The sequence below is a fragment of the Streptomyces sp. NPDC002742 genome (assembly GCF_042888885.1).
Classification (GTDB): domain Bacteria; phylum Actinomycetota; class Actinomycetes; order Streptomycetales; family Streptomycetaceae; genus Streptomyces.
Genome location: NZ_JBIAQF010000027.1, coordinates 1 through 54,298 on the forward strand (window position 1 = coordinate 1; position 54,298 = coordinate 54,298).

The window sequence follows — 54,298 nt, forward strand, 5'->3', positions numbered from 1 at the left end:
AGACGAACCGCCCCATCCCTCCCGCCTGCAGGTGGAATTCATGCCCACCAACCTCGAACCACACGATCACGTTCGGAAAGCGGAAGCCTTCTGAATCCACCCTGTAGGCAGGACGCTTGGGTTGGATGATGGCCGTCGACGAAGAAGCCCCTGAGCGCTTCGATCGCCCTCCTCCGTGCAGCTGTACCACCGTGCCCGTCAACTGGTCCTCACGGACGGCGGGCAATACTCAAGACCTGTGGATCGGCTTCGGGTTGACCGTGAAGGACACTCCTTCCCCCGGTGATCGATTGGCTGGAATCGAGTAGGCCGACGTTGATCCGCTGGCTGGGAAGGCACCCCATGCCCGTGGTCGTACCCCGTGGACTGGGAGAACAAAAACGCGGGGTGGAGCAGCTCGGTAGCTCGCTGGGCTCATAACCCAGAGGTCGCAGGTTCAAATCCTATCCCCGCTACTGACGTCTGAGGGGCCGGCACAATGTGCTGGCCCCTCAGACGTCGTTTCCACCCAGAACGCACCGTTATCTTCTGGCTTTTGTCTCGCGAGGCTGCCGTGCCGGTGAGGCGACCGGTGCGACCGAGTCTGGATGGTCGGGTGGGGTGACGGCTGGGGCGTGGGGCGGTTTGCGCCTGTCTCATCCCAAAACGCTCCGGAATCCGGCCGGGCTTCCGTCCGCCCCGTCCTTGCGCCTGGGCGCACTCGCGTTCCGGCGGTACGTCCAGGTCATGACGGAGCGTCGCCCCTATCCGAGTGATCTGTCCGATGCCCGCTGGGCACTGATCGAGCCGGTGCTGGCCGCCTGGCGGGCCGAGCGGCGCCGTCATGCCCTGAACATCGGGCGGCCGCCCGAGCACGACCTGCACGAGATCATGAACGCGATCCTCTACGTGGACCGGACCGGGGTGCAGTGGCGCTACCTCCCGCACGACTTCCCGCCCTTTCTGTGGAATCCAACCTGTCCAGTGCCGTCGGAGATCCGCCTGGTCGATATGTGCTCGCCGGTTGGGTCAAAGGCAGGGAGACTCATGTGCTGTGAACATGGGGATCTCTGGTTTTGAGCCGTCCTTCTTGATCGGGGTCGACGCGATTCGGCAGGCGCACGGATCACGCTTGGCGGCGCTCGCCGGTAGGCGGCTGACGGGGTTCGCGCTGGTGCGGTTCGCCGAAGACGGGGACTGGTTCGCCGACTGCCCGGTGGTGCTGGACTTCGACGGCATCCAGGTGGAGGTCTGTCACTGGAAGCTCGATGAACTTTCGATCGGCTGGGACACCATCGACACCACGGCAACCATCACCGGATGGGAGTCTTCCGAGCTCACGCCCCGGTGGTCTCACAGCGACGAACGCCTCGAACTGTGCGTCGGCCACGAACTGCGTGAGGTCACGCTTCTCGAATGGCAACCAGCCGACCGTGACCTGGCGGCAGGAACCGTGGCGGTGGAGTTCACCTTCGCCAGTGGCTCCCTGCGGATCGTCAACGGCCTCGACGAGAACAGCATCGAGGTCGGCGCGGCCCACCCGAACTACGTCCAACACAGGCTGGGCCACTGAGCACTACTGCCCGGTCGGTTTCCGGTTGATCTCGATGACCGGCAGCAGGGTGGCCTGAGCTGGGATGCCGATCTGCCGAGGAGTCGGCCCGGCGGGCGTGGGGACGTCGGTGAGCCGCTCCAGTAGCTGGTCGAGGGCGGCTTGCCCGTCGTCCACGGCGGGCGGCGGCCCCGGTGAGTACGACCACGGTGGTGTGGCCGTACAAGATGTTCGGCGACACGGAGACCGAGTCCGGCTCCGCGACGATCCTCACCCCGGACGCGCCGGACGTACTCGACCTCGGTGTACGGGCGGGGAGCCTGGACCGTCTCACCGGCGCCACGATCGCCGTGAGCAGCGATGTCGCCCGCTCGCGCGCCGCGGAAGTGGGCCACCGGGTGAGCCTCGTCCTCGGGGACGGCGCACGGGTCGACGCCGAGGTCGTCGCCGTCTACGCCCGTGGTCTCGGCTTCGGCACGGTGGTGCTGTCCCACGACCTGGCGGCCGGACACACCACGACGGGGCTCGACCAGAGCATCCTCGTCCGCACGGACGGCACGGCGACCGCCCGCCAGGCACTGACAGCCTTCGCCGCGTCCCACCCGGGTCTGGCACTGGAGGACACGAATCCCCCGTCCGGCAACGGCCTGAGGGACGCCCCGCCCGAGGTGTGGATCAACCTGGCCGTCATCGTGGTCCTGCTCGTCTACCTCCTGCTGAGCATCGCCAACAAACTCGTCGCCGCCACCGCCCAGCGCCGGGTCGAACTGGGGGCGCTCCGCCTCATCGGCACCACACCCCGTCAGATCCGCGCGATGATGCGGCGCGAGGCAGCGGTGACCGCCGCCACCGCGCTCACCACGGCCCTGCTGCTGTCCGCCGTGCCCCTCGCCCTCCTGGGCCAGGGCTTCCTCGGCCACCCCTGGCCCGCGGGCCCCGCCTGGCTGCTGCCCGCCCTCGCGCTCACCGTCACCGTCACGGCATTCCTCACCGTCGAACTCCCCACCCGCCAGGCGCTGCGCACACCACCCGCCGACGCCGTCCGCGCACAGTGACCCTGCTCGCGTCCACGACGGGGCGGGACCGCCCGTCCGGCGACACGTCCGGCCCCGTCGGGGTGCCCCTGCGGCCTGACGCCACCGCGCTCGGGCGAGTACGACGGGGCCTCCCCCGGGGCGAAGACCCACCAGGACGCCGCCCTCGGCCCGGCGGCGACCACGGCTCCGGTCGACCGCGGTACAGCCTGCTGTACCACCGCTCGGGGCGCGCACGGCAATGATCCGCGGACGCGTGACCGGTGTGCTGAACACGTCACGTCAGCCGGCTTTCGACACAGCTCCTACCGCTTCCGACCGCTTCCGAAGGGACACCACGGTGAGCAGCGTCCAAGACCCCGCCAGTACCGAAACCCGACCGGCCGACACGGACCGCGAGCACGGCACCGGCCTGCGGGGCAGCATCCGCCGCCGCCCCCTGACCTGGTTCTTCTCGCTGGCCTACCTGCTGAGTTGGACCGCATGGACGCCGTACGTCCTGTCCGAGAACGGCCTGGGCGTCTGGCACTTCGCCTTCCCCGGAGGCGGCCCCGGCAGCCAGCTCTTCGGCGTCCTGCCCGGCGCCTACCTCGGCCCGATCCTGTCGGCACTCCTGGTGACCGGCACGACCGAAGGACGCCGCGGACTACGGGCCTGGCGCGGCCGGATGACCAAGTTCAAGGTCGGCTGGCGCTGGTACGCCGTGGTCCTGTTCTCGGTGCCCGCCGGGCTGACCGTCACTTCGGTCGCGCTGTCCGGCCGCGGTCCCGCGATGCCGCCCGTCGTCATGCTGGCGGCGTTCCTGCCCGGCCTGCTCGTGCAGATGATCACCACCGGCCTCGCCGAGGAGCCCGGCTGGCGCGAGTTCGCCATGCCCCGCCTGCAGCGCCGCTACGGCCCGCTGTTCGGCACCCTCGTCGTCGGTCCGCTGTGGGGCGCCTGGCACCTCCCGCTGTTCCTGACCGAGTGGGGCAACTGGCCGCACGTGTCCTGGACCACGCCGCTGGAGTTCATCGCCACCGCGATCGCCTTCAGCTTCGTCATGACGTGGGTGTTCAACCGCACCGGCGAGAGCCTGCCGATGGCCATGCTGCTGCACTGCGGCGTCAACAACTACATGTCCCTCGCCTGGTCCGCCATGTTCCCCACGCTGTCCCGCGAAGACGCCGCACACGCCTTCCTGCTCAGCGCCACCGCCGCGGCCCTCGTCCTGTTGGTCACCACCCGCGGCCGACTGGGCTGCCCACCGGCACACGCCGCCTCCGCACTGCCGGGCCGGACGGCTTGACCGCGGCGGTCGTCCACGTCGTGCGCGGGACCGGGCTCGCTCACCTTGTGGACTCCACCGTGTACCAGCCGTCGGCCAGTGCGGCGATGGGCAGCAGTGCGACGGCCTCGGCAGCGACGCCTCCGCGCCCGTACCGTTCCTCGGCGGCGTCGCCTCCGTGCCCGTGCCATTCCTCGGCGGAGTCGCCCACGGCGCCGGCGTCCACGGCGAACCGCGGTACCTGGTCCAGGCGGGACTGTCGCCGGCCGCCGCGCTGCGGGCCGCGACCCCGGCACGTAGCTTCTCCCTGGACGACCGCGGACGCATCGCCGAGGGACTGCGCGCCGATCTGCTGCTGGTGGACGGCGACCCCACCACCCGGAGCAGGGCGAGGCCTTCGGCCATGACGATGCGCACGGCAGCGACATCCTTATCTCGATGGGTCCGCCGGACGTACTGTCGAATCGCACCCAACCTGGACCGGACCTCACGGAGGCTTTGATGCCGATCGCTTCGTTGCCGTACATCGATGAGCACGCGACGGTCATTGCGGCGGGGATCGACGACGTCTGGCGCAGTCTGGGCGAGACACTGGACCGATCCTTCTCGGGTCCTGGTATGGCCGGCTACGCGAGACTGGTGGGATCCGTCGACTGCACAGCCTCCGGGCCACGGCCGCTGGCCGAAGGCTCGACAATGCCCGGTTTTCGCGTAGTCGCCGCGGTCCCGGGACGGGAGCTGGTCCTCGAGGGACGCCATCGTTTCTCGTCCTACGCCCTGATCTTTCGCCTCGAAGATGTCAGTCCGTGTCGATCACGGCTGCGCGCCGAAAGTCGAGCCGCGTTTCCCGGCCTCGTCGGCGGCATCTACCGACGGCTGGTCATCGGGACGGGCGGACACGTGGTTGGCATGCGGCGCCTCCTGTCAGCAATCCGCCGCCGATCCGAGTAGCGCATACACGATCACAGTCCAGTCCCCATAGACGAGCTACACCCCCCATATTCCGTCAGGGAAGGGCTCCCTGCGGATCACCGTCCCCATAACTGTCCGCAACTGTGTGCAGATAACCCGGTACCGGGCCGTCGGCCAGTCCTCCGCCGCCACCCCCTCAGGGTCCCGCAGCATCTCAGCGTGACTCCACTGCACGAGCCGCCGGGTTTTCAGGTCCGGGAACCTCAATGCCTCCGCTTCCAAGTCCCGAAGCAGCATCATCAGTTCACCGCGCCATTGGCTGCCCTCCTGAGTCCCGCTGCATGGCACCCCACCGGCGAAATGGTCCTCGATGCTGTACGTGATCTGAATGACTCCGTTGGCCGCGGCTTCGGACAGACCCAGCAGGTGTGTGCGCTCAGCGTCGCGGGATGTCTTTCGCTGCTGCCAGATCACGGCCCCGGTGGAGACCGCCGCACCCACGACGGCACCTCCAAGACCGAACAACCCTGCCAACGTCTCGGCCTGCAAGCGCCCTCCTACACATTCTGACGGGATCCGTGACGGTCAGGCATTTGGCCTCCGCGTCCCAGGCGAAGTACTCGCCGATGTTGTGCCGGGCGGTCGTGAACGCCTCGCTCGGTTTGGGGAGCCGGCGTGCGCCTCGCCGGGTCCCCAAGCAGTCGACAGCGTGCTGGAGGACCGCTCGGATCACCGGACCGGACTCCGGGTACTCGTCCCGGTTAGTACTCCAGCCGTAGATCGTGATCTCGATGGTGAGTGGCGCCTCTCCGTCTACCCGAGTTCACCGAGACGGAGGGCGTCCTCAATCTCGCTGAGCTTCGCGGAGGACAGGACGCCCACCTGCTCGATCAGGTCGTCCTGGGACACGGTGGTCAGCCACGTGCAGGGGGTAAAGCCCGGGCGCGGGAACGCGAACCGCAGCACGCCTTCAAAGGGCAGTCCTTCCATGGCACCTACTTGCACTTCGACGCCCAGACCGCTGATGTCGACGCCCGCAGGAGTGACGACCTGCATCGCCCGGATCCTGGACGCGTCGTCTGCCGCCAGCAGTACGACCAGCCGCCGCTCGTCGAACTCCACCCACCAGACTTCGCCACGTTGCACATGTCCTCCTGACTCAGGACGGCAGGCGGAACTGCGCGACCCTGACGCGTTGTGGAGACGGGTGCGGCCACCGTTGATCATCGTGAGTTTTGTGGACTGGCGAAGAGACGGTGGCCACAGGTCACAGCATAGAACTCACCCGTTGGCGGGACGCGTTCGAGGGCCTGACGGGCCGGATCGCGGGGCGCTTCGCCCGGGTCGAACCCCGGCGCAGGGCGGCGCGGCTGGTGCTCGGTCTATTGACCGATCTGCCGCGCAAGAACTGCTGGACCATCGCCGAGCGGGCTGGCGAGACCACTCCGGACGGCATGCAGAACCTGTTGGGCAGGGCCAAGTGGGATGCCGATCAGGTCCGCGACGACGTGTGCGGCTACGTGGTGGAGCACCTGCACGACGACCGGGCGGTGCTGGTCGTCGACGAGACCGGCGATGTGAAGAAGGGCACTGGCACGGTCGGCGTCCAGCGCCGATACACCGGTACTGCCGGGGCCTGTAATTCAATAAGTGCTCGGCAGAGGGGCGTTGGTGGGAGTCTGGGATATGACCACCGGTCTGTCAGGTCGCGTCGCCGCCCGAGTCCTGCGGGCCAAGTTCCATCGGACCCTGCCGCGCTTCGATGAGCGCCGCCGTCGGTTGTACCTGGCCAGCGAGGCTACTGCCATCGGTCGCGGCGGGATCGTCCGCGTCGCCGAGGCCTCCGGCACCAGCACTGCCACCATCGCGCGTGGCGTCGCCGAGTTGGCCGGTAGCCCCTCGCCGACCCTACGGATCCGGGCTCCAGGTGTCGGCCGCAAGCGCCTGACAGACACCGATTCCGGTCTGCTCCCCACGCTGGAGTCGCTGATCGAGCCGCACACCCGGGGCGATCCCGTCTCTCCGTTGCGCTGGACCACGTTGTCGTTGCGAACCCTGGCCTCGACCCTCACCGCGCAGGGCCACCCTGTCAGTGCTTCAACCGTCGGACACCTGCTGCACACCCTGGGCTACAGCCTTCAGGGAACCGCGAAGACGACGCAGGGCATCAGGCATCCGGACCGCGATGCCCAGTTCGCCCGGGCCCGGTCCTGGTGCGAGGCCAGCCGCGCGAAGATCTCGTTGAACTCATCGTCCGGGACACTGCGAGGAAACCGCTGCGGCAGCCTCGGCCGGTAGAGGTCGACGCGCTCGTTTCGGTGCGGTTCCATCGGGCTCCGGTGAGCGTGCGCCCCTCGTCCCCGCCGTGAGCGGTCAAGCGGGAGAGGGTTGAGGACCGGGCCGGTGCCGACGTCACGGTGGAAGTCGTAGAAGGCTCGCAGGACCGTCTTCGTCTAGAGCTGTCAAGTATTGGCCCAGGCCAGCGCCGAGAAGGGCTGCCAGGCACATTGGGCACGTCTTTTCGACTCTGCCGCACCGGCTGGCTGGGGGCGAGACTCGGCGCCCCTCTCCGGGTATGGCCGTCGGGGGCTGGACCCGGACTGGAAGCGAAACGGGTGCATGCCATGATCGGCGTATGAGCGAGTACTCCTGGGCCGCCGACGGAACCGGGGCCGGGCCACGAGCCAGGGCGGCACGGCCAGCGATATGCCAGGCGCTGCCTCTCGGAACCAAGATCACCGGCGAGGTCGTCGGCCGACAGCGCTTCGGCGTCTCCTCCGCATCGACGAGATGCCTGACGCGACTGGCCTGGCTGAGATCACCGCGACACCCCGAAACGCGGTTCTTCCCGCAATGGGTGAGAGCGTGTCTGGCCAGGCCATCTGGCATGCCGACCACAACTGCCAAGTGAAGATCAAGCTCGCCGCGTGGAAGGCCGAAGCCTGATGCCCGCAGCCGCACGGGTCTGGTGGAAGAAGCTGGGCAAGCCCTCCGCTGTCGTACTCTTCCGGACGCCGCTCAAGTGGCGCTATGCCGTGTACTTCACCGACCCCGACGGCGTCCTGGACGGCGGCCTGATCGACGAGCCGGCCGACAGCACACCCCGGTCCGCCCAGACAGCCATGCACGGCTGGATCGAAGACACCTTCCACCGATCCTTAGCCGTGACCTGGGCAGAAACCGACAAACCCGACTGGTGGACCGGAACCATCACTTCCACCGACCAGCCCTACTCGTCAACACCCCACCCCTGACGACTGACGATCGCGCCGCCGGGGTGCCATCGGCGCCTTCTGTGAGGCGGCCAGGTGTCCCCGGCTGGGTGGCAGGGCTCATCCGGCTCCGGTGGCATCCGGGTTGGTGTTCTCCGTGCGCGTCATTCTGCGCAGGTTCGCGCGCACCGCGTCCCGGTCCTCTTCCGCTTCGGCGACCTCTCCTCCCACTCGGCCTTGCCCCGAGTCAGCGCGTCTCTCTCGGCGGTCGGTTCGGCGTTCTGGCGGCTGAACTCGCCGATGCGGGCCACCAGCTCGCCTGTGCCGATCCGGTCGAGCCGTTGCCCCAGCCGTCGTCGCACGGCGTCCTTGAGCTTGTCCCGCCCTTCCCGCAGCGTGGTGATCTCCTGGCGAGCCGGTGCCAGATCGGTCTTCAAGCCCGCCGCGCTCGCAGCCGCCACGCTCACTGCGCTCCCTGTGCTGGGCTTCGGCGGGTGCAGGACCTGCCGGGCGCGGGCGGCGCCGATGTGCTCGCGGACGCCTTCGGCGTAGACCCGCCAGTTCGATACCCCGGCGGTCTTGGCGACGCCGCGAATGTGACGGGCTCGCCGCAGGCGACCATGTCGTGGAGTAGCGCCGGGACTTTGGCCCGCTTGGTCTGACTGTCGCGGAGACGGGCGGCTTTGAGGACCTCGGAAGGGACGCGCTTGCCGCTCAACAGGCACCGCCCGACTGCTGGACGGCGGTCAGTGGGAGCAGGGTGCGGCCGTTCGAGGCACGGGTCTTGCGCCACGATCTCGGTTCCGGACCACCCAATCCGCGGCGTCCAGCGCCTGCGCGGTCTCGCGTTCAAGGCGAGGTCGTGAGCCTGAAGCCAGGTAAGGAAGGCGACGGCCGCGTGGGTGCGTTGACGCGCGGATGTGAACTGCTGCGGGGTCAGGGGGCGGCCGTTGCTGCGTCGACGTAGTCGACGGACCAGGTGCCATATCGCGTACTGGTGCAGGTTTTTGCGCTGTTCGGGGTCTTGCTGTGATGCGAGAAGGCCGGTGAGGAACGTTGAGGTGTGAGGTTCCCCCAGGGACATTGTCGTACCAGAGCGATAGCTTGCCGCTGTGGCAGACATCTATGAACTCTCGATCGTTCTGAACCTACGCGAGGGGCTCTCTGACGAAGAGGCTTCAGAGCTTCGGTGGCATCTTGGGCTGGGCCCCAGGCCGGAGAGCCTCCGCATCGTGCCCGAGTTCCCGACAGTCGTTGAGGATGAGCACGGCGACCCCGTCATGATGGACGCCCCTGTGCCGCTGCTCGGCCAGCCCGGCGAGGCATGGAAGGTGGGCGGAGCGCTCGTCTCGGTGCTGCTACGCCCGGAAGACGCACGGTACGGGACATGGGCCCTGACCGTTCGGCAAGAGATCCATCCGGACGATTTCGAGCGCATCGGTGAACTACTCAGCTGGCTGGCCACGAAAGCGGATGACCGGCACAGCGTTCCCACCGGTACGGTCCGTCTGGGCTGGACCAGGTTCTGCGAGTCAGACCAGTTCGAGCCTTTGGTGGTTCGAGACGGCGAGGTCGTGTGGCCCTAAGAGTTGTCCCGCAAAGGCGGGTGAGCTGGGGCTTTGGTCGACGGTACGGTCGTGGGGTGGAGTCCGAGAGGCTGAACCAGTGCCCGCTGCATGGAGCTGGCGTGCGTCCTGTGTACCTGGTCGGGCGGCGCCTTGAGCGGGTGATCGTGTCTCGGCACCTGCACGACGCAGAAGCACTCCGTCTGTCCACCGGGTGACCCGCATGGCGGTGTCGGCAGAAGCCGTGTGAGGATCTTGCAGCGGCTGGTGTGATCACGGCGTCGGAAACGTCCTGGATAGCCCCGTTCACCGGGCTGAGCCCGCGCTGCTTCGGCAAGCTGCTTACCTGCTCAAGACCCACGCCGCACTGGACCAGGGGAAACGAACCGACCGAGGCGACTATCCGCCGGATAAGATCGCCTTCCAAGCGAAGTTCGAGCAGCAGGTCACGCTGGAGGAGTTCGGCTTCGCGGCCTCCCCGAAGCTGCCGGCGGCCCAGATCCGCGACCCGGCTGCCCTGCGCTGGCTCCACGCGGGCGAGTCCGTCATTCTGTTCGACCCGGTCGGGGTCGGCAAGACACACGTCGCCCAGGCCATGGGCCACCGCGCTGTCCGCCAGGGCGTATGAGCTGGTCAGCGAGCGGCAGGGCCGGTCCCTGATCATCACCAGCAACCGGGCGCCCAGCTACTGGTATCCGCTCTTCCCCAACCCCGTCGTAGCCGAGTCGCTCCTGGACCGGCTGATCGACACCAGCCACCAGGTCATCATGAACGGCCCCAGCTACCGACCGAACAAACGCCCAAAGCACCCCACGTATGACGCCAGCGACCATAGGGCGAGTGCCGGTCGCCCCTGAAATAGGGGTGGCATAGGGTCCCAGCCATGACCCATCCGCTTCCTTCCCCGGTGTTGAGAGAGTTCCTGGCGACACTCCGTCGCGGGGACGAACGCTCGGGAGTGGTTACGTCGATCGAGAACTTCGGTGTCTTCGTGGACCTTGATGGAGCCCCCGAGCCTTCGGTGGGCTTCATTCCTCCGCCGGAGGTCTCGTGGAAGTGGATCTCTTCTTGCGGAGAGGTCGTGACGATGGGCCAACGGGTGACCGCGGCAGTGCTGGGCGTGGACGCCGAGATGCGCGGGCAGGCTGTCCTGTCCCTCATCGCCCTCCAGCCGAACCCCTGGCTGGCATGGGTCGATCACGTCGGCAGCGTCGTGCGGGGACGCGTCACGAGGCTGGTCCCCTTCGGAGTGTTCGTGAGCGTTGATGACGGCATGGACGGTCTACTCCACAACTCCGAGTTGCCACAGCTGGGCGGCGACCGCGACATCCAGGTCGGCGACGAGCTGACGGCACGGATCGCCGAAGTGGACCCGGCACGGCGCCGCATCCGCCTCTCACTCCCGACCGAGCACACGGCAGCGGACTGACACGGCGGCTCGCCTGGGCCGCCTCAGCCGGACAGCCCCGGACGGCGAGCCGAGGGCCCTGGTGGACCGTCGCACCGGCACTTCGTACGGCGCGGGAGCAGATACCGAGCCGTACCGCCCGCTGACGTCGGATACCTCGGCCGACTGCCCCGTCCGGCCGGGAACGGCTCGGTGCTCGCTATCGCCGGTATTCACACCGCGGGCTCCCTCGGCCGACCTCAGCACGCTCTGGGGCAGGTGGGCAAGCGTCGCTTCTCCACACTGGTGAGCGTCGACTACGACCCCGAGACCGACGAACCGCAATCGTCGAACTGCACTGTCCCCTCTGCCTGCACGACGAGGAGACGACGGCGTGAATGTCGCCCTCGGCTCGCAGTCGGCCGAACCGTCGCGGGAGAAGGAGGACTTCGCCGCCGCCGCTGCCAGTGCGGCCGTCCTCCTCGACGGGGCCGGCGTGGCCGGGGCGGAGACCGGGTCGCCTTCCGGGCCGGCGCGGGAGCTCTGGAGTACCTCGTACTAGGTGGCTCGACGCTCCTCCTCGCCGGCCTGGACGGAAAGGCAACCGCTGTCTGGCGAAGTACCGCGACGCTCTGGCAGGGCTGCGGAACCGGCCGGGCGGATTCTGGATCGCCGGACCGATGCCGGCCGACAGGACGACCTGCCCAGCCTCCACGCCCTTGCCGCGGGCATCGACCGGGACCGCGAAGCCGTTATCGCCGGACTCACCCCGCCCTGGAACCCGGAGTCGTCGAAGGCCACGTCAACAGGATCATTATGTGGAATCTGAGTCGTCAAGGTCTTCGGCGGTGCCAGCAACCGCTGGCCCGCAGTTGTGGGGCAGAAGGGCGACGACCAAGGCGACTGCGTCGTCAGGGATGTCGGCCTCTCCGATGTCCGCCGGTCCATGAGGTGACCGGGTGTGCCACCAGGTCACTCGGTAACTTCCGCTCGCGGGGGTGATCACCGGGATGTCGCGGGTGTAGGGAAATCCGGTGCAGCGGCTGAAGTTCAGCGTCCGGTGGCTGTGGAAGGGAAACAGGGCTCGCAGCTGCGGCTGGGCGTATGCAGCCTCGATGAGTTCATGGTCCATGTGCCGTGCAGTGGTGTGGCGGTAGCTCGTCCATTGGGCCTCGACTGCGTCACCACGCTCGTGTGCCTCGGCGAGCGGACTGTAGTCGACGAACGGGCATGCGGACTTCGGTCGAGACGACACCCCAAGCAGCTCTGTGTAGTGCCTCCATCGGTACCCGGTCATGGGGACCCCGCAATAACCCGTTGCAGGGCGAGGGCGGCCACTGCTAAGTTTCCGGAGGCCGTGCGAGAGATCGAGGAGGTGGTACCCGTGAACGCAGTATCGACATGGGTGCTCCCCTCCGGGGTCGCGGTCGGGCGATAGACAGGTCGTCCGGGAGCGCCGTTTCAGTGCACTCCCGAAAGGCACGACCATGCATTTCACTTCCGAGCAGCGCCTCGACGACGGCGTCCTCGAACGCGAATTCACCCTCGGTGAGATTCCTGGCATCCTGTGGACACCCGCATCCGCACCGGCGCCGCTGATCCTGCTCGGCCACCCTCCCCTCGGGCTGCGCAAGATGTACCCCCGACTGGTAGACCGGGCCCGGCACTCCGCGGCGGAGGGCTTCGCCACGGCCACCATCGAGCTCCCCGGAAGCGGCGACCGGCCCCGTTGGCCCGCCGTCGAGCAGGCCCGCGCCGACCTGCGCCGGGCAATGGCGGCCGGCGAGCCGGTCAGCGATGAGATCGTCGACGCCCTCATCCTCCCGCTGGTCGACAAGGCGGTCCCGGAATGGCGGGCCGCCCTGGACGCCCTCCTTGCGCTGCCCGAGATCGGCGGCCCGGTCGGGTACTCGGGAGGAGTGATCTCCATCGGCATCCGGCTGGCGGTGGTCGAGCCGCGCATCGTGGCCGCCGGGTTCTTCGCCGGGAGTTTCGTGCCTCGCGCCATGTTCGAGGAGGCCCGGCAGGTCACCATTCCGCTGCACGTCCTGCTGCAGTGGGACGACGAAGGGAACAACCGGCAGCAGGCCCTGGACCTCTTCGACGCCTTCGGCTCCAAGGAGAAGTCCCTGCACGCCAACATGGGCGGGCACACCGGCGTCCCGCAGTTCGCGGGTGACGCCGCGGCCCAGTTCTTCACCCGCCATCTGAAGTGAGGCCGGGCCGTCAGACCGGCAGCAGACATTAGCTGATGCCGGTCGGCATGCCGCTCATCGAGGACGGATCCCGGCCTTCCGCAGCTCTCTGCCCTGCGGGCCCCTGCCGAACTCTCGGCAGGGGCCCGTGCTGCCTTAAAGTCATGAACTGTTCGATTTCTGCAGAGTTGTTCTGGGACTCGCTGGTGTTCGACGGGATCGACGTCGTGGACGTCGAGGCGGTGACCGTTGCCTTCGGCACGGTCGACGTGGTGGCCAGAGGCCGGGCGGCCGGGGCGGCGTGCCCGGACTGCAGTCGCCTCTCGGACCGGGTGCACGACTGCTACCAGCGGAGGTTGAAGGATCTCCCGCTCGGTGGGCAGAGCGTCGCGATCATGTTGAAGGTCCGGCGTTTCATCTGCGATGCGGACAACTGCCCGCGCCGCACGTTCGCCGAACCGTTCAACCAGTTGGCCGCCCCGTACGCGCGGTTCACCACGCGGCTATGCCACGTCCTGGAGCGTGTGGGGCTCGCGCTGGCCGGGCGGGCCGGTGCCCGGCTGGCCGCTCAACTGGGCTTCGGGGCAGGGCGGATGACCTTGTTGCGCAGGGTCATGGCGTTGCCCGATCCGCAGTTCAGCACGCCGCGGGTGCTGGGTGTGGATGACTTTGCGATCCGCCGGGGCCAGACCTACTCCACGGTCTTGACCTGCGGCGAATCCCATCATGTGGTCGATGTGCTGCCGTCCCGGGAAGCGGGACCGCTGGCCGCGTGGCTGAGGCGCGCTGGCAGGACACCTTCCGCGAGAACCGGGCCCGGTCCAGCAGACTGGACCCCTACAAGCCCTACCTGGAACGACGGTTCGCCGCAGGATGCACGAGCGTCGTCCGGCTGCACGGCGAACTGCTTGCCGAGCACGCTCCCGTCACCTGCCAGATGGTCCGCGCCCACATCGCCACCCTGCGCACCGCCTCGTCGGGCACGGCGCCCCCACCGCCGACGGTGCGGCGGGTGACCGGCTGGCTCACACGTCACCCCACGGCCCTGAGCGAGGAGGACCGCGCCGATCTGAAGAACGTCCTGGCGCGCTGCCCGGAGCTGGATGCCGCCGCCGGGCATGTCCGCGACTTCGGCGAGATCCTCACCAGCCGCCTCGGTGCAACGCTCCCGACCTGGATCGGCGCCGTCGAGGCCGGCCAACTGCCCAGCGTCACCGACTTCGCACTCCACTTACTCCGAGACCTCGACGCCGTGACAGCCGGACTCACCCTGGAATGGAGCTCCGGCAGCGTCGAGGGTGCCGTAAACCGCATCAAGAAGATCAAGAGGCAGCTCTACGGACGGGCCGGATTCGAACTGCTCCGCAAGATGATCCTGCTGAAATAGCCTCCGCGGCCATCAGGCGGCATGAGCCTGGCTCCCCGTCGCGCCACGCGCATGGCCGGGAACACGGCGGCCCGGCAGGGACGGCGAGCGGTACCGAAGTGAACGACGGAGGCAAGACATGAGGACAGAGGCGGACATGGATTCGCTCCGCTGGGCGGTGGCCTGGATGTGCGTCACCTTTACCCGCGACCTGAGCCCCGAGGAGGTCTTCACCCGGTACGGGGCCGACCCGGACCAGGCACGCCTGCTCGACTGGGACACGGCCTCGGCCCTGGTCTCGGGCGACTACGACGACGAGATGGTCTCGCTGCTGCGGTCCGGGAGGATCGGTGAATGGGCCTTCTGCGTCGAGGAGGAAGGTGGCATCGGCTTTGGGGAAGAATCGCTCGCGGAGTTGTCTCGTGGCACTGAGACGTACAGCCTGGCGACGACCGACGGAATCGACGTCTTCCAGTACTGGCGTGACGGCGAGTGCGTCGAGTACTTCGAGCCCGGCATGGAGCACACCCGGTCCGAACCGCTCGGCCCCTGGTGGGATCGGGTGGAAACGGCGCTCGCCGCGCACGAACGCGAGGATGCAGGCATGGCACCTGCGGTGGCCCTCGTGCTGGACCACCTCGGCATCACCCTGGACGACGCCACCCTCGCCGGGCCCTGGCCCAGTCTGACGCTCACCGAGGACGACGCGCCATCGGCACCACTGGGCGCCACCTACGCGGGCGAGGGACCGGTTCCGCCCGGGACTGTCGAGATCTTGTAGGACCCACAACCCTCCGATCACGGCGCCTGAGTTTAAGATCGACGATCTTAAAACCCAAGCGTCAGTGGTCACCCTCCGCGTTCGCTCCCCAAGATCTGTGCCGGAACCGAGTTTCGAGAGCGCTTGGGCACTTGCTTCGGCGTTGCCGATTGCTTCCGTCCTGATGACAGGCGGCCGGTCACACCGTGGGGACGGCCTCGTCGCGGGACGGGCCGGCCGCGGACATGATGGCCTGCCAGGGGGCGGAGTCGAAGATGAGCGTGATCGAGGTGATCAGGCCGTCGTGGAGGCGGAAGTGCTCGGCCGTGTGCTGGGTGATGCCGACGGCCGGGGCGGTGTGGACGTCGTAGAGCAGGGTGGCCTCGGTCTCGCTGTACAGCTCGCTGATCAGTTCCACGCCGGTGACGATGCCCAGGAGCCCGTCCAGGCCGTCGAGGTGGCCGGTCGGACTGTCGGAGGTGATGAACGGGCTGCGGAAGCTGAAGACTTCGCCGATCTGGGCGGCGGCCGTGGTGACGTCTCCCCGGAACCGGGCCTCGTGGTAGGCCCTGACAGTACGTCGGGCGGCCGTGTTGCGGGAGTCGTTGGTCATGCGGTGCTCCGTCGGTGTCGGTTCAGGAGGTCGGCGGCTCGTCGCGCCGGGCCGTGTTCAGGTACTGCTCGATGCGTTGCTGGTTTTCGACCATGCGCAGGCACAGATCACGGAACCGGGCGAGTTCGTCTTCGGTGAAGCCCTGGAAGACGGCGGACATGGCGCGCTGCGTCGGCTGGCGGAAGTTGTCCAGCCAGTCGAGGCCGGCTGGTGCGATCCTGGCTCGTACCGACCGGCGGTCGTGCTGGTCCTGGACCCGCTGCGCCAGCCCGTCACGCTCGAGCGTGTCGACCAGGCCGGTGACATTGCGGGAACTCACCCCTGCCGCGCGGGCCAGTTCGCCGATGCTCAGCCCCTGGTCCGTGGCCGTACTGAGTCGCGCGAGGACGTCGAGCGCCCCCGCGCTGAGCCCACGTCCCCCCGCACCTTGCGAACGCAGCCGGTCGACCGCCTGCGAGGCCGACCGGACGGCTGCGGCCGTCTCCAGCGCGAGAGTGTCGTCCCCCGCCGCGAACGCCTGCATGGCGTCCCGGACACCAGGGTCGTAGAGGAAGCCATCAGGGTCACGGGCCAGGCCCGGATTATGTACCTGCTTCATAATGAAGCAACACTCTACTTTGTCAGGGTCGACACCACCAGCGACCGCCGCCGCGCGAACCCGAAGATCCCACCCACGCGGGACGAGAAGCAGGCGATGTCGCCGCGCACTGCTCTTGGTTCTGACCAACATTCCTCGACCCCGGCCTCGGCAGCCGGCATCGTCGGCGTGCGCGTACCGGATGCCGGGATGCCCCGCGCTCACCTCTGGGGGCATCGGCGCAGGCGCACGGACCGCCGCGGACGCCGCCCTCTACCGGTGCAGGTCCTGTCACCGCACATCCTCGCGTTGCGCAACCAGGTCCGTGACCGCCAGCAGGCTGACCCGAGTCCAGAACGGCAGGTCCAAGGCGTGGCCGTCCTGGAGGAAGCCGTGCGTCGGCGGATCGCCGGTGCACGCCCGCTCGACCGGCTCCCGCAAGCCCGTATCAGCCTGCGCCTGTCCAAAGGCACGTTCGTCCCGGACGATCCGCTCCCGAACGCGTCCTTCGACTCGCTCGCCCCCGAGGCTGGACGCTCCAACTTCAACTACCGCCGGCCAACCGCTCTGCGACCCGTGCTCCTGCAGGCCATGCACGCGGTGGGAGTTGAGCAGCCATGGGGCCGCGGCGCCGCCGAGGTCACCCGGGCGGACGAGCAGGGAAGCGAGGTCCCGCGGACTGTCCCGATTCCCGAAGACCAGGTCCGGACCCTGGCGAATCAGCTGCGCACAGCATGCGCCATGGTCACCGCGGCGGTCTCCGGGATGAGGATCAGCGAGATCGCCGAGCTCGCCGTGGGCTGCCGCCGTGCTGAGGAACCAGTCCCGGGCATGCTCCGCTACCGCCTGGCCAGCAAAGTGATCAAGGGCCGGCCGGCCCGATGTTCATCACTACCCCCGATTTCCTGCCGCAGCACCGCGAACAGCGCCAGCAGTTGCTGCAGATCGTCTGCGCCGCCGAGGCCCGTGGCCAGGCACGGGTGGTGAAGATGAACCGGCAGGTCCTGGGCAACCTGGAGCAGATCATCACCACGCTGGAAGCCGACCCCGATCAGCCGGAGGCCACCGCTGATGCGAGCTGACAACAGCCAGCACACCATCGAGGCCGCCCGCCGTCGCAGCGAATGCACCCGCTCCAAGGCCATCCAGGCACTACGCTCCCTCGACGCGGCCGGAGAGCCGGTCGCCTTCGATGCCGTCGCCGAGCAGGCGGGCGTCTCGCGGTCTGGCTCTACGGCCAGCCGGACCTGCGGGCTGAAGTCCAGCGCCTGCGGGCAGCACACCGCCAAGCACCCGCATCCCCGGTTCCGGCACGCCGGCGGACCTCCGACGCCTCCCTGCTGCGGCGACTCGAAGCCGCGAACACCCGCGTCCGGCAACTCGCGGAGGAGAACCGCCGCCTCCGCGACCAACTGGCCAGCGGACGGGGCGAACAACGGGCCGACAGAATTGCAAGCAACCAAGCGAGGGGACAACGATGAGTACCGCCGACGAGCAGGACCGACTACTGCGGGGACCCAGGATCACTCTCGAACGAGCCCGGCAGGACCAAGCGACGTGGGTGGACCTCGCCTACTACGGCGCTCAGGACACCGACGAAGGCGCCGTTACCGACCGCAATAGAGCCGCCCGCTTCGCGGTTCTGTGGGCTCTGCAATACGACCGCCGCCCTCAGGACCTACCGCTTCTGCGCTTCCTCCTCCAGCAGCAGACCACGTACTACCGCGAGGCCGTCCCCTGGGGCATGGCCCCCGACCTGACCCTGGCGGGGTTTCTGGTGGCCGAGCACCGGCAGGTCGAGGACCTGTGGCTGCACTGGGACGCCAAGAACATCAGCTTCGACACGGCCTTGGGCTACCACCTCTACCACCTCTACCACCTCCTCACCGCTGGCATCGCCGCCAGCGCCGAGGCGGTTCAAGCCAGCTCCCACCCTGACCGGGACCGCATCCTGGGCGGCATCACATCGGCCCGGCATACCGACGCTGCCGTCGAAGAATGGTTGGACCGGCAACGCACACGATTCCCCGCCGAGCCGGCCGATGAAGGGCTCAAAGAGTGGGCCTACCATGCCGCCCGCTTGGGCGAGCGCGAGGCATCGCGCCTGTTCATGACCGAGTGGGCGGCTGGCGAGCCGCGAAGCGACATCACGCTCAACACCCTGCAGTTCCACCTTGCCCACCTCGGCTATCTCGCCGAGGCCGTGCACGTGCAGAAAGAAGCTGTGGCGCTCAACGATTCATGGTCAGGGGCGAAGGGGAGCAAACTGCTCACCCTCGCCCGACTGCAACGACGAACCGACGACTTCGCAGGCGCATGGCAGACGCTTCAGGAGGCCCAGCGCCTTCTGCCGCCCGACAAGCACGGCTTCGAGCAGGGCAAATGGCGGCACTTCGTCAAGGAGTGCTTCCTTCTCGTCTCGATCGCGCCTGACCCCTCTACCGCGCGGCTCCTCCTCGCTGCGAGCGAGCAGGATCTGCAAGGAATTCCGCGACTCTGGATGGACGGAGTCCTCGACGCCGCAATCGCGGCCGCCGAACACATCGGCGATCCGCAGGCACTCCACCGCTACAGCGAACTGCGGCAGGTCGCGGCTGGCGAACGAGCTCAGGAAGTCGACCGGGCAACCCACCCCCCTGCGTCAGGACCCGCAACCTCGTGAACCCCTGCACCCTACGCACGCAGACGAGTCAGCCCGCCGGAAACCGCGGCGATGCGTCTCGACCCGGTATCCCGGTATCGATCAGTCAGCTGTCCTTCATGCCGCCGACACGGCCAACTCTGCTTCGACAACAACGTCGTCAACGCGAACGCCAAGGTCACAGGGACGAGGCAGGTAGGTCCGGACTCAAGATAATCCAGCAGCAGGTCGGTCACGACCGCGACAGCTCCACCGCCGTCTACTCGCACGTCAGTCAACGTGTCTCGGAGAATCAATGAGACTGCCCATCATCATCCAGCACGCACGCCTCGGAGCAACGGAGTTCAAAGTCATCCGCCCTGCCCAACCACTCCCCCACGCGGTGCTCATCGATCACGACCGGCACCTGGACACCTACCTCGACGAGGACGCCGCACGCCGGATCGGCTGCCTATGGGCACTCGCCGCCACGTCACCACGCGCGCTGATCCACCTGCCGATACGTGGCAACCAGCCCCCTTCCCGCGAACGGCCGGAGGACGCGACACGCCAGCTTGATCTCGTACTGCTGCATCACTCGCTGCAGTTCGCGCCGGCACGCTGGAAAGAGATCCGCAGCCGCCTCGGCCCAGGCCGTCCGCGGACCGTAACGCTGCCCGACCCAGGACTCGAAAGCGATGTCGTGGTCGACCACGAGGCACGGCACTACCAGGAGAACCGGGACCTGTTTCACCAGCACATCCATGCCGAGGCCCTCTTCATGACCGGCAGTGCCAAGGTGTTCAGGGAGACCGCCCGGCACTTCCTCGACGTCGCTCGCAACGGGCCCGGCTACGTCCCCATCCACCCGAACTACCCGTACTTCTGCACGGAGCTCCACTCCAACGACGGCATCCTCGGCGACGCGCGAGAGATCCACATCGAGTACTGCGACGAATGGAGCTCATGATCCAACAGGCGTAGGGGGAGGCATTCGGGCAGTTCCAGTACCCGACTCCACCATTGGCCGTCTACCCCGCCGAGACCATCGAGGCCCACCGGGCGTTCATCGCCCACCGCCGAGCCTCTCGTCCCGGCGGAGAGTACCGAACCCCGACCGATGAGGAGTGGGACGCTTCCCTGGCCCACTTCTAGAAACGGAAAGTATCCGTCGGCACCTGCGCACGTGCCTTCGGATCTCCTTGCATCCGTGAGCACGCTTGTGTCCGATGCTCACTCCTTCGACCGGACCCGACCCGGCAGCCACGACTGCTCGAGATCCGCGACACCTTCTTCGCCCGCATTGCCGAAGCCGAGCGAGAAGGCTGGCTCGGTGAGGTCGAGGACCTACAGGTCAGCCTCGTCGGCGCCCAGGGCAAGCTCTCCCAACTCGACGCCGAGGTGAGCCGCCGCGCCCGGGCGGTCGACCTCGGCGTGTCTGCGTTCCGGCAGATCGCCGGCCGCGACAGAACGACCTCTCGACCAGGTGGGTAGGCGCGGCGAGTTCTCTGAAGATCGTCAGGGCCCCTCCTGATCGTGCGTGGCTGTGTCCCGCCAGGTCCGAGCCGTACGACCTCGGCCGGGGTCGCGTTCTTGGTCGCCGGGCTGGTCGTGTCGGTGGCTGCCGGGATCCTCCGCGGCCGCACCATGCCGATGTGGCGGGACGCAGGCGGGCGGCTGTACCGCAAGGGCGGCCGCGTGACGCTGCTGCTGTGGCTCGCCACCGTCTTCGTCAAACTAGGGGCTCGGCGTGATCGCGGAAGCGGCCTTCGGTGAGCCGTTCAACGGCAACGCCCTATGGCTCGGCCTCGGCATCACGTTGGGCGCACAGCATCTCGTGATGACGCATTATGCCCGTCGTCTGCCAGTACCGGAGTCCTCTTCACAGCCATCAACAAGTGCTCGTGACTAGAACATCCAGAGCACCCTTTAGTTCAGGGGAGCCTGCGGTGAAACTCGCTCGCCCTGGTTACCTCCTTGAAGAGACCCTATGGACATGGAGTTCCTCTGCTACCACCGCGACCGGCCCGGCTCCCTGCCGCTCCGCGACGAACTGCTGGAAGATCATTGGTCCTACATGGACCGGTACGCGAAAGAGATGATCGCCCGGGGCCCAACCCTCGCCGACGACGGCGACACACCCACCGGAAGCGTGCACATCGTCGACCTGCCCGATCCCGCCGCTGCCCGCGCTTTCGCCTTCGATGAGCCGAACTACCAGGCCGGCGCCTACCGGGACGTGCTGCTGCGACGGTGGCGCAACACGCTGGGGCGCACCATGTGGGACTTCCCCGGCGGCCGGACCGGCGGCAACCGGTATCTGGTGCTCGGCCTCGGCACAGGACAGGCCGCCGACTTCGCGGTGCCGCCCGACCGGGACGAGCTGATCGCCTACGGGCCGCTGCTGTCCGACGACGGCACCACCTGGCTGGGCACGGCGGTGTTGCTCCGGGCGCCGGACCCGGAGACGGCACGCGCCATCCTGACCCCGGACCGGTACGCCGACATCGAGGTGCGCAACTGGCAGTTCGGCGGGCGGCCCTGATGGCGGAGGACGTCCAGGCCGACGTCACCGCGGAAGTCCGTCGGATCGCTCGGCATCCCCGTGTTTCCTGGCTGGACCAACACCTTCGCCGACCCCGGTCTCCGCGCGGCCATCGTCGACCGCCTCACCTTCGGCGGCAACATCATCGAGACCGGCACCGATTCCTACCGCCTCGCAACCACCCGCGCCCAAACGGAACGAGCAGCCGTCTGAGCGCAGTGAGCCTGCTCTATCGAACTGGCCCGCACTCATCGACGATCACGGTCGGCTCCGACAGGAAGACATCCCGGCCGACGGGGCCATAGGCGATGTTGAACGTGTCGAGCCAGTACGACCACCCACGGATTCCCAGGGCGCTGGTGAACCGGTAGTTCAACTGCCAGCGGACCCACTGCCCGGGAAGCAGTCGAACTGCCGGAGGCCTGCGGGGCCGAGGAGGCAGCCCGAAGAGCGGCTCCACACGAGCGAGCACACGGAGCCGATCACCTTCGTCCCGCAGGCTGACACCGACCTCGCGAAGGTCCTTCTGGCTCGAACGAAGCTCGAAGCCGTCACGCTCGGACATCTGGACGAAGTGGGCAAACCCAGAGGGCACCTGAGGCAACGAGAAGGCGACCGGCGCCGCGTTCCTGCGGGCAGCGGCCTCCCCGCCCCGAGACTGCTTCGTCCAAGACGTCTTGATCCACTGCACCGTGATGTCCACTGCACCTGCCTTTCGCCGAGAGCCTACGGTCAACATTTGCTTGACGTCGACCAGGTTCCGACGCAACTGCCTGCTGCCAGTTCTCAGCAACATTCCAGAGCGTTGGAGGGCGTCTGAAAAGCCTGTCAGCGGGCAAGTTGCCTGGTAGCGGGGCGGTGGCGCACTTTCGGGGGCTTGGGTGGGCGGGCTGCGTACTCGCTACTCGACGGATCTGTCCGATCCGGAGTGGGAGATCCTCCGTTCGCTGGTTCCGGCGGTCAGGTCTGGTGGCCGGCCGGCGAAACGCACACGGCGGGGTTCCTCGACGCGCTGGCGTACTGGCTGGGGGCCGGTTGCGCCTGGAGACTGCTGCCGCATGATCTGCCACCGTGTCAGACGGTCCACCACTACTGGCGGCGGGGGCAGCAAGAGGGCGTGTGGGAGCGGATGTTGACGGCGCCGCGCGAACGCGAGCGGGTGCAGCTCGGCCGTGATCCCACTCCAGATGCGGCCATCGTGGACAGCCAGAGCGTGCGGGCCCGTAAACGCGTGAGTGCCTTGAGCCCTACTCCCTCTTCGAGCAGTGCCAGCACCGCATGGCCTGCGCGCGCTGCGACTTCTGCACCCGAAGAACTCCAGAACTCCAGAACTCCAGCAGAGGCCAACTGCCGGAGGCGCAGGAGAACCTCCAGAAGATGCTGGCCGACATCCCCCTCACCAACGACGAACGCGCCGCGGTCGACGACGCCCAGACCGCCCTCGACCCGGTAGCGTGAGAGCCTACGAATCCACACCCTGACATGGAAAAAGAAGTGCAGGATGCACATCCTGGATGACCCCGCCGGTCTTTCCACCCGTGCCCAGAGTCTGCTCAAACGAACCGGTTGGCGCGATCATCCGCAGGAGCCCCGACTCTCCACAGAGTTCGTGCGGATCCGGGACTGCGTTGGCCAGTTGATCCCCACACCCATGATGCTCGTCATCCGCCGGGAAGGGTTCGAGCAGAGATACGGCGGGCTCCGCTACAAGGTGCGAAGCAGCTACACCATCCAGGGCGAACGTCACGACACGCTCCGCGAGTGGCACTACGACCTGGGCCAGCACATGGCGACCGGCTCTACCCACGGCTGGTACTTCGATTGGTTCGGAGAACGTGTCTCCTCTCCGGTGCGCTACCTGGTGCACACAGACGGACGAGTCGGAGTGGACGATGGAGGCGGCACGTTCCTCGAAATCGCCCCGTCCCTCCCGGCACTCATCGAATCCCACGCCCTCACCGACACGGTCGCGACCTGGGACCGCAGCACAGCCGAGGTGGACAGCTTCGCACTCGCGGAGCAGCTCGACGGCCTCACCGACGTCCCCGAAGCCTCAGGTCCCACCGTCCGGTGGCGGCTGTCCGACAATGTCGCGGTCGAGGAGTTCCGGAACTGGAGCAGCGAGACACCGCGCCATTGGCGCGCATTCATCTGGAGCCGAGACCAGACTGGCCGACGCCAGATTGAGGAAGCCGCCGTCCGAGCAGCGGCGATGCAGCAGACGATGACAGTCACCGGATGACGACCGCTGCTTGACAAGCTGATTCCACAGAACGCCCTGGGCGCACGTGTTACGGATTCATGGCCCGCTGGGCCGCAGTCGGCGTCATCGGACAGATCCGCGACCAGCTCCGCAGTGGACGGGTGTCGAAGCCGTCGTGCGCGCGGAAGGTCAGCCACCGCTCCGATTCCACCCGGCCGCGGCCCGTGCAGATCTGGTTGACCGCCGGTTTCAGGTTGTCGTAACGGATGTGCCGGGTCGGCACCCCTCCAATATGCGGGTCTCGTTGCCAAGTCATCGTCGATCGAGGGAGAGTCCGCCCAGCGAGCATTGAGCCGCTCCGCAGCCTGCGTCATGTGGACGACATCACCCGCGATGACGTTCTCGTGCTGGAGGCGTTCATCTACCTCTGATCTTGCGCGGTGCTCCGTCCTTTAGGGCGGGGGTGAGGCGCATCCTTGGTGCGGAGGCGCGAAGCGCCGGAGTTCTCTGCGCTTGGGTGGTGACGGTCAGGTGGGTCGCTGCTGGTTCTCGATGTACTGGCGGACGACGGTGAGCGGTGCGCCGCCGCATGATCCGGCGAAGTAGGAGCCGGACCAGAAGTGTCCGCCCCACAGGTACCGGCGGACATGCGTGTCGTACTCTCCCCCAGCCTTCGGCCGGGAGGTGCCCCCAGGCGGAGTCTGCGCGAGCTGACGCCCTTGAGGGAGTTGGCCAGCTTGGAGAGCTGGACTTTGGGCGGGTAGTGCACGAGCAGGTGGACGTGGTCCTGTTCGCCGTTGAACTGTTTCAGCTCGGCCTCGAAGTCGGCGCAGACCTCCCGCATGATCTCTTCGGTGCGGGTCGGCATGGCGTCGGTGAATGCCTTCCGCCGGTACTTCGTGACAAAAACCAAGTGAACGTGCAGGTTGTAGACGACGTGACGTCCGGTGCGTGCGTCAGGATTCGGATTCCAGCGCGGCGACCGGCTGACCGCCGCTCGGCCTGGGCCAATGGCCTGGGCCCCGCCGGTGCGGGAGGCAACCTCTTCTGTCGTGGCCACGGCAATGTGCTTCAGCAACGGTGCCGTGCCCCGCGGTTGCCGCCGCGGCGGGTTGTCAGTCCCGTCGGCACCGGGTTGCGGTCGACGGCGAGGTCATCGGGGGTCATGCCGGCCCCGGACACGGCCGGAGGCGCGCAGGCGGTGACCGGTCAGGCACAGACCGCCGACGCGTAGGCGTCAGCCGCCGTCTCCATGCGCAGGACTCCGTGCGCCGCGGCAGTGTGCACGTCGCGCCAGCACCGCTGCAGGCAGCCGCTGTCGTCACGGGCGTGCCGGCCGCCCGTGCGGAAGAGGCGCTCCACGGCCGACACCAGCAGGTCGGCGGCGAAAGCGGCGTCGCGCCGGTTGCGGGTGACGGCGGCCGCGGAGACGGCGGCGGTGTCGGCCCGCCACGCGGCCTGCTCCAGCAGCAGCGCGGCGGCGTCGATCTCCGCCGACGAACGGGCCAGCGTCTCCCGTACGGATGCCTGCGCACGGGCGGGAGCAGCGGCACCGGCGGGCGGGCACGCCCACGCCGACCAGACCTTGAGGGCCTGGCGTGCGCTGCCCAGCGCCGGCGCGGCGAAGAGCAGGCCCGCCCCCATGTGGGCGGGCACGCTGTGGCAGCGGGCGCGTCCCGGCCCGGGTGTCCCGTGCAGGAGGCCCGTCAGGGCAAAGGTGCGGTGGCCGGGCACGGTGACCGGGGCGACGACGACCGTGTTGCTGCCGGTGCCGCGCAGGCCCGTGCTGTGCCACACGTCGCGCACGGCAGCCTGTTCGCGTGGTACCAGAAAGACCCGTGCGGGGCACTCGGCGCCGGAGGTGTCCCGGGCCGCGAGCAGCAGCCAGTCGGCCGACTCCGCGCCGCTGACGCACTCCCATTCGCCCTGCAGCCGCCAGCCGTCGCCGGTCGGCTCGGCGGAACCGGCCGGCGGCATCACACCGGCCGCGATACGCACGTCGGGACTGGTTGCCCACAGCTCACGCTGGCCGGCCGGGGGCAGATAGGCGGCGAAGCGGCCGTGCGCGGCCCACAGCGCAGCGCACCAGGCGGCGGAGGCGCACGCCTCGCCCAGCCCGGCGACCGCGCGGAGCAGTTCGCTGAACGTGCCCTGTGCTCCGCCCCAGCGGCCCGGTACGAAGTGTCGGGCGAAGCCCGCCTCGCAGGCCGCCCGCTCCACCTCGGGATGCAGAGCGCGGTCCCGGTCGGCCCGCGCGGCATGGCGGGCCGCCGCGTCCGCCGCCTGTGCGGCACGGGCCGCCAGGTCGGCCCCCGCCCCGGACCGGGACCCGGACGGGGCGCGGTCCGGGGCGGGGACCTTCAGGGCGGGCCCCTCGACAGCAGTCATGACGATGACTCCTCAGGTATCACGGACGCCTCACGCCGCGGACCAGGACGTGGGCCCGGCAGGCCTGGGCCTGCCGTTGCGGATCGGGGGAAACAGGGCCGCGGCCCTGCGGACACTCGCGGGCGCCGGGTGCCCCGTGCGGTACGGCAGCGCTGGGCGCCCGCGGAGTCGTGCGTACGTCAGACGAGCCCGGGAGCGGCCACCGGCGCGCTGCGGTCGGCGGTCCAGGACATCGACACGGTCGACAGCAGCACACCGGACTGAACCGCCTCGACGCACAGCAGTTCCGGACTTCCGGCGTCCGCCGGCAGGCGGTGCTGCGTCATCACCAGCCGGATGGGCGCGTCGAGCTCCGCGAAGGCCAGACAGTCCATGGACACCCCGGTCAGCGTGTGCGGGACAGCGGCGCCCCCTTCACTGGTCTGCAGGTATCCCAGCTGACGGAAGCCCTCCAGCAGCACCATGAGCGGCACGTGGTCGGTGGGGTGGTCGAAGAGGATGGCGTGGCCCAGGTCGAGTTCCAGGTCCCACTCCCCCGGGCGTCCGACCGACTTCAGAACGCTGTCCTTGGCCCGCAGCCGCCCCACCCGGTGGGCGGGGAGCCGCTCGGCCTGCACCGCCCGGCCCGCCCCGGCCACCCCGGCCGGCCCGCCCGTCCCAGCCGCCCCGGCCGGCCGGCCTCCGCGCCGCCTGAGAAGCCCGTACCGCTTCTCGTCCACCGCGACCACCCGCAGACTGCCCCGCCCGCACGGCACGTCACCGACGGTGAGAACGGCCTCGATACGCATGCCGCAGCGCTGCGGCGGCCGGTGGTCGACCCAGGCCCAGGCCACCTCCAGGACGATGGGCAGCGGCACCGCACCGACCTTGAACAGGCCGGGATCGGTGATCTCGAAGTCCATGTCCCGGCCGACGAACCGGTGCGTCAGCGGCACCTCGTAAAACTCGTGCGCCAGATACACCAGCGCCTGCCGAATCGTTTCGACAAACAGCAGCGGATCCACGCAGCCGTTGCCGTCCGGGTGGTACAGCGCGTGATCGCGCGGCCACTGCGCGGCGACCAGGAAACGATCCTTCCCCTCGGCGACGGCATCGGTGAGATAGACCTCCGCCACCGACGCCCGGTGAACCAGGTGACGCGGGATGGGCCGCACAAAGGCAAGCTGCTGCCGGACGGACGCGGTCACGGGAGTCAGTAGATCGACAGGCCCCTGCCCGGACATTGCATGACGCATGATCCCCCCAGTCTGTGGTCACATCTGACGCCCTCTCGGGCCGACATTCGTGGCGCGCGGCAAAAAATATACCTACCAGAAGGTATCTGCAAGGGTCCCGAACCCCCCTCGGACCCCCAGGGGCACTTCCAGCCACCCCCCAAGGGCACCACCGGCAACCAGGCGCCACAGACACCGCCGCCCAGCACAGCCTCCACCCGGCAGGAAGCCCGGGAAGAAGCCGGGCAAGGAGCCCGGGAGGGCACGGACATGAGCGTGCGCCTGGAGGACTTCCGCGACGACTCCGGCCCGATTCCGGCCACCACACCACCACCGCCCCCGGCGAACGGCCTGCAGCACCGGCCCACGCGCAGCGCGCTGCACGCCCTGCCCGGCAGTGCCTCGACGCACGGCTCGACTCCTCACCGAGGCCGGGTGACGCGGGTCTTCCCGGAGAGGATCTCCGCCCGCGCCGCGCCGCGGAGCGGCCCGAGCCGGAGGCCGCCTGGCGGCTGGCGGCTGGCGGCTGGCGGCTGGCGGCTGGCGGCTGGCGGCTGGCGGCTGGCGGCTGGCGGCTGGCTGTGCCAGTTTCCGAGGGAGCCGTCTCGGAGCGGCTTCGGAAGTCATTCCGGGGCGGGCATCGTGATCGATGTCAGTGACTCTTCCGATGTCACCCGGGCGGTACGGGCCCCCTCATCCGGTTCCAGGCCTCTCTGAACCAGACCACCGCTCCGGCTTGGAGGAGTCGCCTCGGACCGCTGCTTCGCGTTCGGCTCTTGCTGCCGTGAGTAAGGCTCTTGACCCTCACGTGGGGTCAGGCTGCACAGTTAGTGCCGTGGAGGATCACTGGACTGTTGGACGGGTGGCCGAGCTGGTCGGCGTGAGCGTCCGCACACTGCATCACTATGACGAGATCAGGCTCGTTCGCCCGTCGGCGCGGACCGCGGCCGGGTACCGGGCCTATTCGGCGGGCGATGTGGAGCGGCTGCGGGAGGTGCTGGCCTATCGGCGGTTGGGTTTCGGGCTGCGGGCTGCGGGAGGTTGCCGAACTGGTCGGCGACCCGTGTACCGATGCGCTCGCGCACCTGCGCCGACTGCGCGGCCTGCTGCTGGAGCGGCGTGATCGCGCTGACGCCATGATGGCGGCCATCGACAGGGAACTTGAGGCACGGGCGAAGGGACTGATGGTGACACCGGAGGAGCAACTGGAGATGCCGGGTGCGCGGCTGTACGACGCGATCGGCGGCGCTTACACCGCGACACGGCGTACCGAGCCGCGGATCGCCGCGCGGATCTGGGACGCGCTCGGGGATGCGCAGACGGTTCTGAACGTCGGGGCCGGCACCGGCTCCTACGAGCCCGCTGATCGCGACGTGACCGCGGTGGAGCCATCGGCGGTCATGCGGGGGCAGCGGCCTGCCGACTCGGCGCCCTGCGTGGCCGCCACCGCGGAGAGCCTGCCGTTCGAGGACCAGTCCTTCGACGTCGCGATGGCCGTCTCCACCGTTCACCACTGGGGGGACCCGATAGCGGGGCTGCGCGAGATGCGGCGCGTGGCCCGGCATGCGGTGGTGTTCACGTTCGACACCGACGAGCCCGGCTGGCAGGACCGGTTCTGGCTCACGCGCGACTACCTGCCCGAGTTCGCCGCCGTCCTCGCAAGGTTTCCCTCGCTTGCCGGGATGGCCGACGCGATCGGCGCCCGCGCCGAGCCGGTGCCCATCCCGTGGGACTGCGCCGACGGCCTGTTCGAGGCGTACTGGCGCCGGCCGGGGGCGTATCTGGAGGATCACGTACGCCGTGCGATGTCGGTGTGGACGAGGGTCGGGCCGCAGGCCGAGCAGCGGGCGGTGCAACGCCTCAGCGACGACCTCGACTCCGGCCGGTGGGCCGAGCGCAACAGCGACCTCGCCGACCTCGACGCGGCAGATCTCGGCCTCCGCCTGCTCATAGCCTGACCCGCGTCGCAGGTTCCGGGACGACCGCGCAACCAGAAGTCTCAACCATGTCCGGGCACCCCAGGCCAGAAGACCGCGCCACCCGGACCCAGATGGAACAGGACATGTCCCGTCCCCGCGACGCCTGGGCAGTCCGGCTCTGGTGCAGGCGGATGCGTCAGCGTCCCGGTCATGCGCAGGCAGGCTTCGCAGACATCAGCGCGACAGCCCGGACCCTCAGGACAGCGGCGGACACAGCAGTACGCGCTCCTGCCCAGAGGGCCGACGGCAGAGGCCGCGGCAGGCACCCGGCAGGCGGGGGCCACGTACTACGCTGACATCCCCCTTCCCACAGTCCAGGGAGCAGCGTGCCGCCGTCCTTCACCCACCGGATAACCAAGTACAACCCCGCCGACCGCGACGAGCACGGGCACTACAACGGCGCTGAGGACACGGTGAGCGACCACGGGCCGGTCGAAGCAGCCTACTTGGAGGCGATCGCCGCCTTCGCGCAGGAATCGGGCATCGACCGGCTGGAGATCCGTGACCCGGAGGTCACCTGCTTCGTCAACTTCGGCCTGGAGGCGCCGGTTGAGGGACACGGCCTCGCCGGGCTGTTCCCGCCCGACCTCACCGGCTACTACGACGGCGCCGAAGTCTCAGTGCCGGTCGCGCTGGAGCTGGTCCGGGCCATGCTCCGTGGCCAGGGCGCCTGGTGCCGGCTGGAGCAGCAGGAAACGTTCACCGTGCACGTCGGGTGGGACCAGTACCTGTACGTCGGCAGCGACCAGCCCTGTGAAGCAGCCGTCGCCCGGACCCGCGAGCTCGGCCTGTTCGCGGAACCGATCACGGCGTCGCCCTACGCCGCAGACCCTGAGGAACCAGAGGTGACGCAGGCCGCGGACGAGGAGTTCTGGGAACGCGTACGCGCAGAGCTGGCCGCACCGCGCACGCTCCTCCTGGAGGAGACCTACCTCCGCAACGCCACCCGCTGGCACCGCCTCACCCAGAACAACCTCGACACCGTCCGCGTCGTACTCGGCCCACGCGCCCTCCTGACACTCTGGCCCGACCTCACCCCCGATGTCGATGCGGTCCTCGCCGCAGTGCCCCAGGACGAAACCGTGTACGTCGTCTGGGAGACACCGGACGGAACGATCCACCACTCGATCACCGACGAGACCCGCCACCAACAGCTCACCACTTTGACAGCAGGCGCAAGGGCGGCCTACTCCCTGCCCCTGACCGTCGACGAACGCCACCCGCTGTTCCACGCCGCCCTGCCCGACAGTGACGGCGTGCTGCGCACCAGGTGGTGACCTGGTTCTCCATGTCCTGTCCACGGCCCGGCCGGACACCCCGCCTCGCGCGAGGCGGCACCCCCACCGCCGAGGCACCCCCGCATCCCGACCCGCCCGCACCCCCGAAGATGACCCCGGGCCCACCCGGAACGAGACAGCCCGAATAAACATACCTGATAAAAGGTATGTTTATTGAGGGGTCCCCGAGTCCGCCTCGCCGTACCCCACAGCACACCAGCACCTCAAAGCACCAGGAGAGCCCGTGCCATCCGATTCCGTCCCGGCAAGCCCGCGATCCAGCCGCACGGCCAACGCCAAGGGCCAGGCCTTCAAACAGGAACGCGCGCTGCGCACCCGCCGCCTGCTGCTGAACGCCGCCGCCGAGGCATTCGCCGACAAGGGATTCCCCGGCGTCACCATCCTCGACATCGCCGAACTCGCCGAAATGACCAAGGGCGCCGTCTACTTCCACTTCGCCAACAAAGAGGCCGTCGCCCTCGCCCTGGCCGACGAGTTCTACGAACGGCTCACGGAACTGGTCAAGTCCGCACGCCAGACAAGCGGCTCCCCGCTGGAGGCCGTACGCAACATCCTGACACGAACAGCCACCGCCTTCCGGGACGACAAGATCATCCAGGCCGGCGCCCGGCTGCAGGTGGAACGGGCATTCATCGAGGCCGCATTGCCCGCCCCCTACACGGGGTTCACCACCACCCTCACCGAAGTACTCACCGAAGCCCACGAAGCGGGCCAGCTCCACCCCGACTGCGCCCCGCAGACCCTCGGCCGCGTACTGACCTCAGCATTCTTCGGCGCACAGCACATCTCATGGGTACTGCACGACCGCAAAGACCTCCCCGAACGCATCCACGAAGTACTGGAAACCACCCTCCGCCCCAACCAGCTCTGACCCCACACCACCACCCTGCACGCCACACCCCGGTCCGCGCTGTCCACACGGCCCCGGCAGATCCCGCCGTCCGGAAACCCGCCGGCCGCCCAGGAACCGTGTCCACTCCCGCGGCGAAACGGGCACATACCCAAGACGCTCCCCGGGCCGGACAACGCCAAGGGATTCAACACTGCCGAAGGACGGTCTGTGGGCTCGGTGGACCCCTCTCCGCGCCATTACGCCCTCAGGTCTCCACGTCCTCACCGATGTGGACGAGACGTTGATCAGCCGCAAGAGCGAAGTCGGAGCCAAGGTCCCCGACCCGATCGATGCCCCTCAGGAACGCATCGGCGCATCGGTGCGGTTCATGCAGTCCGTGCCGACCGGCTTGCCGGAGCACCAGGGAACCATGTCCGCCAACGGCGCGACAGCCGCAGCCGTCCCGCGGGGCGAGGACTTCCGCGACGGGGTCCTGTGGGCGGCGGTGGTCGTGAAACGAGTTGCTCAGGACGGCGCGGCCGAAGGCAGGACCGGCCACCAGCCGCCGCTGCGCGGCCGACTCCGAGTCCTGTCGGCGTAGCCCTCGGCCAGGGCGTGCACCAACAGCACCAACAACGGCCGGCCACCAAAAGGGATCGAACCGGGCTCGTTCGCCCGGCCGATCCATCACGAGCAGCAAATCAGCAAACAGCGTTTCGGATTACGGCCGCGTGGGCGCCGTCTGGTCGTCGAGCGGCTCGGCGGCCTTCCCCTTGACCGCCACCGCCGGCAACGCGAGCGCGGCCAGCGCGGCGACGAGCATGAGCCCGCCGTTCACGAGGAACGCCACGCGGTAGCCCTGGACGAGCGCGTCGAGGCGGCCTTCGCCATCACTCCCATGGGAGGTCACGCTGGAAGCGATGTTCACGAGCACGGCGAGACCGACGGCTCCGCCGATCTGACGGGAGGTGTTGAGCAGGCCGGAGGCGGCACCGGCGTTCCGGGGAGCCACACCGGAGGTGCCGCTGATGGTGACGGCGAGCAGCATGATGCTGACGCCGAATCCGCCGACCAGGTTGGGCAGGAGGATGTGGGGCACATAGGCGGAGTGGGTGGGGATGGTGGCTAGCCAGGCGATGCCCGTGGCGGAGATCAGGCCGCCGGTCACCAGCATGCGCCGGGGACCGACCACGGGCACGAGCTGACGGGAGGTGAGGCCGCCGACGATGAAGATGACGGTGACGGGCAGCATGGCCATGCCGGTGCGCAAGGCGCTGTAGCCGAGCACCTGCTGGCAGTACAGCGAGAGGAAGAAGAGCAGGGCGGTCAGCGTCACGCCGAGGCAGAACATGAGCACATTCGCGATCCGCAACGTCCGCGGCCGGAGCAGATCGAGCGGGATGAGCGGGTTGGAGCCTCTGGCCTCGGCCACCAGGAAGCCGGCGATGAGGACCGCGGCCGCGATCAGGGGCACCAGCGTGTCGGGGGAACCCCAGCCCTCGGAGGAAGCCTCCGAGAGCCCGTAAGTGAGTGCCCCGATTCCGAGGGTGACGCACAGGCCACCGGGCAGGTCGAGCCGGATGCGCTCCGTCCTGGTGGGGGGAAGCAGGAACAGCAGGCCGGCGGCGATCAGTGCGATGCCGGGAGGGATGTTGACGAACAGCACCCAGCGCCAGCTCAGTTCGGCGGTGAGGACCCCGCCGAGCACCACCCCGGCCAGGCCGGCGATCCCGCCCATCATGCTCCACAGCGCCAGGGCGTGCTCGCGCTCGCGCTCGTCGGTGTGGCTCGCGGTGATGAGGCTCAGGCTGGTGGGGGTGAGCGCGGAGGCCCCGGCACCCTGGACGATCCGGGCCGCGATCAGGACGACCGGGCCGGACGCCAGACCGCCGATCAGGCTGGCGACAGTGAAGAGGACCGCGCCGAACAGGAACACTCGCTTGTGTCCGAAGAGGTCGCCTGCCCTGGCAGCCAGGAGCAGGAAGCCGCCCAAGGTGATCAAGTAGCCGCTGACCACCCACTGTTGCTGATCGGTCGACAGCCCCAGACCGGCTCGCATGTCCGGCAGGGCCACGGTGACGATGGTGGCGTCGAGCACGACCATGAACAGGGCGAGACAGGACATGGCCACGACGACGCCGAGAGGCAGATTCGGCCGTAAGACAGAGGGCGTCGACGCATCTCGGGTCCCGGGCATGAAGCCTCCTCAGTGATTGACCACGAGTGAATCACAGTCAAGTGAACAACGTTCACGTGAACAACGTTCACGGTACGATGCGGCCCGGAGGATGTCAATCAAGGGAGTCTCGATGCCGCTGCGCAAAACCGACGTGGTCGAGGAAGCACTGCGCTTTCTCGACGCCGAGGGTCTCGACCAGCTCACGATGCGCAAGCTCAGCGCAGCACTCAACGTGCAAGGTGGCGCTCTCTACCGGCACTTCCCGAACAAGGAGGCCCTGCTCGACGCCGTGGCCGACAAGATCGTCGAGGGCATCGGCGACCCCCTGCCGGACGTCTCCTGGCCCGAGCAGATCCAGATTCTGAGCAACCGGCTCCGTACAGCCCTGCTCAATCATCGCGACGGCGCCAATGTGGTGGCCGGCACGTTCGCCCCCGGAGCGAACACCATCATCGGCTCGGACATGGCCGTCCGGGTGCTCTGCGGAGCCGGCCTGCCCCCTGCCCAGGCGGGCTGGATGAGTTTCGCCCTCTTCTACTACGTGCTCGGTCACAGCATCGAGGAACAGGCCCAGTTGCGGCTGCCGCCCGACCACGACTGGCGGATCCGCACCGAGCGCCTCAACGTGAAGGTGTCACCGCAGTACGCGGCGGCACTCGACTCACTGACGGGCACGGACCCGGCGGAGCGGTTCACCTACGGGCTGAACGTCTTCATCGACGGGCTCCGCCGGCTCCAGGCGACCCTGCCGCCGCAGGGGGAAGCAACTCAACAGGCCGCTCCCTAGGGATCCTTGACCGGGTTCCGCTCCACCGGCGAACCCGTCCGCCGCCGGCCCGCCGGCCCGACGACATCGGGTCTCACCGATCGCCTGGGTCTCCCCGGGGCAAACTGCTCGCGGCTTCCACGTCCTGCGGGTTCAGCAGCATGTCCAGTGCCCTGCTGACCCGTCGGGCGCACGCGGCCGCCGCCGGAACGATGCCCTGCATCAGGAAGTAGCCGTGCACCAGCCCCTCACCCGGTACGTGGCGTACGGCCACTCCCGCGGCGCGCATCTTCGCCGCCAGTTCGACGCCCTCGTCGTGCAGCGGGTCCTACTCGGCGGTGGCGACGACGGTCGGAGGCATGTTCCGGAAGTCCGCCGAGGCCGGTGTCGTCGATGTAGTTGCGTTTCGCGCAGGGGTGCGGGATAGGGGGACTCGGGCGCCCGCCGGTAGTCGACCGCGACCACGACCGCGCCCGGTGCCGACGGCGAGGACTGTCGTACGGGTCAACAACACCAGTCCGCGAGGCCGATGAGCGGTCTGTTCACGGCTGTCGTCGACGTTCCCTACGGGTCGGACGTCGGTGTCGCTGCGCCTGCATCCAGATCCATTCGCCGTCTCCAACAGTGATCGGCTTTCTGAATGGAGTGAACGGCACCCTAGGTCCAGCTCGGCGACTGCCCGTCGGGCTCTCCGTATGGCACTGGCCGACCGGTGAGAGCGTCCAGGAGAATGCGGTCACCCAGCGGCTGCCGCAGCTGCACCTTCACGCTCTGTTCGAGCATTTCGGTGCTGCAGGGGCCGCCTTGCGCCCCCGCGACGGAGGCGTACAGAACTACGCTCTCGTCCGTCTCCAGTACCTTCACGGCGGGACCGTCGTCGCAGGCTCCATGAGTGGCCCTCACCGTGATGGACCGGCCGTCCAACGCCGTCCCGGCCAGCCGTGCGACACGCCTGAGACCGCCGACAGATCCTTGCTGAGCTTGTCCGATCGGCGGCTTGGGAAGCTTTGACGGGGTGACCGCAACTCGCCTGAGCGGGGTGTCGTAGCCCTCCAGTGTGAACAACCAGGCGGAAACGGCCGCCGAGCCTCGGCTCGTCGTGATCGTCGTTTCGCCGAGCCTCGCTCCCGTCACGGTCAGCCTGGGTCCCTCACTCCTGTTGAGGGCGAACGACTGGTACGCCTTCTGCGCACCCATCAGCGGACGGCTCAGGGGGGCTCCGCTCCCCCACTCCACCTTCCCGCGCACGGTCGCAGTGATCGGCAGCTTGCCGCGCAAGACGAAGTTCTTGCTCTCGTAGGCCCGCGCGTCCCTCTCGGTGAGCCAGCCGGATTCCGGCGTCTGCACCACGTCGGCCATCGGGTAGTAGCCCTGGCTCCAGGCAGAGGCGGCTGCGGACCCCTGCCAGGCGTCGGCCACTTCACGAGCGCGCCTCTCCTGCTTCTGCAGGGAGTCATTGTTCGCATGGCCACCGTCGCCGCGCTGATCATCGCCGCAACCGGCAAGGAGACAGGCACCCAGGAGGAGCGCAAGGAGCAGGCTGACGGGGCGCTTCGCTTGCGTGTTCATGGAGTTTCCTTGGAGGTAGCCGACGACGGATTCCCTGCTGAGAACATGGCGCGGACACTCTTCAACTCCTGGCGCCGGCCTCGGTCCACAACTTCGACGCGGCGAGAGGCGTCCGGGTTCACTCACGGCCTCTCGCGCCGCCTGCGGGGTTTCCGTCAAGACCGCAGACGGCGCGGGACGGCGTGCGGCTAATAGACCTTCAGGTGCTCCCAGGAGAGCACGCGCCACACCGGCTCGTACCAACTGGAACGATCCGATTGGGAGTCGGAATCTCCACAGGGCTGGTCGGCGTAGTTGCCGCCCGACGAGATGCCCAGAGCCGTTTCACCGCTGAAGAGGGCTCCTCCGCTGTCACCGTGCACAGTGCAGTTGCTGGCCTCGATCATGTGGTGGAGGGTGGTGCCTTCGTCGTAGGTAACCGTCGCTTCCGTGGCGAGCACCTTGCCCACCAAGTCCTGGCTCACGGTCCCCACGCGCTTCACCTCCTCGTTCTCGTACGCAGCGGCGGAACTGGATATCTGCCCTTCCGAGCCGTCCTTGTACTGGATCGTCCCGTACGGCGTGACGTCGCTGTTGGTGTACTCCACCAACCCGTAGTCGGACTGGTTCGTATCGTTTCCGTAGACCCAGTCGATGGCGCTTCCGAGGGGGATGTCCCCGCTCCTGCGGTGCCAGGTGACAGCGCCATTGTTCATGCAATGTCCGGCGGTGAGCATGTACTTGGGACCTGTACCCGTGTCGTCCTGCACGTTGAACGCGGCGCTGCAGGTGACGGTCCAGTTCGTTCCACCGGAGGTGTATTGCGACGTTATACCCAGACCGCCGCGCATGGCGTAGGCGGTCCTTTCGATTTTTCCGGAGTGTTCCGTTATGTCGACCGCATCTCCGTATCCAGAGACGGCGTTCTCGATTCGGGATCTGTCGGCGCTGGAAACCCCGTCGTAGATCTGTACGTCCACCCGGTTGCTGCTCTGATCAATACTCCAGGCGGTATTGGGAATCCCCTCCAGCTGATCCAGTTCTACTTTGGCAGACTCGAGGTCGGCCGTACTGTAGGGGACGAACTCCGCTACCGCGCCGGCACTTCGCACGGTTTCCACCGCGGCCTGATCGGTGACCGCGACGACGAGTCGTCCGTTGCGGTAGTAGACACCGGCCGCGCGCTTGTTGCCCAGCCGGCCGGCAATCGCTGTCGCCTTTGCTGGATCGGTGAGCGGTGGTGGCGCAGCTTGGGCAACGGTCGCGGTGGTCAGCGTGAGTACTCCGCCGACCACCGCCGCGAATAATCCGCGGTACACGTGACGTCTTCGCATCTACGGCCCCCCGCATTCTCGAAAGATGTGTCCTTGGTGATCGACACTCTTCGCGTGAGGCTGGTGAAACAAGATTGCCAAGGGGTGAACCAGACATGACCACTTCGCATGGCGACGGTATGTTGACCTGAACTCGCGAGCCACGGCCAAAAAGGCCCCCGGCCGTGGAGCGTATCGGGGAGGGCTACGGCTCATGTTCCGCCGGGAGGAGGGTGATGCGACACAGCTGCTCGCCGACCCACCTCACGCCAGGTACGGAGACGGCGGTGAGCTGTCGGGCCTGGCCGACTCCCTGTACCGCCCTCGCGGTGAGCAGCCACGACTGGCTGGTGGCGAACCCGCCGAGCAGCGACGCTGCGGAGAACAGGAGCAGGCCGAAGACGAACATCCGCCGCCGGTCGAGGATGTCGCCGGCGCGGCCGCCGAGCAGGAGCAGGAGCAGGAGCAGGAGCAGGCCGCCGAAGGTGACCGCGTAGGCGTTCACCACCCACTCCGGGCTGCTGCCGGAGAAGCCGACTGCCTTCTGGATGTCCAGGAGGGCAACGTTCACGATGGTCGCGTCGAGCACGACCATGAGCTGGGCGGTGGCGATGACCAGCAGAGCCGGGCCGGGGCGGTGGTCCCGGCCGCCGGCCGGGGCGGATGGTGAGGCCGCCCGCCCGGTCTCTATCTCGAGGCGATGGAGCTCGCCGAACGGTACGGCTGGGGCACGGAACCGGTGATCGCACCCGCGCTGATGACGCTCGTCGGCACGATGGTGTGGCTGGGTGAGTTCGACGAGGGCGAGCGGTGGTTGCGGCGCACCGAACGGGCTCTGCGAACGGACACCGGGCCGGACATCAGGCTGCTGCTGCACCAGACGGCCGCGATGCTGCACGCCGGTCGCGGCCGCCGCCGGGAGGCGCTCGAGGAGTTCGGCGCGGCCGAACACCTGGCATCGCGGTTGGAGGGATCGTGGGCGCTGGCGAGCCAGATGACCGGCTGGCGCCTCGCCACGCAAGCCCGCCTCGGGCTGCCCGGCGAAGCCCGCTCCGCCCTCGCGGCGCTCGATGACGAACGGGCCGGCTCAGGTGAGATCCATAATGCCCGCGCGGCGATCTGCCTCACGGAAGGCGATGCGCCAGGAGCCCTGGGTGCGTTGCACGATGTTCTCGGTGGCACGGCACCGGTCCTCGGTTACGTCACGGTCGTCGAGGCGCATCTGCTCGCCGGGCTCGCCCATCGTGAACTCGGTGACCAGCACGCGGCGAACCAGGCCACGGAACAGGCGCTGGCCTTGGCGGAGTCCGACCGGCTGGTCCTGCCGTTCGCGATGACCGGCTCAGCAGAACTGCTCGAGGCACTGCCCCAGCACCAGACCGCGCACGCCGCGCTGCTCGCCGACATCCTCGACGTCCTCCACGGCTCGTCCCCGGCGGCGGAAGAGCCGGCCGCGTTGCCGCCTGCGGAGGAACTCAGCCCGACCGAACTCAGGGTGCTGCGTTTTCTGCCGACCAACCTGTCCCGGCCCGAGATCGCCAGTGAACTCTCCGTCTCGCCGAACACCGTCAGCACACACCTGCGCAGCATCTACGCCAAGCTCCAGGTCCGTGACCGGTCCTCGGCCGTGAAACGCGCCAGAGAACTGCGGCTGCTGGCCGGCCGCCGCACGCGCTAGCCCGGCCGCCACCGGATCCCGGTGATGCGGGGTCACCTGCCCGCGCTCGACCATGGCGCCATGGACTCGGCACCCGCCCCGTACATCATCCGGATCGACGGGCACCTCGGCGCCACCGTGCTGTCGGCGTTTCCAGCGCTGGTGCCGCAGCGTCGCGGCCCGCACACCGTGCTCACCGGCCTGCTGGACCGGTCGGCGCTGTACGGCGTGCTGGCCGAGACCGAGGCGCTCGGCCTGGACCTGCTCGAGATCCAAAAGCTCACCCCGGACCGCCCGGACCGCAGATCACCGGCACCAGGTGACCACCGCTCACCTTGGCGGCCACCAGCTTCGGGCGCACTCGATCAGCCCGTTGGCTGTCGGCACACCCCAGTGCGGGGCGCGATCCGCATCAAGGAGGACCAGCCAAGTCAGCTTCAGCGAGTCGAAGGAGAGAGATCATGCCCAAGGCGGTCAGGTACGACGAGTTCGGCGGGATCGACGTGTTGCGGGTCGACGAGGTGGAACGCCCGGTGCCCGGGGACGGGCAGGTCCTCGTACACGTGAAAGCGGCCGGTATCAACCCCAGTGAGGCGGTCATCCGCACGGGGGCGGTGGCAGACCTGTTCCCGTCGACGTTCCCGTCCGGGCAGGGCAGCGACCTCGCCGGGATCATCGAGGGGGTCGGCGACGGGGTTGCCGGATTCTCGCCCGGCGACGAGGTGATCGGATTCACCCAGAAGCGGGCCTCCCAGGCCGAGCTGGTCCTGGTCGAGGCCGGTGACCTCACGCGCAAGCCGGAGAAGGTCTCATGGGAGGTGGCCGGCAGCCTGTACGTCGTCGGCGTAACCGCATGGGGGGCAGTACACGCCGTCCAGCCCGAGGAAGGTGAGACCGTCGTCATCTCCGGAGCCGCCGGAGGAGTCGGCTCGCTCGCCGTCCAGCTCGCGCGCCGTACGGGCGCCACGGTCATCGGCCTGGCGAGCGAGAGCAACCACGAGTGGCTGAAGAGGCACGACGCGATCCCGGTCGCGTACGGCGAGGGCGTCGCGGACCGCATCAGGGCCGCCGCGCCCAGCGGGGTGGACGCCTTCATCGACACCTTCGGCGACGGGTACGTCGAGCTGGCCCTCGCCCTCGGCGTCGCGACCGATCGGATCGACACCATCGCCGATTTCGCGGCAGCCGAGAAGCACGGGGTGAAGACTGACGGAGGGGTCGCGGCCGGGCCGGGCGCCAAGGTCCTCGCCGAACTTGCCGGCCTGATCGCCGACGGACACCTCGAGGTGCCGATCGCGGACGTCTACCCGCTGGCCCAAGTCCGCGAGGCCTACACCGAGCTCGAACGCCGCCACACCCACGGCAAGATCGTCCTCAGGCCCTGGTAGGGCCTGGTCAGGTTCGAATGGGGTGGGTATGACGCGGTGGCTTGACCATACGCCGCGACGGACCCCAGCTCTCCTAGGACATGGCCATCGGCGACGCGCACTCGGCCGTCCTGCCGATCGGCACCGGGTGCGTGCGGCCCACGGGCCCGCAGCACGGTCCGCACATGACGCGGCCGATCACATCAACGTCTGGGCCGGCCTCCCCGTACGCCAGCGGGACCCCACCCGCGGGCCGCCGACAAGACGAGCCCAGCCCACCCGGGAGACGGACGACGGCACGGCGTCGCACTCAGCGCCGGAAGTCGCGTTCAGGCGAGTGCTTGACAATGAAGTCAAGCAGTCGCTTGAGTTCTATCGTGAGGCCAGAGAAAACGGACCTTCGCCGCGAGGCCGGTCAGCGAACGCGGGACGATCTGCTGGCGGCTGCTCTCGAGCTGCTCGCACAGCGGGGACAGGAAGGGGTGACCCTCCGCGAGATCACCCAGAACGCCGGAGCCAACGTCGCCGCGGTGAGTTACCACTTCGGATCGCTGAAGGCACTGTGCGACGTGGCGATCGAGCACGCGCTGGAGCGATACCTGGACGCGCAGATTCGGGAGCTCGACACTCTGGCGGGGAGCTCGACGCTGAGCGAGTTGGCCGAGGCCTTCGCGCGGCCGATGGTGAGCGCCCTCGTGGCCGGGGGGCGGGAGCTGGCCGTGATACGGACCGTGGCGCGGGTGGGGATCGATCCGCCCGAAGGGTGGGAGAGGCTGGCCGGGAAGTTCGAGCGGGCCCGACGACAGGCGGTGAGGGTACTGGCGGCGAACCTTCCTGGGGTCGACGAGCGGGAGCTCGTCTTCCGTGTCCGCTGCGCGGCCGGGATGCTGAACTGGCTCGCGCTGGCGCCCATCGGGGCCGAGCTGGGCGCCGAGCCCGCCGAACGGGTGGAGCGGATGCTCATCCCCGTGGTGGCCGGGGCGCTTCGGGGAGCCCGGTAGGCGCCTGAACCGCCGAGCAGACCATGCCGCGCCCCAGCGCAACGATGAATTCAAGCGCCTGCTTGACAAGACGGCAGTCCCCTCCTCACAATTTCAATCAAAGATTTGAATGGATTCTCTCAACACGGGAGGGCACCATGAACACCAACGCGGAGACCGTGGTCCGGGCGGCATACCGAGCGGCCGAGGGCAGCGTCCTGGACGTGCGGGGCTTCATGGACCTGTTCGCCGAGGACGGCGTCTTCAACAACGTCGTCGCCGGCGAGAGTTATCGCGGTGAGCACCTTGGCGACCTGGTCGCCTTCATGGGCGCGCTCGCCCCCGACGTACACCGCGAACTGCACCGGTTCCATGTCATGGGCAACGTCGTCGCCGTCGAGCTGACGATCCAGGGCACCGTCACCGGACCGTTCGAGACACCCGCCGGGGTCGTACAGCCGACCGGCGCCAGGCTCGACATCCCCACGGCCGACTTCTGGTACGTCGAGGACGGCAGGATCAAGGAGTTCAACTGTTACGTCGGCCTCAGCGTCATGCTCGCCCAGCTCGGCGTGCAGCCCGACTTCACCTCCGCCGTCACGGCGTCGGCCGCCGTGACGAGCTGACCGAACCACCCCGCTCGACCCCCGCGACAGGCTGCTGCGCTGCTCGCGCCTCCGCAGCGGACCCTGAAGACCGGAGGGAAGGGAAAGGAAGGGAAGGGACGCCTTCATCCGGAAGAGTTCGGATAGAAGACGGCAGTGAGTCCAACTCCGGTGAGGACCGCGCACCCGCCCGGCGGAGATCCTGGGACTGGGGCGCATTGACGGCACCGCAGTCTGTGAAGGAGATGTCGCCGTGAGTATCCGCACGTCAGTCACCGAAGCTGAGGCTGCCGACCGGCTCGCCCTCCGCGAACTGGTCGACGCCTACGCGCACTGCGCGGACCGACGGGACGCCAAGGGCCAGATGGCGCTGTTCACCCAGGACACCCACTTCGTGGTGTACATGGACGCGAGGGATCCCGAGCCTACGCAGGAGTTGCACGACCGCGAGTCGCTGGCACCGGTTTTCGACGCGCTCAACGCCTACGCGGCCACCATGCACTTCAACGGACAGAGCACGATCGAGCTGGATGGCGATCGCGCGACAGGGGAAACCTACTGTCTGGCCCACCATCTGACCGAGGCCGACGACGGGTCACGGACGATGATGGTCGCCTCGATCCGGTACCTCGACACGATGGTCAAGAGGGAGCGCGAGTGGCTGTTCGCCGAGCGCCGCCTGCTGGTCAACTGGACCGAAACGCGACCCCTTCAGCTCTGATCCGTACCCGGACAGCTCTGACCCGTACCCGGAGCACCATGCCCGAGGCATTCGAACGGCCGGGTGCTTCCGAGGAACGCGCTGCCTTGCTTCTCCACATGCGGAACTCACTGGCCGGCGTCGTGCACGGCGGCGGTCGCCTGGGCGAGGTCGACGACCTCGCCGCCGGAGCCGTACTGATGCAGGTCCCCGCCGGGCGACTCGATGCGTCCGGCATCGGCCAGGCCGCCGGCCTTGACGGGATCGAACCCGGCCGTGCGGATCAGCCGCTCGGCCATCGCGGCGGCGCTCTCGTCGTCGGTGGCGTAGAACAGCGCCGCCCGTCGCGGCGTGCGGTTCGCGCTCGCGGCGAGCACCTCCGCGGCGAGGGTGCCGAACGCCTTGACGTAGTGAGCGTTCTTGGGCAGCAGGGCGGCGGCCACCGACCCGGCCGACTCCCCTTCGGGCAGCGACCGCACGATCTGGCCCTTCTCGTCGAAGGCGATCGGGTTCGAGGGGTCGATCACGACCTTGTCCTCGAGCAGGGGCGCGACCTGCGGGATCAGCTCCCTCATGGCGTCCAGCCAGACGGCGAACACGACCGTCTCCGCGTCGGTGATCGCGTCCCGCACAGAGGCGGCGCGGGCGAGGGGACCGAGCTCGTCCGCGATCTCCGCGGCTCGTGCGGCGCCCTTTCCCGCCAGGACGACGCTCTCGCCACCGGCCACCAGATGCCGGGCGAGCGCAGCTCCGATGTTGCCGACGCCCACGATTGCGGTGGTCATATCCAGTTTTCCTCTCCGTTGACGTGGAATCAGTTCAAGCTTGGGTGTTCCAGACGTCCCAGGCCTTCACCGACCCGCCTCCCCAGGCCACGGTCATCCGACTGCGGGCGAACCGGGAGGTCGACCTGCTCCCCGCCTCGTTCGCTGATCCCACTGCCGCGGCCGACCGCGGCTACGCCGCGCGCCGAATCGTCCGGCCGGAGGTCCGCGTGGAGTGTCGATCCTGTGGTCCGCGCGCACCCGATCCGCCGCCGTCGCTCGTCTCGTGGAAAGCGCCCGGCGATGCGCCGAGGAGCACGGATGGCTGCCGGCCACGCACGACGAGACCAGCGCCGATGCCCAGGCCCCGAGACCTTCTCGGTAACGTCGGGGCCGACGCTGAGCGATCCGTGCACGGGAGTCCCCTCTGCCCACCTCGGCGACCAGCCGCCACAGAGAACCCGTCCGCCTGCACAACAAGCCAGGCCTCTTCACGCACCGTCGTCCAAGACCTGCTACCGGCTTCAGCGACAGCCGCCCGCTGTCGAGCTGTCGGCTCGCAGCCCGAGCCTGTCGTGTTCAGGCGGCCGTTTCGATGGGCTCGAGGACGGCCTCGACGTCGACCGTGACCTCGACCATGGGGCTGACAACCACTCCGCCGCGGTCGATCACATCGTTCCAACTCACCCCGAAGTCATGTCGATCGATACGTGTCGTGGCGGTGAATCCGGCGCGGCGCCTGGGCCCGAGGTCCCGCCCTTCCTCCCACCAAGGGGTATCCCACTGTCCCAAGTAAGTGACGTCGAAGGTTACGGGGCGCGTCCTGCCGCGTACCGTGAGATCTCCGGTCACCTCGAACTCGGTTCCGCTCACCTGATGAACACGCGACCCGACGAACGTCCAGGTCGGGTGGTGTTCGACATCGAAGAAATCAGCACTGCGGAGGTGGGCGTCGCGCTGGGGCTGACCGGTGTACACCTGGGTCGCGTCAACCGTAGCCTCAACGCGCGCCTTCTCCGGCTCGTCGGCATCGACCTCCAGCAAGCCGTGCACGTTCTTGAGCTGCCCCCGCACATAGGTGACCATCATGTGCCTGGCGCGGAACTCCGCCGCAGTATGACCGGGCTCGAAGAACCATTTGGTCGTGGCCACATGCGCCCCTGACTTACCCCTTCAACCAGGACGGATCCAATAACGGTCACGGAGCGCGTACGGCAGCCGTGGGGCTGACGCGCTCGTGGTGCGTCACCGGTGTTCGTACACGCCCTCGGCGATGAGGGAGACGCCGATGCCCAGCATCCAGACGTCCTTGGCCAGCGCGGTTCCCTGCTCGGTCGGGCGCAGGCTGCCTTCCTGTCGCATCCCCGGCGTACGCAGGTAAAGCCCGAGGGTGCCAACGGAGAATGCGGTGAGCGCAACCCCGGCGACAGCGGCAGGGACGACCGGCAGGAGCAGTGTCGTGGCAATGGCGAGCTCACCGGCGGCGAGCAGCCGTACGAACTTGTGGGAATCGTGCCTGCCCAGGAACGGGTAGGTCGTGGCGGCGAACTGGTGCAGCCTCTCGGCGGTGGCCTCGTCCGCATCGAGTTTCGAGAGCCCCGAGTTCAGGAAGAACGCGCCGCTCGTGAGCCTGAGCGGAAGTTGCCGAGCTGCGGAAGATCGTGCCCAACCGAATGCCATGCCGAGCCTCCCAACATTGGCCCCGGGTACAACCCTGCCATCCGTTCGAAGCATGTCAAACGGGGGCCGATTGGCTTCTCCCCCACCGGCTGGGCCCCGGAGGCCCCGGACCAGGTCAGGTCAGGTCAGGTCAGGTCAAGGCAAGGCAAGGCAAGGCAAGGCAGGTAAAGCTGCCAGTCCGCCGGGGCGTTGCCCCACGCCCCGGCGCGATCCCCTCCTCGGGACCCGGGCCGCCGGCATCGAGGACTGGACATGCGCCGCCCTGTCGTAACAGAATCAGTTGCGACAAGGGCGGCATCGGCCATTCCGGGTAACGGGAGGTTCCATGAGCGCGAGCAGTCGCATGACCGTGGCCACGCACGCGCTGACCTGGATGGCGCTGGTCTGCCCCAAGCGGTCCGACGGCATCGTGACGTCCGATCAGATCGCCGTCAGCGTCAACACCAACCCCGTCGTCATCCGTCGCACCCTCGGCAGCCTGCGCAAGGCGGGCCTGGTCGTCTCGCTGCGCGGCCAGGGTGCGGGCTGGAGGCTGGCTCGCGCCCCGGAGTCGATCACCCTGAGGGACGTCTACCTGGCCGTTGAGCCCGATCCGCTCATCGCGCTGCACGCCGCAACTCCCAACCAGGAGTGCCCCGTCGGTCGGGGCCTCCCACCTGTGCTGCGGGAGGCGTACAGCCGCGCGGAGGAGTCGATGAAGGCTGAACTGGCTGCGGTCACCGTCGCCGACGTGCTGAGGCAGACGGTTGCCTGAAGCCTGAGATCCTGAACTCCAGCCCCACCCGGCTGGTCCACCTGGACCGGCCTTTCTTCGGACCATTGTCGTAACCATTTCTGTTACACCTAAGATCCTGGAAGGCCCGTCCGTCGTGTACCGATCACTTGTCGTCCTTGCCGCCGGAATGTTCGCCATAGGCACCGACAGCTTTGTCATCGCCGGCATCCTGCCGGACGCAGCGGACTCCCTCGGTGTCCCCGTCGGTACCTCAGGCTGGCTGCTCACCGCCTACGCCTTGACCTACGCCGTCCTCGGTCCCGTCATGGCCGCGCTCACCGCGCGCTGGCCGCGCCGCACACTGTTTCTCGCCGGGTTTGCGATCTTCACCGCGGGCAACCTCGTGACGGCCTTCGTCCCCGTCTTCGGCGTGGCCCTGGCCTCGCGGGCGCTCGCCGGGCTCGGCGGCGCCATGGTCACCCCCGCCGCCACAGATCGGCCGCCCGGCGAACGGCCCGTCGAGGCGGAACATCGATCACCGGCACCAAGGAGCCTTCCGACGTGCCGACGGCGTCCGAAGCACGCCGGATGCCATGGCCTTCGCTCACTCCTATCACGTCGGCTCCTCGCCCACGGGCCGAGAGCCAGGATGCGGCAGCCGCGTCCCCCTCCCAGCGTCCTCCCCCACTCGGGCGTCACCGATCCTCTCGCCGGAACGTGGTCCGCACATCCGTCACATGACTGCATTGCGTCATGTGACGGTCCGCCGCGAGGCGTTCGCGGACTGATCCGCCTGCGGAACGAAGCAATGAAGTACCGACTGCAGTCGAATGACGGATCTCCCTCCGGGCAGCCGTTCCTGGCGTTCGACGCAGAGAAGACGACCTCGAGCAAGGTCGGGCGCGCCGGCGCGCATGCCTCGCCTCTCCCTCGCTTCCTGGCAGGACGAGACGACAGCCTCACCCTGGGAGATCACCCATGCTCAGCTCGCCCAACGCACTGCTCCGGCGCAGCCTGCCGGCGGTCGCCGTCGGAGTGGTCGCGTCGGCGTGGCCTGGCATCACGGCCCTTGCTCCGACCATTTGGATCGGCGCGTGGGCGCTACGGGTGTCATGGAGATCGTCCTGGCATTCGAGCGCGGGGAAAAGCCGGGCGAGCGGGCACTGTTCGTGCTGACCGGCCTCGTGTCGGTCGTGCCGGCCTTCGTACTCTTCGCCCGGCCGGACATCGGCGCGGTCTCCCCGGCCACCGTTTTCGGGCTGTTCAGCATCTTCTACGGCACCACGGGCATCGTCGCGTCCTTCCAGGGGCGTCGCGTCCGCAAGGACATCGGCGGTGCGCAGCCGACGCACACCTGAGCCCCCAGAACCTGTCTCGAGTAGCCGGCGGTGAAGTCCTCCGGCCGCATTCCCAGGAAGAGTCACCATGAACGACACGCACGTCGCCACACACGCCACTCTGGACGCCCATCGGCGCGTCACCGTAGTCGGCGCCGTGGTCATCGGTTTCTCATGGACCGCCCTGTTCCTCGCCAAGGGCCTGACCGTCACCGTCACCGTCACCGACCCCCTGCCCGACGTGGATAAGCAGGTACACGACCAACTGCAGCAGTTCATCCCCACCCTGCGCGCGCTCGGACTCCCCACGGCCGACCTCGACCGCAACCTGCGCTTCGAAGCCGACGCTCTTCTCGCACCGCCGGCACAATCACTCGGCTGCCATCAGGCGACCAGTTGGTAGATGCTCCGGGCCATCAGGTACAGACCGAGGAACAGTGAGAGCGTGACGATCAACTGCTCCTGGTGCTGCTCCAGCCAGCTACGCAGGGCGTTCAACCGGGCGTTGGCGGCCGTGGGCGCCCAGACCGTGTACATCTCCATGATGATGAGGCTGAGTGTGGCCAGCAGGCAGTAGCCGGTCAGCGCGAGCCAGTCGGTGAGGGTGGAGAGGTCCGCGTCGACGGCGGTCGCGGCTCCGGCGCCGACCATGGCCCAGGGCTGCAGCAGCCATGCCAGGCCGGCTGCCGTGGTCGGGGAGGCGTTGTCGATCCGGGTGGTCCAGCGTGGAGGGCCGTGCGGGTGGGACGGTCGGCGGTGCCGGTGCGCGCCGTACAGCACCAGCGCGAGGCCGATGGCGAGTTTCGCGGCGATCGTCGCGGTCGAGGGCACGCTATGACGGGCCGGGGGCTGACCGCCCGTCAGCAGCACCACACAGACGATCACCGCGATCAGGTTGGCCAGCCACGACAGCAGGAACGCCAGGCCCTGGCGAACGCCGCGCCGCGAGGAGAGCAGCAGGATGAAGGCGCTGTTGTGCAAAGGCCCCAGGGTGATGGCCGTACCGATCACGAGCAGGTCGAGAACCATCGGATCAGTCGCTCCTGAAGATCAGGACCGTCTACCGCCTGGTGACGGGCGGGCGGCATGGTCAGGCGGCGCACTTGTGGCACCGCATCCCGACCCTGCAAGGGGTGGCCCGGCCGGTCAAGCAGGCCACGCCCACGTACTCGTTTGCACCAGGTTTCGGTCGTCTTGGGAGCCCAGTGGCCGCGGCCCGCTCACGCCACAGGCGGGTCGGAACACGCTGATCCAGTCGGTTTGGCCCTGGGCCCGTCCTGGACCCCGGACGGGGCTCGTTCGTGTTTCCCGCCATGCCCTCTGGGGTGCGTGCCGGGGCTTGGGAGCACGGATCACAGCTCGGCTGCGTCCTGACGTGAGAGCGAAGGCTTGGGCGTGGACCGGCCTGCCACCTCATCTGCCGCGCTCGGAGCCGCACCCGTCCCGCTGGACGTGTCGATCGCCCTTCAGCGCCGCTGGAATACGCGGCCCTGCACCCATAGATGAACGGCCACCGGTTGATCTCCGAGAAGCGAAAGGCCGCCGCCGAGCGCGCGTGGCACGTCCCGCGAACAGCATGTTCAGTTCCTGAGGTTCGTCCATACAGATGTGCCGCCGAAGACCCGGTCCAGCGCACGGTCCGTCAGCAGCCTGGACAGCACGCGGCTGCCCGTCGCGTCCCGGCCGACGGTGTAGCGGGTCCTCGGCCGCGCCGCGACCAGCGCGCGGAAGATCGCCCGGGCGACGTCGTCCGGGGTTGTGCGGCTGCTCCGGGCGGAGGTCTCGTTGGCTTCCATGAAGCCGAGGAACGAGTCCCGGTAGAGCTCCTGGACCGCCTGCGGGGCGCTGTCCAGCGCCCGGTTGCCCGTCTCGGACATCTTGCCCCACAGGGGGGTCAGCACGGCGCCCGGCTGGATCACCACTACCGGGATGCGCTGCGGAGCGAGCTCGCGGCGGAGTGTGTCGCTGAGTGCCTCCTTGGCGAACTGGGAGGCGGCATAGGCTCCGAGGTAGGGAAGAGCGACGTTCCCAAGGCCCGAGGACACGTTGACGATCCGTCCGGCGCCGGCCCGCAGCAGCGGCAGGAACCCCTGGATCACCTGCACCAGGCCGATCACGTTGATGTCGAGCTGCCTGCGCATCAGCTCCTCCGGTACGCACTCCAGCGGAGCGGTGACCGCGATGCCCGCGTTGTTGACGAGCCCCCACAGTCCGGCCTCGCCGGTCAGCGCGGAAACCTCGTGCACGGCCGCCTGGACCGACTTCTCGTCCGTCACATCGATGATCACCGGGGTCAGCCGGCCGGTGGCGGCCCCGCGCAGCCGTTCTCCGTCCTCGGGCCGGCGCACCCCGGCGACGGCGTGGAAACCGACCCGGGACATGTGGAGTGCGCAGGCTTCCCCCAGGCCGGAAGAGGCCCCGGTGATCAGTACGAACCGGCCTGCGGGTGACGTCGGACCCGACGATTTCAACACGTGTTCACTCCAGTTCAGGACGTGGACGCGGACGCGGACAGGACCGTGTCCGGCGAGCCGCCGGCGAGCCGCTCCGCCTGCCGTGACGGCCGCGGGCCACACGGTCGACTTCCGTTTTGTTCTGCTGTGACCGCTATCGGCGGTCCCACAGTAGAGGCGGTCCGCTCTCGATGAGCCGCCTCGGCGCGCGTGTCGGGCGGCGCCGGACGCACGCCCCGAAAGGGTGCGGATCAGTCGAAGGGATGAAAAGGCCGGGGCGGGCGGTCGTCGGCAGGTGCGCTCCGTCGCAGGTCAAGGAATGGTTTCCCGTGACACATCCCCCACGCCTCCCGAGGAGGACGCATGACTGCCGCTGTGCAGGACGTCATCACCATCAAGCTCGAACGCACCTTCGACACCATGGATGCCAACAACGACGGCTACCTGGACTGGACGGACTACCAGAAGCTCGCCGACCGCTACATCCAGGCGTACAAGCTCGACAAGAACGACCGCCGGGCCAGGGCTCTCCAGACCTTCTGCCAGATCTACTGGCTGGAGCTGCTGCGGCACGCGGGGGTGGACGGGGACCGGCTCACGAAGGACCAGTTCGTCATCGCCAACCGCCTCGCGGTCATCGACACCAGCCGGCTCAACGTCACCGAGGGCGGCGGCCACGCGATCTTCGACGTCATCGACGTCGACGGCGACAACGAGATCAGCAAGGCCGAGTTCGCGCGCTTCCTGCGGGACGTGTGGAAGAGCGACGCGCCCGACGCGATGGACATGTTCACCAAGCTGGACACCGACGGGGACGGCTCGATCTCGCGCCACGAGTTCATCCGTGCCGTCCGTGAGCACTTCCTCTCGAACGACCCGGAGGCGCCGGGCAGCCTGTTCTTCGGGCGTGTCTGACCGGTTCGGGCATGTCTGACCGGCTCCGAGTGAGCTGATCCCGCGACCGCACTCCGAAGCGGCCCCTGCCCCACCGGCGGCGGTACCCGGAGTGCGGTTGCGGCTCCCGGCCCGGCGTACCCGTCCACGGCTGCCCGGACGCGCGCCCGTTCCGGCACGTGGGTGATGACCGCGCCGCCGAAGAGGTGAAGCCAAGGGTCGTCGACCCCGTGCGATGCGCCTTGTTTGCCATGATCGACTCGTTTACCACCCGTAACACCGCAAGTCCGGTCGTACAGGTCGGCGGACCCCGTCCGCGGCCCCGGCCGGCGGCTCGACGAACCGTGAAAGGCCATCGATGCTTACGCAGCACCGTCACACGTCCGGTGAAGTGGGAACCTTCTACGACCGCCACACGGATGTGTACGACCGGGCGCTCGGCGGCAACATCCACGTCGGCTACTGGGACGACGCGGCGGACGGCAGCTCGATGCAGGTGGCGACCGACCGGCTGACGGACCTGGTCGCGGAGCGTCTCGCCCCGGCCGCGGGCCAGCACCTGCTCGACGTGGGATGCGGCCACGGGAGCACCGCGGCGCGCATCACCACCCACCATGCCGTGCACATCACCGGGATCAGCGTCAGCGACTACCAGGTGGACGTGGCCAACAGCCGCCCCCAGCCGCCGGACCTCCCCGGGCGGGCCACGTTCCGGCTGGCCGACGCCATGGAGAACCCCTTCGCGGACGAGACGTTCGACGGCGCGTACGCCATCGAGTCCTTGATGCACATGAAGGACAAGGCGGCGGCGCTCGGACACGTCGCACGTGTCCTGCGCCCCGGTGGACGGCTGGTCATCGCCGAACACGGTCTGGAAGGCGAGCTCAGCGGTCCGGACTCCGCCCGCATGGCCGACGCGTACGCGTACTTCAAGTTCTCGTTGAGCGACGACAGGTACGGCGAGCTGCTGCGGAAGGCCGGACTGGAGGTGGTGGACCACACCGACATCACCGAGAACGTCCGGCGCTGCTACGACAGCATGATCCGCGGCTGGCGGGACGCCGCACGCGATTCCGACGGCGAGGCGGCGCGCTACTGGCAGACAGCCGCCGACCTGGGCGAGTGGTTCTTCTGCGAGGTTCCGCAGCTCCGCTACGGACTCCTGACCGCTGTCCGCTCCTGAGTACCGACTCCTGCCGTCGAGGTGCCATGTCCTTCCTGCCCACCCGGGACCGCTGCCCCTACCGCATGGACGGCAGCGCCACGGACATCCATGGCGAAGCCGCGGCCCTGCGTGCTCTGGGGCCCGCGGCCCGGGTCGAACTGCCCGGTGGCGTACCGGCATGGTCGGTGACCGACCCGGCTCTGGTCCGACGGCTGTTGATCGACTCCCGGGTCTCCAAGGACGCCCACCGGCACTGGCCCGCCTTCGTCGACGGTGAGCTCCCCGCCGACTGGCCGCTGCGGATCTGGGTCGACATCCGTACGGTCCAGACCGCCTACGGGCCCGACCACAGCCGGTTGCGTCAGCCGTTGGTTCCCGCGTTCACCGCCCGCCGTGTACGGGCACTCGTCCCGTGGATCGAGAAGACCGCCGACGCTCTGCTGGACGACCTCGCCGAGGCGGCCGCCGCCGCCCCCGACCGGGTCGTGGACCTGCGGACGCACTTCGCCTCGCGCCTGCCGTGGCGGACCGTCACCACGCTGGTCGGCCTGCCGGAGGCCATGCACGACAGGTTCCAGGCCGTCAACGACACCGTCTTCACCACGGACCTGAGCGCGGAGCGGGCCGACGCCACCGCGGCCGAGGCCGCGCGCCTCCTCGCGGACCTGATCGTGCTCAAGACCGAGCACCCCGGCGACGACATCGCCAGCGCTCTGGTCGCCGCACAGCGCGAGGGCCTGATGGACGAGCGGGAGCTGGCCGACAACATCTGGATGGTGCTCGGCGCCGGTTACGGCACCACGGCGAACCTGCTCGACCACGCCGTGGTCAACCTCCTCACGCATCCGGACCAGTTGGACCTCGCCCTGTCGGGCCGGGTCGGCTGGGACCAGGTCGTGGAGGAGACCCTGCGGCACCAGGCTCCGGTGGCCAACTTCATGATGCGCTTCCCCACCGAGGACATCCACGACGAGCCGACCGGGCTGACGTTCGCGCGGGGCGACGCCCTCGTCGTCAACTACGCCGCGGTCGGCCGCGACCCGGGGGTGCACGGTCCGGACGCCGATCTCTTCGACATCACCCGCGCCACCGGCCGTGAGCACCTGGCCTTCAGCCACGGTCCCACCTACTGCCTGGGGGCCGAGCTCGCCCGTCTCGAAGGCCGTGTCGCGCTGGCGGCGCTCTTCTCCCGGTTCCCCGCCCTCGAACTCGCCGCGGGACGCGACTGTCTGACTCCGTTCCCTTCCCTCATTTTCAACGGGCACCGGGAGATCCCGGTGCGGCTCGAAGGAAACCCCAACAGTTGAGCACCCATCACCAAGCGCCGCATCAGCTGACGGCCTACCAGCGGGACGTGTGGGCCGTCGGCTCCCAGGCCCCGGAATCACCGCAGTTCAACTGCGTTCTCCACGAGCTTCTGCACGGTCCTGTCGACCCTCACCGGCTGGCCGCCCTCGCGGAGCGGGTGCTGCACCGCCACGAGACGTTCCGGCTGCGGTTCGCCCACGACGCCGGCACTCCCTCTCAACGGGTGGTGCCGGAGCGGGTGCCGGTCGTCGTGGTCGACCTCTCCAAGGAGCCCGAGCCGGACACCGCCTGTACCGAGTGGATGCGCAGGTCGCTGGCCGACGCCCTGCCGCTCGGCGGCGGCCCCCTGGTCGAAGCCACCCTCCTGCTGGAGAGCCCGGACGTCACGCATCTGCACATCAAGGCACACCACATCGTCGCCGACGGCTGGACGCTCGACCGGCTGAGCCACGAGATCCTCCAGGAGTACGCCCGGGAGCCGCACGGCGATCCGCGGCGGAGTGACCCGGATCCGCAGTGGAGCGGCCCGGAAACGTCCTCCTACCTGGCGTTCGTCGAGGAGGACGCCGCCTACCGCTCGGGGCGGGACGGCGACCGGGACCGTGCCTTCTACCGGGAATACCTCCGGGGCGTGACGCCCGCGCTCTTCGCCCGTACGACGGACCGCGGCCCGCGTGAACGCGGCCGCCACTCGTTCGTGATCGACGGTGCTCTCGTCGACCGGGTCCGCGCCGCGGGCTACTGGCCCTTCACCTACGTCGCGGCCATGCTCGGCACCTACCTGACGCGGCTGCACAGGAGCGAGGAGGTGGTCCTCGGTGTCCCCTTCCTCAACCGTCCGACGGAGCGGCACCGGGACGTTCTCGGCCAGTTCGCCAACACCCTGCCCCTGCGGGTCGCGGCGCCCGGCGGGCTGACCGTCCGGGAACTGCTCGACGGGGTCCAGGACGGGACCCGCGTACTGCGGCGTCATGAGCGGCTCTCGCTCGGCGACATCCTGCGTGAGGCGCCCGCGGCGGCGCGGGGCCCGCGGCAGCTCTTCGACGTGACGCTCTCCTACCTGAACTGGTCCCGGCCGAAGACTGCGGGAATCGTGCGGCAGGGCACCCTGATGGCTCCCTCGCACGACCGGGACGCACTGGGCGTTCTGGTGTCCGCCTTCGACGACACGACCGACCTCCGCGTCGACCTGGACCACGCCCGGGACGTCTTCGACGGAGACCTTCCCATCACCTCCGTGGCGGGCCACCTCACGACGCTCCTGGAGCGCGGGCTGGACCTGTTGGACCAACCGCTGTCCGAGGTGCCCATGCTGTCGCCGGCCGAACACCGGGATCTCACCGCCGGGCGTGCCCACGGCCGGCGCGTG

General features: G+C 68.6%; 57 protein-coding genes, 1 tRNA gene and 11 pseudogenes (1 of these 69 cut by a window edge). 46 read left to right on the forward strand and 23 right to left on the reverse strand.

Features of this window, described 5'->3' with window-relative positions; translation table 11 throughout:
- The first annotated feature begins 381 nt into the window (after nucleotides 1–381).
- The 3 genes and pseudogenes from ACFYW8_RS35325 (at nucleotide 382) to ACFYW8_RS35335 (ending at nucleotide 1,552) form a co-directional block, all read left to right on the forward strand.
- Nucleotides 382–455: transfer RNA gene (locus tag ACFYW8_RS35325), tRNA-Met, on the forward strand.
- A 271-nt stretch (nucleotides 456–726) separates the two neighbouring features.
- Nucleotides 727–936 (forward strand): annotated as a pseudogene (locus tag ACFYW8_RS35330) (transposase); the annotation flags it as partial.
- A 175-nt stretch (nucleotides 937–1,111) separates the two neighbouring features.
- Nucleotides 1,112–1,552 carry a hypothetical protein gene (locus ACFYW8_RS35335; protein WP_389087965.1) on the forward strand — a complete coding sequence of 147 codons (441 nt, stop codon included), beginning with the start codon at nucleotides 1,112–1,114 and terminating at the stop codon, nucleotides 1,550–1,552.
- A gap of 3 nt (nucleotides 1,553–1,555) precedes the next feature.
- On the opposite strand, the gene ACFYW8_RS35340 is transcribed toward ACFYW8_RS35335, so the two are convergent.
- On the reverse strand, nucleotides 1,556–1,708 hold the full coding sequence (locus ACFYW8_RS35340; protein ID WP_389087971.1) for a hypothetical protein: 153 nt from the start codon (nucleotides 1,706–1,708) through the stop codon (nucleotides 1,556–1,558).
- A 17-nt stretch (nucleotides 1,709–1,725) separates the two neighbouring features.
- Here ACFYW8_RS35340 and ACFYW8_RS35345 point away from each other — a divergent pair, with 17 nt between their 5' ends.
- Together ACFYW8_RS35345 and ACFYW8_RS35350 are read left to right on the forward strand one after the other, a co-directional pair.
- Nucleotides 1,726–2,586, forward strand: coding sequence for an FtsX-like permease family protein (locus ACFYW8_RS35345; protein WP_389087978.1), 861 nt, complete (start codon nucleotides 1,726–1,728; stop codon nucleotides 2,584–2,586).
- Between the two features lie 319 nt (nucleotides 2,587–2,905).
- Nucleotides 2,906–3,853, forward strand: a complete 948-nt coding sequence (locus ACFYW8_RS35350) for a CPBP family intramembrane glutamic endopeptidase (protein WP_389087983.1) — start codon at nucleotides 2,906–2,908, stop codon at nucleotides 3,851–3,853.
- Between the two features lie 40 nt (nucleotides 3,854–3,893).
- On the opposite strand, the gene ACFYW8_RS35355 is transcribed toward ACFYW8_RS35350, so the two are convergent.
- On the reverse strand, nucleotides 3,894–4,058 hold the full coding sequence (locus tag ACFYW8_RS35355) for a hypothetical protein (protein WP_389088319.1): 165 nt from the start codon (nucleotides 4,056–4,058) through the stop codon (nucleotides 3,894–3,896).
- On the opposite strand from ACFYW8_RS35355, the pseudogene ACFYW8_RS35360 reads away from it, so the two are divergent.
- Nucleotides 4,014–4,334: pseudogene (locus ACFYW8_RS35360) on the forward strand (amidohydrolase family protein); the annotation flags it as partial. The gene ACFYW8_RS35355 and the pseudogene ACFYW8_RS35360 sit on opposite strands and share 45 nt — an antisense overlap.
- Nucleotides 4,334–4,783 carry a hypothetical protein gene (locus ACFYW8_RS35365; protein ID WP_389087988.1) on the forward strand — a complete coding sequence of 150 codons (450 nt, stop codon included), beginning with the start codon at nucleotides 4,334–4,336 and terminating at the stop codon, nucleotides 4,781–4,783. The pseudogene ACFYW8_RS35360 and the gene ACFYW8_RS35365, both read left to right, overlap by 1 nt.
- Nucleotides 4,784–4,819: 36 nt before the next feature.
- Here the strand turns inward: ACFYW8_RS35365 and ACFYW8_RS35370 are convergent, their stop codons facing one another.
- Nucleotides 4,820–5,293, reverse strand: a complete 474-nt coding sequence (locus ACFYW8_RS35370; RefSeq protein ID WP_389087992.1) for a hypothetical protein — start codon at nucleotides 5,291–5,293, stop codon at nucleotides 4,820–4,822.
- A 264-nt stretch (nucleotides 5,294–5,557) separates the two neighbouring features.
- Nucleotides 5,558–5,890, reverse strand: a complete 333-nt coding sequence (locus tag ACFYW8_RS35375) for a type II toxin-antitoxin system PemK/MazF family toxin (protein ID WP_389087996.1) — start codon at nucleotides 5,888–5,890, stop codon at nucleotides 5,558–5,560.
- 128 nt (nucleotides 5,891–6,018) lie between these two features.
- On the opposite strand from ACFYW8_RS35375, the pseudogene ACFYW8_RS35380 reads away from it, so the two are divergent.
- From ACFYW8_RS35380 to ACFYW8_RS35390, 3 genes and pseudogenes are all read left to right on the forward strand, one after another.
- A pseudogene (locus ACFYW8_RS35380) lies at nucleotides 6,019–6,378 on the forward strand (transposase); the annotation flags it as partial.
- Between the two features lie 52 nt (nucleotides 6,379–6,430).
- Nucleotides 6,431–6,940 (forward strand): annotated as a pseudogene (locus ACFYW8_RS35385) (ISAzo13 family transposase); the annotation flags it as partial.
- A gap of 731 nt (nucleotides 6,941–7,671) precedes the next feature.
- On the forward strand, nucleotides 7,672–7,998 hold the full coding sequence (locus ACFYW8_RS35390) for a hypothetical protein (protein WP_389088001.1): 327 nt from the start codon (nucleotides 7,672–7,674) through the stop codon (nucleotides 7,996–7,998).
- A gap of 122 nt (nucleotides 7,999–8,120) precedes the next feature.
- On the opposite strand, the gene ACFYW8_RS35395 is transcribed toward ACFYW8_RS35390, so the two are convergent.
- Nucleotides 8,121–8,417 carry a hypothetical protein gene (locus ACFYW8_RS35395; protein WP_389088006.1) on the reverse strand — a complete coding sequence of 99 codons (297 nt, stop codon included), beginning with the start codon at nucleotides 8,415–8,417 and terminating at the stop codon, nucleotides 8,121–8,123.
- A 651-nt stretch (nucleotides 8,418–9,068) separates the two neighbouring features.
- Here ACFYW8_RS35395 and ACFYW8_RS35400 point away from each other — a divergent pair.
- The 6 genes and pseudogenes from ACFYW8_RS35400 to ACFYW8_RS35425 all read left to right on the forward strand — a co-directional run bounded on the left by ACFYW8_RS35400 (nucleotide 9,069) and on the right by ACFYW8_RS35425 (nucleotide 11,470).
- The gene (locus ACFYW8_RS35400; RefSeq protein ID WP_389088011.1) at nucleotides 9,069–9,542 is read left to right on the forward strand and encodes a hypothetical protein; all 474 of its coding nucleotides are present in this window, start codon (nucleotides 9,069–9,071) and stop codon (nucleotides 9,540–9,542) included.
- Between the two features lie 248 nt (nucleotides 9,543–9,790).
- Nucleotides 9,791–9,877: pseudogene (locus ACFYW8_RS35405) on the forward strand (IS5/IS1182 family transposase); the annotation flags it as partial.
- A 128-nt stretch (nucleotides 9,878–10,005) separates the two neighbouring features.
- Nucleotides 10,006–10,149 (forward strand): ATP-binding protein, encoded by a 144-nt coding sequence (locus tag ACFYW8_RS35410; RefSeq protein WP_389088285.1) that lies wholly within the window; start codon nucleotides 10,006–10,008, stop codon nucleotides 10,147–10,149.
- 34 nt (nucleotides 10,150–10,183) lie between these two features.
- Nucleotides 10,184–10,378: an ATP-binding protein gene (locus tag ACFYW8_RS35415; RefSeq protein WP_389088290.1), complete on the forward strand. Its 195-nt coding sequence runs from the start codon at nucleotides 10,184–10,186 to the stop codon at nucleotides 10,376–10,378.
- Nucleotides 10,379–10,404: 26 nt separating this feature from the next.
- The gene (locus ACFYW8_RS35420) at nucleotides 10,405–10,950 is read left to right on the forward strand and encodes a S1 RNA-binding domain-containing protein (RefSeq protein WP_389088016.1); all 546 of its coding nucleotides are present in this window, start codon (nucleotides 10,405–10,407) and stop codon (nucleotides 10,948–10,950) included.
- Between the two features lie 352 nt (nucleotides 10,951–11,302).
- Nucleotides 11,303–11,470 carry a hypothetical protein gene (locus ACFYW8_RS35425; protein ID WP_389088021.1) on the forward strand — a complete coding sequence of 56 codons (168 nt, stop codon included), beginning with the start codon at nucleotides 11,303–11,305 and terminating at the stop codon, nucleotides 11,468–11,470.
- 252 nt (nucleotides 11,471–11,722) lie between these two features.
- Here ACFYW8_RS35425 and ACFYW8_RS35430 read toward each other — a convergent pair whose 3' ends face one another.
- Complete coding sequence (locus ACFYW8_RS35430) at nucleotides 11,723–12,472, reverse strand: DUF6193 family natural product biosynthesis protein (RefSeq protein ID WP_389088026.1); 750 nt, start codon at nucleotides 12,470–12,472, stop codon at nucleotides 11,723–11,725.
- On the opposite strand from ACFYW8_RS35430, the gene ACFYW8_RS35435 reads away from it, so the two are divergent.
- From ACFYW8_RS35435 to ACFYW8_RS35450, 4 genes and pseudogenes are all read left to right on the forward strand, one after another.
- Nucleotides 12,396–13,124, forward strand: a complete 729-nt coding sequence (locus ACFYW8_RS35435) for an alpha/beta hydrolase (RefSeq protein WP_389088031.1) — start codon at nucleotides 12,396–12,398, stop codon at nucleotides 13,122–13,124. The genes ACFYW8_RS35430 and ACFYW8_RS35435 overlap by 77 nt on opposite strands.
- 143 nt (nucleotides 13,125–13,267) lie before the next feature.
- Nucleotides 13,268–13,471 (forward strand): annotated as a pseudogene (locus tag ACFYW8_RS35440) (hypothetical protein); the annotation flags it as partial.
- A 404-nt stretch (nucleotides 13,472–13,875) separates the two neighbouring features.
- Nucleotides 13,876–14,490 (forward strand): transposase, encoded by a 615-nt coding sequence (locus tag ACFYW8_RS35445; protein ID WP_389088035.1) that lies wholly within the window; start codon nucleotides 13,876–13,878, stop codon nucleotides 14,488–14,490.
- A gap of 118 nt (nucleotides 14,491–14,608) precedes the next feature.
- The gene (locus tag ACFYW8_RS35450) at nucleotides 14,609–15,250 is read left to right on the forward strand and encodes a DUF6461 domain-containing protein (RefSeq protein WP_389088040.1); all 642 of its coding nucleotides are present in this window, start codon (nucleotides 14,609–14,611) and stop codon (nucleotides 15,248–15,250) included.
- 178 nt (nucleotides 15,251–15,428) lie between these two features.
- Here the strand turns inward: ACFYW8_RS35450 and ACFYW8_RS35455 are convergent, their stop codons facing one another.
- Both ACFYW8_RS35455 and ACFYW8_RS35460 read right to left on the reverse strand, forming a co-directional pair.
- Nucleotides 15,429–15,842, reverse strand: a complete 414-nt coding sequence (locus ACFYW8_RS35455) for a hypothetical protein (RefSeq protein WP_389088045.1) — start codon at nucleotides 15,840–15,842, stop codon at nucleotides 15,429–15,431.
- 22 nt (nucleotides 15,843–15,864) lie between these two features.
- A complete protein-coding gene (locus ACFYW8_RS35460) occupies nucleotides 15,865–16,440 on the reverse strand; it encodes a MarR family winged helix-turn-helix transcriptional regulator (protein WP_389088050.1) in 576 nt (191 codons plus the stop codon).
- A gap of 860 nt (nucleotides 16,441–17,300) precedes the next feature.
- Here ACFYW8_RS35460 and ACFYW8_RS35465 point away from each other — a divergent pair.
- From ACFYW8_RS35465 to ACFYW8_RS35485, 5 genes and pseudogenes are all read left to right on the forward strand, one after another.
- The gene (locus tag ACFYW8_RS35465; protein ID WP_389088055.1) at nucleotides 17,301–17,501 is read left to right on the forward strand and encodes a hypothetical protein; all 201 of its coding nucleotides are present in this window, start codon (nucleotides 17,301–17,303) and stop codon (nucleotides 17,499–17,501) included.
- 395 nt (nucleotides 17,502–17,896) lie between these two features.
- Nucleotides 17,897–19,081 (forward strand): hypothetical protein, encoded by a 1,185-nt coding sequence (locus ACFYW8_RS35470; RefSeq protein ID WP_389088060.1) that lies wholly within the window; start codon nucleotides 17,897–17,899, stop codon nucleotides 19,079–19,081.
- Between the two features lie 274 nt (nucleotides 19,082–19,355).
- Nucleotides 19,356–20,009: a hypothetical protein gene (locus tag ACFYW8_RS35475; RefSeq protein WP_389088065.1), complete on the forward strand. Its 654-nt coding sequence runs from the start codon at nucleotides 19,356–19,358 to the stop codon at nucleotides 20,007–20,009.
- A 1,026-nt stretch (nucleotides 20,010–21,035) separates the two neighbouring features.
- Nucleotides 21,036–21,584 carry a YciI family protein gene (locus tag ACFYW8_RS35480; protein WP_389088296.1) on the forward strand — a complete coding sequence of 183 codons (549 nt, stop codon included), beginning with the start codon at nucleotides 21,036–21,038 and terminating at the stop codon, nucleotides 21,582–21,584.
- 63 nt (nucleotides 21,585–21,647) lie between these two features.
- Nucleotides 21,648–21,797 (forward strand): annotated as a pseudogene (locus ACFYW8_RS35485) (ATP-binding protein); the annotation flags it as partial.
- Nucleotides 21,798–21,813: 16 nt separating this feature from the next.
- Here ACFYW8_RS35485 and ACFYW8_RS35490 read toward each other — a convergent pair.
- The gene (locus ACFYW8_RS35490) at nucleotides 21,814–22,287 is read right to left on the reverse strand and encodes a hypothetical protein (protein WP_389088301.1); all 474 of its coding nucleotides are present in this window, start codon (nucleotides 22,285–22,287) and stop codon (nucleotides 21,814–21,816) included.
- A 225-nt stretch (nucleotides 22,288–22,512) separates the two neighbouring features.
- On the opposite strand from ACFYW8_RS35490, the pseudogene ACFYW8_RS35495 reads away from it, so the two are divergent.
- The 3 genes and pseudogenes from ACFYW8_RS35495 to ACFYW8_RS35505 all read left to right on the forward strand — a co-directional run.
- Nucleotides 22,513–22,704, forward strand: a pseudogene (locus ACFYW8_RS35495) (transposase); the annotation flags it as partial.
- A 158-nt stretch (nucleotides 22,705–22,862) separates the two neighbouring features.
- Nucleotides 22,863–23,042, forward strand: a complete 180-nt coding sequence (locus tag ACFYW8_RS35500; protein ID WP_389088322.1) for a hypothetical protein — start codon at nucleotides 22,863–22,865, stop codon at nucleotides 23,040–23,042.
- 43 nt (nucleotides 23,043–23,085) lie between these two features.
- Nucleotides 23,086–23,826, forward strand: coding sequence for a hypothetical protein (locus ACFYW8_RS35505; RefSeq protein ID WP_389088070.1), 741 nt, complete (start codon nucleotides 23,086–23,088; stop codon nucleotides 23,824–23,826).
- Between the two features lie 49 nt (nucleotides 23,827–23,875).
- Here ACFYW8_RS35505 and ACFYW8_RS35510 read toward each other — a convergent pair whose 3' ends face one another.
- From ACFYW8_RS35510 to ACFYW8_RS35525, 4 genes and pseudogenes are all read right to left on the reverse strand, one after another.
- Nucleotides 23,876–24,070, reverse strand: coding sequence for a hypothetical protein (locus ACFYW8_RS35510; RefSeq protein WP_389088075.1), 195 nt, complete (start codon nucleotides 24,068–24,070; stop codon nucleotides 23,876–23,878).
- Nucleotides 24,071–24,314: 244 nt separating this feature from the next.
- Nucleotides 24,315–24,712, reverse strand: a pseudogene (tnpA, locus tag ACFYW8_RS35515) (IS200/IS605 family transposase).
- A 284-nt stretch (nucleotides 24,713–24,996) separates the two neighbouring features.
- On the reverse strand, nucleotides 24,997–26,175 hold the full coding sequence (locus ACFYW8_RS35520; RefSeq protein WP_389088078.1) for an acyl-CoA dehydrogenase family protein: 1,179 nt from the start codon (nucleotides 26,173–26,175) through the stop codon (nucleotides 24,997–24,999).
- 179 nt (nucleotides 26,176–26,354) lie between these two features.
- Nucleotides 26,355–27,362, reverse strand: a complete 1,008-nt coding sequence (locus ACFYW8_RS35525; RefSeq protein ID WP_389088085.1) for a ScbA/BarX family gamma-butyrolactone biosynthesis protein — start codon at nucleotides 27,360–27,362, stop codon at nucleotides 26,355–26,357.
- A gap of 862 nt (nucleotides 27,363–28,224) precedes the next feature.
- Here ACFYW8_RS35525 and ACFYW8_RS35530 point away from each other — a divergent pair.
- From ACFYW8_RS35530 to ACFYW8_RS35545, 4 genes and pseudogenes are all read left to right on the forward strand, one after another.
- Nucleotides 28,225–29,347 (forward strand): annotated as a pseudogene (locus ACFYW8_RS35530) (methyltransferase domain-containing protein).
- Between the two features lie 347 nt (nucleotides 29,348–29,694).
- Nucleotides 29,695–30,645, forward strand: coding sequence for an RNA-binding protein (locus ACFYW8_RS35535; RefSeq protein WP_389088090.1), 951 nt, complete (start codon nucleotides 29,695–29,697; stop codon nucleotides 30,643–30,645).
- Nucleotides 30,646–30,889: 244 nt separating this feature from the next.
- Complete coding sequence (locus tag ACFYW8_RS35540) at nucleotides 30,890–31,537, forward strand: ScbR family autoregulator-binding transcription factor (protein ID WP_389088095.1); 648 nt, start codon at nucleotides 30,890–30,892, stop codon at nucleotides 31,535–31,537.
- 250 nt (nucleotides 31,538–31,787) lie between these two features.
- Nucleotides 31,788–32,099: a hypothetical protein gene (locus ACFYW8_RS35545; protein WP_389088100.1), complete on the forward strand. Its 312-nt coding sequence runs from the start codon at nucleotides 31,788–31,790 to the stop codon at nucleotides 32,097–32,099.
- 120 nt (nucleotides 32,100–32,219) lie between these two features.
- On the opposite strand, the gene ACFYW8_RS35550 is transcribed toward ACFYW8_RS35545, so the two are convergent.
- Nucleotides 32,220–33,623: a DHA2 family efflux MFS transporter permease subunit gene (locus tag ACFYW8_RS35550; protein WP_389088105.1), complete on the reverse strand. Its 1,404-nt coding sequence runs from the start codon at nucleotides 33,621–33,623 to the stop codon at nucleotides 32,220–32,222.
- A gap of 184 nt (nucleotides 33,624–33,807) precedes the next feature.
- Between ACFYW8_RS35550 and ACFYW8_RS35555 the strand changes: the two genes are divergently transcribed.
- Entirely contained in the window at nucleotides 33,808–34,464 is a 657-nt protein-coding gene (locus tag ACFYW8_RS35555; RefSeq protein WP_389088110.1) for a TetR/AcrR family transcriptional regulator C-terminal domain-containing protein, read from the forward strand.
- 73 nt (nucleotides 34,465–34,537) lie between these two features.
- On the opposite strand, the gene ACFYW8_RS35560 is transcribed toward ACFYW8_RS35555, so the two are convergent.
- The 4 genes from ACFYW8_RS35560 to ACFYW8_RS35575 form a co-directional block, all read right to left on the reverse strand.
- On the reverse strand, nucleotides 34,538–34,732 hold the full coding sequence (locus tag ACFYW8_RS35560; protein WP_389088115.1) for a hypothetical protein: 195 nt from the start codon (nucleotides 34,730–34,732) through the stop codon (nucleotides 34,538–34,540).
- A gap of 368 nt (nucleotides 34,733–35,100) precedes the next feature.
- Nucleotides 35,101–36,012 (reverse strand): hypothetical protein, encoded by a 912-nt coding sequence (locus ACFYW8_RS35565; RefSeq protein ID WP_389088120.1) that lies wholly within the window; start codon nucleotides 36,010–36,012, stop codon nucleotides 35,101–35,103.
- Between the two features lie 188 nt (nucleotides 36,013–36,200).
- Entirely contained in the window at nucleotides 36,201–37,310 is a 1,110-nt protein-coding gene (locus ACFYW8_RS35570; RefSeq protein ID WP_389088125.1) for a S1 family peptidase, read from the reverse strand.
- Between the two features lie 199 nt (nucleotides 37,311–37,509).
- On the reverse strand, nucleotides 37,510–37,995 hold the full coding sequence (locus tag ACFYW8_RS35575; protein ID WP_389088306.1) for an MFS transporter: 486 nt from the start codon (nucleotides 37,993–37,995) through the stop codon (nucleotides 37,510–37,512).
- Between the two features lie 9 nt (nucleotides 37,996–38,004).
- Between ACFYW8_RS35575 and ACFYW8_RS35580 the strand changes: the two genes are divergently transcribed.
- The 5 genes from ACFYW8_RS35580 (at nucleotide 38,005) to ACFYW8_RS35600 (ending at nucleotide 42,634) form a co-directional block, all read left to right on the forward strand.
- A complete protein-coding gene (locus ACFYW8_RS35580) occupies nucleotides 38,005–38,982 on the forward strand; it encodes a LuxR C-terminal-related transcriptional regulator (protein WP_389088130.1) in 978 nt (325 codons plus the stop codon).
- A gap of 440 nt (nucleotides 38,983–39,422) precedes the next feature.
- The gene (locus tag ACFYW8_RS35585; RefSeq protein ID WP_389088135.1) at nucleotides 39,423–40,349 is read left to right on the forward strand and encodes an NADP-dependent oxidoreductase; all 927 of its coding nucleotides are present in this window, start codon (nucleotides 39,423–39,425) and stop codon (nucleotides 40,347–40,349) included.
- A 356-nt stretch (nucleotides 40,350–40,705) separates the two neighbouring features.
- Nucleotides 40,706–41,329, forward strand: coding sequence for a TetR/AcrR family transcriptional regulator (locus ACFYW8_RS35590; protein ID WP_389088139.1), 624 nt, complete (start codon nucleotides 40,706–40,708; stop codon nucleotides 41,327–41,329).
- Nucleotides 41,330–41,466: 137 nt separating this feature from the next.
- Entirely contained in the window at nucleotides 41,467–41,934 is a 468-nt protein-coding gene (locus ACFYW8_RS35595; RefSeq protein ID WP_389088144.1) for an ester cyclase, read from the forward strand.
- A gap of 232 nt (nucleotides 41,935–42,166) precedes the next feature.
- On the forward strand, nucleotides 42,167–42,634 hold the full coding sequence (locus ACFYW8_RS35600) for a nuclear transport factor 2 family protein (RefSeq protein WP_365882100.1): 468 nt from the start codon (nucleotides 42,167–42,169) through the stop codon (nucleotides 42,632–42,634).
- Between the two features lie 107 nt (nucleotides 42,635–42,741).
- On the opposite strand, the gene ACFYW8_RS35605 is transcribed toward ACFYW8_RS35600, so the two are convergent.
- The 3 genes from ACFYW8_RS35605 to ACFYW8_RS35615 form a co-directional block, all read right to left on the reverse strand.
- Entirely contained in the window at nucleotides 42,742–43,398 is a 657-nt protein-coding gene (locus ACFYW8_RS35605) for an NADPH-dependent F420 reductase (RefSeq protein ID WP_389088149.1), read from the reverse strand.
- Between the two features lie 558 nt (nucleotides 43,399–43,956).
- A complete protein-coding gene (locus tag ACFYW8_RS35610; RefSeq protein ID WP_389088152.1) occupies nucleotides 43,957–44,529 on the reverse strand; it encodes a YceI family protein in 573 nt (190 codons plus the stop codon).
- Between the two features lie 93 nt (nucleotides 44,530–44,622).
- On the reverse strand, nucleotides 44,623–45,057 hold the full coding sequence (locus ACFYW8_RS35615) for a hypothetical protein (protein WP_365882094.1): 435 nt from the start codon (nucleotides 45,055–45,057) through the stop codon (nucleotides 44,623–44,625).
- A gap of 325 nt (nucleotides 45,058–45,382) precedes the next feature.
- Between ACFYW8_RS35615 and ACFYW8_RS35620 the strand changes: the two genes are divergently transcribed.
- The 4 genes and pseudogenes from ACFYW8_RS35620 (at nucleotide 45,383) to ACFYW8_RS35635 (ending at nucleotide 47,512) form a co-directional block, all read left to right on the forward strand.
- Nucleotides 45,383–45,811, forward strand: a complete 429-nt coding sequence (locus ACFYW8_RS35620) for an Rrf2 family transcriptional regulator (RefSeq protein WP_389088159.1) — start codon at nucleotides 45,383–45,385, stop codon at nucleotides 45,809–45,811.
- A 148-nt stretch (nucleotides 45,812–45,959) separates the two neighbouring features.
- Nucleotides 45,960–46,250 (forward strand): annotated as a pseudogene (locus ACFYW8_RS35625) (MFS transporter); the annotation flags it as partial.
- 616 nt (nucleotides 46,251–46,866) lie between these two features.
- Nucleotides 46,867–47,130 carry a DUF308 domain-containing protein gene (locus ACFYW8_RS35630; protein ID WP_389088164.1) on the forward strand — a complete coding sequence of 88 codons (264 nt, stop codon included), beginning with the start codon at nucleotides 46,867–46,869 and terminating at the stop codon, nucleotides 47,128–47,130.
- 67 nt (nucleotides 47,131–47,197) lie between these two features.
- Nucleotides 47,198–47,512: a hypothetical protein gene (locus ACFYW8_RS35635; protein WP_389088169.1), complete on the forward strand. Its 315-nt coding sequence runs from the start codon at nucleotides 47,198–47,200 to the stop codon at nucleotides 47,510–47,512.
- Here ACFYW8_RS35635 and ACFYW8_RS35640 read toward each other — a convergent pair.
- Nucleotides 47,494–48,138 (reverse strand): GAP family protein, encoded by a 645-nt coding sequence (locus ACFYW8_RS35640; protein WP_389088174.1) that lies wholly within the window; start codon nucleotides 48,136–48,138, stop codon nucleotides 47,494–47,496. The two genes, ACFYW8_RS35635 and ACFYW8_RS35640, sit on opposite strands and share 19 nt — an antisense overlap.
- A gap of 551 nt (nucleotides 48,139–48,689) precedes the next feature.
- Nucleotides 48,690–49,601, reverse strand: coding sequence for an SDR family oxidoreductase (locus ACFYW8_RS35645; protein ID WP_389088310.1), 912 nt, complete (start codon nucleotides 49,599–49,601; stop codon nucleotides 48,690–48,692).
- 324 nt (nucleotides 49,602–49,925) lie between these two features.
- On the opposite strand from ACFYW8_RS35645, the gene ACFYW8_RS35650 reads away from it, so the two are divergent.
- From ACFYW8_RS35650 to ACFYW8_RS35665, 4 genes are all read left to right on the forward strand, one after another.
- On the forward strand, nucleotides 49,926–50,477 hold the full coding sequence (locus ACFYW8_RS35650) for an EF-hand domain-containing protein (protein WP_387299399.1): 552 nt from the start codon (nucleotides 49,926–49,928) through the stop codon (nucleotides 50,475–50,477).
- Nucleotides 50,478–50,814: 337 nt separating this feature from the next.
- On the forward strand, nucleotides 50,815–51,639 hold the full coding sequence (locus ACFYW8_RS35655; RefSeq protein ID WP_389088180.1) for a methyltransferase domain-containing protein: 825 nt from the start codon (nucleotides 50,815–50,817) through the stop codon (nucleotides 51,637–51,639).
- A gap of 26 nt (nucleotides 51,640–51,665) precedes the next feature.
- On the forward strand, nucleotides 51,666–52,928 hold the full coding sequence (locus ACFYW8_RS35660) for a cytochrome P450 (protein ID WP_389088185.1): 1,263 nt from the start codon (nucleotides 51,666–51,668) through the stop codon (nucleotides 52,926–52,928).
- Nucleotides 52,925–54,298: the 5' end (the start) of an amino acid adenylation domain-containing protein gene (locus tag ACFYW8_RS35665; RefSeq protein WP_389088190.1), read on the forward strand. 5,844 nt of this gene lie beyond the right edge of the window; only the first 1,374 of its 7,218 coding nucleotides appear in the window; the start codon lies at nucleotides 52,925–52,927; its stop codon lies off the right edge, out of view. The genes ACFYW8_RS35660 and ACFYW8_RS35665 overlap by 4 nt, the downstream gene beginning before the upstream one ends.

What these genes read in the sequence shown, in the direction of transcription:
- ACFYW8_RS35365 (WP_389087988.1), top strand. Translation starts at nt 4,334, where the DNA reads ATGCCGATCGCTTCGTTGCCGTACATCGATGAGCACGCGACGGTCATT.
- ACFYW8_RS35420 (WP_389088016.1), top strand. Translation starts at nt 10,405, where the DNA reads ATGACCCATCCGCTTCCTTCCCCGGTGTTGAGAGAGTTCCTGGCGACA.
- ACFYW8_RS35435 (WP_389088031.1), top strand. Translation starts at nt 12,396, where the DNA reads ATGCATTTCACTTCCGAGCAGCGCCTCGACGACGGCGTCCTCGAACGC.
- ACFYW8_RS35430 (WP_389088026.1), bottom strand. Translation starts at nt 12,472, where the DNA reads ATGCCAGGAATCTCACCGAGGGTGAATTCGCGTTCGAGGACGCCGTCG.
- ACFYW8_RS35450 (WP_389088040.1), top strand. Translation starts at nt 14,609, where the DNA reads ATGAGGACAGAGGCGGACATGGATTCGCTCCGCTGGGCGGTGGCCTGG.
- ACFYW8_RS35455 (WP_389088045.1), bottom strand. Translation starts at nt 15,842, where the DNA reads ATGACCAACGACTCCCGCAACACGGCCGCCCGACGTACTGTCAGGGCC.
- ACFYW8_RS35460 (WP_389088050.1), bottom strand. Translation starts at nt 16,440, where the DNA reads ATGAAGCAGGTACATAATCCGGGCCTGGCCCGTGACCCTGATGGCTTC.
- ACFYW8_RS35465 (WP_389088055.1), top strand. Translation starts at nt 17,301, where the DNA reads ATGTTCATCACTACCCCCGATTTCCTGCCGCAGCACCGCGAACAGCGC.
- ACFYW8_RS35470 (WP_389088060.1), top strand. Translation starts at nt 17,897, where the DNA reads ATGAGTACCGCCGACGAGCAGGACCGACTACTGCGGGGACCCAGGATC.
- ACFYW8_RS35475 (WP_389088065.1), top strand. Translation starts at nt 19,356, where the DNA reads ATGAGACTGCCCATCATCATCCAGCACGCACGCCTCGGAGCAACGGAG.
- ACFYW8_RS35480 (WP_389088296.1), top strand. Translation starts at nt 21,036, where the DNA reads ATGGAGTTCCTCTGCTACCACCGCGACCGGCCCGGCTCCCTGCCGCTC.
- ACFYW8_RS35500 (WP_389088322.1), top strand. Translation starts at nt 22,863, where the DNA reads ATGGCCTGCGCGCGCTGCGACTTCTGCACCCGAAGAACTCCAGAACTC.
- ACFYW8_RS35505 (WP_389088070.1), top strand. Translation starts at nt 23,086, where the DNA reads ATGCACATCCTGGATGACCCCGCCGGTCTTTCCACCCGTGCCCAGAGT.
- ACFYW8_RS35520 (WP_389088078.1), bottom strand. Translation starts at nt 26,175, where the DNA reads ATGACTGCTGTCGAGGGGCCCGCCCTGAAGGTCCCCGCCCCGGACCGC.
- ACFYW8_RS35550 (WP_389088105.1), bottom strand. Translation starts at nt 33,623, where the DNA reads ATGTCCTGTCTCGCCCTGTTCATGGTCGTGCTCGACGCCACCATCGTC.
- ACFYW8_RS35555 (WP_389088110.1), top strand. Translation starts at nt 33,808, where the DNA reads ATGCCGCTGCGCAAAACCGACGTGGTCGAGGAAGCACTGCGCTTTCTC.
- ACFYW8_RS35560 (WP_389088115.1), bottom strand. Translation starts at nt 34,732, where the DNA reads ATGCGCGCCGCGGGAGTGGCCGTACGCCACGTACCGGGTGAGGGGCTG.
- ACFYW8_RS35565 (WP_389088120.1), bottom strand. Translation starts at nt 36,012, where the DNA reads ATGAACACGCAAGCGAAGCGCCCCGTCAGCCTGCTCCTTGCGCTCCTC.
- ACFYW8_RS35580 (WP_389088130.1), top strand. Translation starts at nt 38,005, where the DNA reads ATGGAGCTCGCCGAACGGTACGGCTGGGGCACGGAACCGGTGATCGCA.
- ACFYW8_RS35585 (WP_389088135.1), top strand. Translation starts at nt 39,423, where the DNA reads ATGCCCAAGGCGGTCAGGTACGACGAGTTCGGCGGGATCGACGTGTTG.
- ACFYW8_RS35595 (WP_389088144.1), top strand. Translation starts at nt 41,467, where the DNA reads ATGAACACCAACGCGGAGACCGTGGTCCGGGCGGCATACCGAGCGGCC.
- ACFYW8_RS35605 (WP_389088149.1), bottom strand. Translation starts at nt 43,398, where the DNA reads ATGACCACCGCAATCGTGGGCGTCGGCAACATCGGAGCTGCGCTCGCC.
- ACFYW8_RS35615 (WP_365882094.1), bottom strand. Translation starts at nt 45,057, where the DNA reads ATGGCATTCGGTTGGGCACGATCTTCCGCAGCTCGGCAACTTCCGCTC.
- ACFYW8_RS35620 (WP_389088159.1), top strand. Translation starts at nt 45,383, where the DNA reads ATGAGCGCGAGCAGTCGCATGACCGTGGCCACGCACGCGCTGACCTGG.
- ACFYW8_RS35635 (WP_389088169.1), top strand. Translation starts at nt 47,198, where the DNA reads ATGAACGACACGCACGTCGCCACACACGCCACTCTGGACGCCCATCGG.
- ACFYW8_RS35640 (WP_389088174.1), bottom strand. Translation starts at nt 48,138, where the DNA reads ATGGTTCTCGACCTGCTCGTGATCGGTACGGCCATCACCCTGGGGCCT.
- ACFYW8_RS35650 (WP_387299399.1), top strand. Translation starts at nt 49,926, where the DNA reads ATGACTGCCGCTGTGCAGGACGTCATCACCATCAAGCTCGAACGCACC.
- ACFYW8_RS35655 (WP_389088180.1), top strand. Translation starts at nt 50,815, where the DNA reads ATGCTTACGCAGCACCGTCACACGTCCGGTGAAGTGGGAACCTTCTAC.
- ACFYW8_RS35660 (WP_389088185.1), top strand. Translation starts at nt 51,666, where the DNA reads ATGTCCTTCCTGCCCACCCGGGACCGCTGCCCCTACCGCATGGACGGC.